This is a genomic window from Thauera sp. 28, from assembly GCF_000310145.2.
In the GTDB taxonomy this organism is placed as follows: Bacteria; Pseudomonadota; Gammaproteobacteria; order Burkholderiales; family Rhodocyclaceae; genus Thauera; species Thauera mechernichensis.
Genome location: NZ_AMXA01000020.1, coordinates 1 through 56,687 on the forward strand (window position 1 = coordinate 1; position 56,687 = coordinate 56,687).

A 56,687-nucleotide genomic window follows, 5' to 3' on the forward strand; every position below is an offset into this window, starting at 1 on the left:
TCAACCCCTCGCGGCTGGCGCCGCTCCTACGGGAAACCGTCACGCACGTCGCCCGCTGTAGGAGCGGCGCCAGCCGCGAGCTTTTCGGGGCTTGCGACACACCTCGCCGCCTTCAACCCCTCGCGGCTGGCGCCGCTCCTACAGGGGGGCGCGACACGCGCTGCGGTTTGCGGTTGGGGCGGGCGGGGCAAGAGCGCTTCAACCGGGCAGCTGCCCTCGAACGGCGCGCTTCTCTTCCCTGCGCACGAATGCCAGCTTGCTTTCGCGCGCGCGCAGCTGACCGCAACCGGCATCGACGTCCTGCCCGGCAGACTGGCGCAGCTTGGTGAGGATGCCGCGGCGGTGCAGGCTGCGTGCGATGGCGGCGGCACGCTCGGCATCCGGGCGGCGATAGGCGAGGCCGTCGACGGTGTTGAAGGGGATCATGTTCATCACCGCGTACTTGCCGGCAAGCAGGCGTGCGATGCCTTCGATCTCGTCCTCGCCGTCATTGACACCTTCGATCAGCGTCCATTGGTACTGGATGGGATAGCCGGTGGCGCGCGCCCAGGCTTCGCCGAGCTCGACCAGCTCGCCAGGGTCGATGCGCGGTGCGCGCGGCAGCAGCTGCGCGCGCAGCGCCGCCTTGGTGGTGTGCAGCGACAGCGCGAGTGCAGGCTTGACCTGCATCTGCGGCAAGCGCTCGAACACACGCATGTCGCCGACGGTCGACAGCACCAGGTTCTTGTGCGGGATGGCACCCTCGGTGCCGAGCAGTTCGATCGCCTCAGCCACCGCGTCCAGGTTGTGCGCCGGCTCACCCATGCCCATGAACACCACTTTGTGCACCCGGCGCTGGCGGCGCGCCAGTGCCACCTGGGCGACGATCTCGGCGCTGCCGAGCTGGCGCAGCAGGCCATCCTTGCCGGTCATGCAGAACACGCAGCCTACTGCGCAGCCGAGCTGGGTGGACACGCACAGGCCGTCGCGCGGCAGCAGCACGCTCTCCACCGTCTGGCCGTCGGCAAGTTCGACCAGCAGGCGGGTGCCGTCCTCACCGGGGTGCTCGGAGCGCACGCGGGCGAGCGCGAGCAGCTCCGCTTCGAGCGCGGGCAAGGCGGCCTGCAAGGCCTTGGGCAAGCGGTTCGAGTCGGTGTGCGGGCCGGCATCGAGCGCGCGCCCCTGCAGCCAGGCGCGCAGCAAGCGGCCTTCGTGACTGGGGCGGGCGCCGAGCGTACGCAGGCGCTGGCGGATGGCGTCGATGTTCATGGCGCGCGATGCTAGCACTGCAGCGGCGGCTCTGCCTGCACGCGGGCGGATTCGCGAGGCCAGTGCCCCGCACTCCGGCCGTATAATCAATGCCATTCGACACGAGGAATCATGCATGTCCGATCTGCGCTTCGAAGGCACCCGCGACTACGTCGCCACGCCCGACCTCATGCTCGCGGTCAACGCCGCCATCCGCCTGCAACGCCCGCTGCTGATCAAGGGCGAGCCCGGCACTGGCAAGACCATGCTTGCAGAACAGGTCGCCGATGCCCTTGGTCTGCCCTTGCTGCAGTGGCACATCAAGTCCACCACCAAGGCCCAGCAGGGCCTGTACGAATATGACGCGGTGTCGCGCCTGCGTGACTCTCAGCTCGGCGACGACCGCGTCCGCGACATCTCCAACTACATCGTCAAGGGTGTGCTGTGGCAGGCCTTCGAAGCCGAGCGCCCGACCGTGGTACTGATCGACGAGATCGACAAGGCCGACATCGAGTTCCCGAACGACCTGCTGCGCGAACTCGACCGCATGGAGTTCCATGTATACGAGACGCGCCAGACCATCCAGGCCCGCCACCGGCCGATCGTGTTGATCACCTCGAACAATGAGAAGGAACTGCCCGACGCCTTCCTGCGCCGCTGCTTCTTCCACTACATCCGCTTCCCCGATCGCGACACCATGCAGCGCATCGTCGATGTGCATTTCCCGGCGATCCGCAAGGAGCTGCTCACCGAGGCGCTCGAAGTCTTCTTCGGCCTGCGCGACGTCCCCGGGCTGAAGAAGAAGCCCTCCACGTCCGAACTGATCGACTGGCTCAAGCTGCTGGTCGCCGAGGACATCCCGCCCGAGGCCCTGCGCAGCACGGACAACAAGACGGTCATCCCGCCCCTGCACGGCGCCCTGCTCAAGAACGAACAGGACATGCACCTGTTCGAGCGCCTGGTATTCATGGCACGCCACAATCGCTGAGCGAACCCACCATGTTCAAGGCACTGCTCGCCTGGCTGTTCGGCCGCGGCAAACCGTCGGCGGCCCCGCTACGCACGGCGACGGACGGGTTCGACAAGCTCAACCGCGACGCCCCGCTGCGCGCGACAACCCCCGACCTGAGCGCCGACGGCATCGTCACCTTCCTGTGCCGCGAAGCCGTCCTCGGGCGCAACCAGCGCATCGCCGGCTACCAGTTCATGCTGCAGGAGGGCACGCGGGCGCGCATCCGCCACAGCAACCGGCGGGTGCACCACGTCTATGCCGAAGTGCTGGTGCGCAACCTGATCAACGCCGATATCGGTGAACTCCTCGGGCACCGCATCGCCTTCATCGACGTACCGGACTCCTTCCTCACCGCCCCCTGCCTCGCGCACCTGCCAGCGGCGAACGTGGTCCTCATTCCCACCGCGCTGCCCGACGCAGGCGCGCCGGATTTCGACAGCCTGCGGCGCACGGTCGAGGACCTGCGCAAACGCGGCTTCAGGCTTGGCCTGCACGACCCCAACGTCGTCACCGAATTCAACGGCCTGCTGCCCTGGGCCGACTTCATCATCGCCCATGCGCAGGGCCTGGATGCCCGCCGTGGCCTGCAGCTGAGCAACATCGCCCTCGAGGTTGCGCCCAACGCGCGCCTGCTGGTGCGCGAACTGCCCTCGATCGAGGAGTTCCGGTTCAGTTTCAAGCTCGGCGCGAGCCTGTTCCAGGGCCCCTTCATCACCCGCCGCGAGGACTGGACCGAGCGCGAACTCGGCCCCAGCACACTGCGCATCGGCACCCTGATCGCCCGCCTGCGCGCCGACGCCGATACCCACGAGCTGGCCGAGCTGCTCAAGCAGGACGCTGCCCTGTCGCTGCGCCTGCTGCGCTACATCAACTCGGCTGCCAATGCGCTGCCGCAAAGCGTGTCCTCGATCGAGAACGCGCTCGCGCTGCTCGGCCGCGAAAAGCTCTACCGCTGGCTGATCCTGCTCGTCTGCAGCACGGCAACCGAAAGCGAGCGCGGCGGCGCGGCGCTGGAGACGGCGCTCGTCCGCGGCCGCATGATGGAACTGCTCGCCGCCGCGCACCCGAGCGCCGAGCGTGACGCCCTGTTCCTCGTCGGCCTGCTGTCGCTCATCGACGTGATCCTGCAGGTTCCGCTCGACAAGGCGCTGGCGCCGCTGGCCCTCAGCGCCGACATCGATGCTGCCGTCCGCGGCAAGGGGGGCCCTCTCCACGACCTGCTCCAGCTCGCCATTGCCTGCGAGCGAACCCAGGGCGACGGCCTGGCCGAAGCCGCCGAGCGCTGCGGCATCTCGCCCGAGCAGGCCACGGAGTGCCACATGCAGGCCCTGTCCTGGGCGATGCAGATACAGGACTGAGGTCCACGCCCGCGGAGCTGCCGATGCTGATCGATTTTTTCCTGCACCTGAAGGCACGCAAGCTGCCGGTGTCGACGCGCGAGTTCCTGACCGTGCTCGAGGGGATGAAGGCGCACGTGTGCGGCCCCTCCATCGACGACTTCTACCACTTTGCACGCACCTGCCTGGTGAAGGACGAAGCGCTCTACGACCGCTTCGACCAAGCCTTTGGCGAGTACTTCAAGGGGGTCACCGAGCTCCCCGGCCTCGAGGCGGACCTGCCCGAGGAGTGGCTGCGGGCAATGGCACGCAAGCACCTCAGCCCCGAGGAGCGCGCACAGCTGGAAAAGCTCGGCTGGGACAAGCTGATGGACGAGTTCCGCAAGCGCCTGCAGGAGCAAAAAGGACGCCACCAGGGCGGCAACAAATGGATCGGCACCGGCGGCAGTTCGCCCTTCGGCAACAACGGCACCCACCCGGAAGGCATCCGCGTCGGAGGCGAATCGGCGGGCAACCGCACGGCGGTCAAGGTGTGGGACAAGCGCGAGTTCCGCAACCTGGACGACTCGGTGGAACTGGGCACCCGCAACATCAAGGTTGCCCTGCGCCGGCTGCGCCGCTTCGCCCGCCAGGGCGCGTCCGAGGAGCTCGACCTCGACGGCACGATCGCCGCCACCGCACGCAACGCCGGCTGGCTGGACCTGATGATGCGGCCAGAGCGCCACAACGCGGTCAAGGTGCTGCTCTTCCTCGACGTTGGCGGCTCGATGGACGACCACGTCAAGATCTGCGAGGAGCTGTTCTCGGCCTGCCGGCTCGAGTTCAAGCACCTCGAGTACTTCTACTTCCACAACTGCGTCTACGAGGGTGTCTGGCGCGACAACCGCCGCCGGCACGCCGAGCGCACACCGCTACTCGACGTCATCCACAAGTACGGGCCGGACTACAAGCTCATCTTCGTCGGTGATGCCACCATGAGCCCCTACGAGATCCTGCATCCGCATGGCTCGGTCGAGCACATGAACGCCGAGCCGGGCGCCACCTGGCTGCGGCGGCTGCTCGACGCCTACCCGGCAGCGGCCTGGCTCAACCCGGAACCGGAACGCCTGTGGCCCTACCGCAAGTCGATCGAGCTGATCCACCAGATCGTCGGCGGACGCATGTACCCGATGACGCTCGATGGCCTGGCGCGCGCCACGCAGGGGCTGTCAAGAAAGCACTAGGCGCATCCGGATGCGGTGCCCTGGCACGCCACAATGCCGGGCGCACACAAAAAAAGAGCGGCCGGTCGGCCGCTCAAGCTGCTGTCCGCACAAGTGCAAGAAACACTGTGTGTAAGACACGGTCGGGACGTTCCGACCGTGCCAGGCGGAACATCGCTCATTCGGTGAAGGGCAAGGGCTGCATGCCAAAGCCTTCGTCAAGATTCTTGATCTGGCGCAGCAGCTTGTCGAGCTCGCTTTGAAGGCTCTCCAGGCCCGCCTCATCCATCAGCCGCAAGGCCTCGGGCAAAACCCCGCGCGCCGGAGATGGCGCCCGCGCCAGCAGTGCCTGGCCCTCTTCGGTAAGGTAGAGACGGACGACGCGCTGGTCGACAGTGGTGCGCTCCTTGCGAAGCAAGCCCGCAGTCTCGAGCCGATCGACCATGTTGGACGTGGTCGATTGATGCAGCGCCATGCGGTTGGCGAGTTCGCCCACCCGCAGGCCAGCTGACTCCTTGAGTTCCTGCAGAGCCCATAGCTGCGCCCCTGTCACTCCGCTCTGGCGCTCGATCCACTGGGAGTGGCGCTGCGCCGTGCGGATCAGGATCCTGAAACGCTGCAGCACCGAAAGCGGGGTCACCGGCGCGGCCGGCTTGCTTGCTCTTGCTTGGTTTTCCACTGTCTGAATCTCGCTCGGACTATATTTGCTCAAAGCTTCATTGTCAAAAAAACATCATTGCCTGCCACGGCGTCTATGGTAACGGTATCGTTCACCTTTCGCATGTGCAGCATGCACGCAACGAGCCCGGTTCAGTCGTCAGCGCCCCTCCGGAACGGCGCCATGCTGTACCGCAACAGAGCCCTCATGAGCCCCGACCCGAAACTCGATACGCCGACCCGAACTCGCTGGAGCCTGAGCCGGCTGTTACGCGGCGGTCGCCGCTACGCCCTGCCCTGGCTCTCGCTGCGCCGCTGGCGTGTCCGCTTGCTGCTGGTTGGCGCCGCCTTGTTCGCGGGGCTGCTCGCAATCGCCTTCGCGATCGGTGCCGAGCTTGCCATCGAGGCCCACGCCGGCGTGATGCGCGAGCGCCCCTGGCTGAGCCTGATCGTCGCGCCAGCAGGCTTTGCTGCGCTCGCCTGGGTATCACGGCGTTTCTTTCCCGGGACGGAAGGCAGCGGCATCCCACAGGCCATCGCCGCCTCCCTCTCCGACGACGGGCGGGTACGCAAGCAGCTGCTGTCGCTGCGCATCGCGATCGCAAAGGTATTCCTGACGCTGGGCGGCCTGCTGTCGGGCGCTTCGATCGGACGCGAAGGCCCCTCGATCCAGATCGGTGCCTCGATCATGCACATGCTGGCGAGCCGAAAGCGGCACCGGCGCATCGCGTCGAGCCGCGACCTCATCGTCGCCGGCAGCGGCGCAGGCGTGGCCGCGGCCTTCAACACCCCGCTCGGCGGCATCATGTTCGCAATCGAGGAGATGTGCCGCTACCGTGCCTTCCGCGCCAACAGCACCACGCTCACCGCGGTCATCTTCGCCGGTCTGATGTCACTGGCCGTGCTTGGCAACTACACCTACTTCGGCCGCACCCTGGCCACGATCGGCTGGCCCGACGGCATCTGGCCGGTGCTGCTGTGCGGCGTGGTCGGCGGCCTGCTCGGCGGCGGCTTCTCACGCGTGCTGATCGCCTCGGCGCGCGGCCTGCCCGGGCGAGTGGGCGTCATCGCGCAGACGCAGCCGGTGCGCTTTGCCGCGTTCTGCGGCCTGCTCACCGGCCTGATCGGCGTCGCCAGCGGCGGCCTGACCTACGGCACGGGCTATGCCGAATCCAAGGCTGCGCTCGAAGGCAGCGCCGCGCTGCCGATGGCCTTCATGCTGATGAAGATGGCGGTGATCTGGCTGGCTTTCGTGTCGCGCATCCCGGGCGGCGTGTTCGCACCCGCGCTCGCCGTGGGCGCCGGACTGGGATCGGACATCGCCATGCTGCTGCCCGGCGAACCCGACCCGGCCATCCTGGTCCTGGGCATGGTGGCCTTTCTTGCTGCCATGACACAGACGCCGATCACCTCCTTCGTGATCGTCATGGAGATGACGGCCAACCACCAGATGCTGCTGCCGCTGATGGCGACGGCGGTGGTGGCGCATGGCGTATCGCGCTCGGTCGCCCCGGTCCCGCTCTACCATGCACTCGCCTACCCCTGGCTGCGGCGGGCGGAAGGACGGGTCCAGCCCCCCGTACCAGATACCGCCGCGCCCTCGACAGCCGAATCCACAGCGGCCCCGGCTACGCAGGAGGCGCCCACCTCTCCCCTGGGCGTGGGCAATGCCGAGACTGCGGGCAACATGCAGGACATGCCCTCGACCGCCAGGAACAAGGAGGGGGCGCCCTGACGGACACCCCCTCCCGTGAAGCCGGCGGCCTGACCCGCAGCGCCGGTATGGGCCCGCTTTAGCTGCCGCTCATCGCCATCATCAGCTGGTTGATGCGCTTGACGAAGGTCGCCGGGTCGTCGAGCGTGCCGCCCTCGGCCAGCAGGGCCTGGTCGAACAGCACCGCTGCCCAGTCGTCGAAGTGCTTGTCCTCGTACTTCAGGCGCAGCACCGCCGGATGGCTCGGGTTGATCTCGAGGATGGGCTTGGAGACCGGCGCGTTCTGGCCCGCGGCCTTGAGGATGCGGGCGAGGTTCATGCCCAGATCGTGCTCGTCGGCCACCAGGCAGGCGGGCGAATCGGTCAGGCGCAGGGTCACCTTCACGTCCTTCACGCGCTCGCCCAGGCTCGCCTTCATCTTGTCGAGCAGTTCCTTGTACTCGTCAGCGGCCTTCTCGGCTTCCTTCTTCTCGGCCTCGTCCTCCAGTGCGCCCAGGTCCAGGCCGCCCTTGGCGACGGAGACCAGCGGCTTGCCGTCGAACTCGGTGAGGTTGCCGGTCACCCACTCATCGACACGGTCCGACAGCAGCAGCACCTCGATGCCCTTCTTGCGGAAGACCTCGAGATGCGGGCTGTTCTTCGCGGCATTGAAGGTCTCGGCGGTGACGAAGTAGATCTTGTCCTGGCCTTCCTTCATGCGGCCGATGTAGTCGGCCAGCGAGACGACCTCGTCCGCCGTGTCGAGCTGGGTCGAGGCGAAGCGCAGCAGGCCGGCGATCTTCTCCTTGTTGGCGAAGTCCTCACCCACGCCTTCCTTCAGCACCTTGCCGAAGGCCTTCCAGAAGTCGGCGTACTTCTCCTTGTCGGCAGCCTCCTCGCTGTTGGCCAGACCTTCCAGCATCGACAGCACCTTCTTCGTGCAGCCCGAGCGGATGGTGTCGATGTCCTTCGACTCCTGCAGGATCTCGCGCGACACGTTGAGCGGCAGGTCGGCCGAATCGACCACGCCGCGCACGAAGCGCAGGTAGGTCGGCATCAGCTTCTCGGCGTCGTCCATGATGAAGACGCGCTTCACGTACAGCTTGATGCCGTGCTTGGCGTTGCGGTCCCACAGGTCGAAGGGCGCGTTCTTCGGGATGTAGAGCAGGTTGGTGTATTCATGGCGGCCCTCGACACGCGAGTGGGTCCACGCCAGCGGCTCGTCGAAGTCGTGCGCAACGTGCTTGTAGAAGGCCTTGTACTCGTCATCCGTGATGTCGCTCTTGGCCCGGGCCCACAGGGCGTTGGCCTGGTTGACGGTCTCGTCCTCGTCCGTGAGCACCTGCTTCTTCTGCTCGTCGTTCCACTCCTCCTTCTTCATCACGATCGGCTGCACGATGTGATCGGAGTACTTGCGGACCAGGCTCTTGAGCTTCCACGACGACAGCAGGTCTTCCTGGCCTTCGCGCAGATGCAGGGTGATCTCGGTGCCGCGGCCGGCCTTGTCGACCTGCGCCACGGTGTAGGCGCCAGCTTCATCGCCGGCCATCGAGCATTCCCACCTCACACCCTCGCCGGCAGCCAGGCCGGCGCGACGGGTGAGCACGGTGACGCGATCGGCGACGAGGAAGGCGGAGTAGAAGCCGACGCCGAACTGGCCAATGAGGTTGGCGTCCTTCTTCTGGTCGCCGGTGAGCTGGCCGAAGAACTCGCGCGTACCGGACTTGGCGATGGTGCCCAGGTGGGCAATGGCTTCGTCGCGGCTCATGCCGATGCCGTTGTCGGCGATGGTGATGGTCCTGGCCTCGGCATCGAAGCCGATGCGGATCTTCAGCTCGGCGTCGTTTTCGTACAGGCTGCCGTTGTCGAGGGCTTCGAAACGCAGCTTGTCGCAGGCATCGGATGCGTTCGAGACCAGCTCACGCAGGAAGATCTCGCGATTGGAATACAGCGAGTGGATCATCAGGTGAAGCAACTGCTTCACCTCGGCCTGGAAGTTCAGGGTCTGGGACGACGCGTTGTTCGGGTTCTGTACTTCGGACATGTGACTGCGGCTCCGTCTGTTTGATCAGGACGGAGCCGCAGATGGGGGCGGTGCTCCCACTTTCAAGGGCCTGCCCGCGCATGCGGGGCGGGCGCTCAGCAGCGGAAGCGGCCGACGAGCTGGTTGAGGTCGCCTGCCAGTTGCTCCATGCGCTCCGCCAGCTGAGCCATCGAGGCCATCTCGGCCGTGGTGTCCTGCGCCATCGAGGTGATCCGCTCGACCTGCTGGGCGATCTCGGTTGCTGCGGCGCGCTGCTCGCGGGTGGCGAAAGCCACACCGCGGATCTTCTCCAGCGCCTCGCCGGCGCCGGACCTGATCTGATGCAGGGACTCGGACGTCTCATCGACGAGCACCACGCCGCCCTCGACCTGTGCCGTCACCTCGGCCATGGCATCGACCGTGCCCTTGGTCTCGGTCTGGATGCCCTCGATGACCTGCTCGATCTGGACCGTCGCCGCGGCGGTGCGCTCAGCCAGGCCGCGCACCTCGTCGGCAACGACCGCAAAGCCGCGCCCCTGCTCGCCGGCCCTGGCGGCCTCGATCGCCGCGTTGAGGGCCAGGAGGTTGGTCTGCCCGGCGATCTCCTTGATCACGTTGGCGATCGATCCCACTTCGTCCGCACGCAGGACCAGGTTCTGCAGCTTGCCTGCAGCCGCCCCGACCTTGGCAGCGATCGAGTTCATCTCCGTGACCACACGCTCGGCCCGCGCCGCGCCCTCATGGGCCAGCTCGGACGTCGCCGCCGAGTTCTCCTCGGCATGGCGGGCGCCATCCGAGATGTGCTCCACGCTCACCGTCATCTCCTCGACCGCGGCTGCGATGGCAGCGGTCGAGTCGGTCTGCACGGCCGACGCCTTGGACACCACCCGCGCGACCTCAGAGATGTCCCGCACGGTATCGGTCAGCCGCCCCGAACCCTGGCCGATTTCGCCCACCATGGCGCGCAACTGGCCAAGCATGGTCGACAGCGTACCAAGCAGGCTGTCTGCGCCCGCGCGATTGGCGACCCTGACATCGAGCTGACCCGCAGCGGCCTGGCGCATGACCTCGTTGGCATAGGCCGGCTCGCCGCCGAGCGCACGGACCACGCCCCTCACCACCCACCACGAGATCAGGCCGAGGACGACGAGCACCGCCAGCACGAAGATACCGAAGCCGGTCGCCGCGCCACGCATGGCGGTATCGATATCATCGACATACACGCCCGTACCGACGATCCAGTCCCACTCCGCGAACATCTTGACGTAGGACAGCTTGGGCTGGGGCGTCTCCGACCCCGGGCGCGGCCACAGGTAATCCACGAAACCGGCGCCATCGGCACGCGCCACGCGCACGAACTCGCGGAACAGGTACTTGCCCTGCGGATCACGATTCGGAGACAGGTCCACCCCCTCGAGATCGGGGCGGATCGGGTGCATCAGCATCACCGGACCGCTGTCATTGACCCAGAAGTACTCGTTGCCTTGATAGCGCAGGCCGCGCAACGCCGCCTTGGCGGCCTCCTGCGCATTGGCCCGGCTCATTGCGCCGCTGCGCTCCAGGGCGTGGAAATGCGCAATCAGACCGTGGGCGACCTCGACCTGGCTCCTGACGTTGCGCTCATAGCCTTCGGTCATGTGGCGGTGCGCATCACGCAATGCCACTGCAGTGAGCAATGCCAGGCCAGCCATCGCCACCACGACCAGCAGCGAGACACGCTGCACGACGGTCAATGATCCAAGGCGCATATCCCTTCCCTCCCTCTCTATGATTTCTTCGGTCTGTCAGCCCCCCTGCACGGCCAGCGGCTGCAACCTGTGCGTTTGCTATCGGCCAAATACACCTCCGACTTTAGCTGCATCGCGCCCACACCACCGCAGATACTCCAATGAAATACAAAGAGATAACGTTGACTTGCCTCAAACGTAGACCACGCCGACGATCTCCAGCTCACGCAGCCCGGCCGGGCTCTGGAAGCGCACCACGTCGCCGACCCGCGACTTCAGCACGGCACGTGCAAGCGGCGATATCCAGCTGATCCGGCCCTGGGTCGCATCAGCCTCATCCACTCCCACGATCTGCAGGGTCTGCTCCTCGCCGGTGTCCAGGTCGCAGAAACTCACCGTAGCGCCAAAGAACACCTGCTCCAGCTCGCGCTGGCGCTCGGGGTCCACCACCTCGGCGTTCTCGATGCGCTTGATCAGGAAACGGATGCGCCGGTCGATCTCGCGCAGCCGCTTCTTGCCGTAGATGTAGTCTCCGTTCTCCGAACGGTCGCCATTGCCTGCCGCCCACGCCACCGTCTCGACGAGCTTCGGACGCTCGAAGCGCACGAGCTGGTCGAGCTCCGCACGCAAGGCGTCGTAACCACGCCGGGTCATGTAGTTCTTGCTGCCGGCCGGCAGACGCAGGCCCGGCGCCAGATCCTCGTCGCCATCGCCGTCGCCGTCACTTTCCTTCACAAAGGCCTTGTTCATCCTCAAGCGGTCCGCAAAAAGTGCCGATGTTACGGACTGGTCCAGATTTGCGCCAAGCCGGACGGCAGGCCCATTTCGTGCTTTGCCTGGCCCGAGTGCTTACAAACGAGCGCGGCGCGGATGCTCGGACAACAACGAACCCGAATGAACGGAGGTCGAGGAGATCATGGGACTGTTCTTGCGCAAACAAGCCGCCAATGCGGCAGGGGTGGTGACCTTGCAGGCATCCTCGGCGACGCTGGGGGCAGCGCTTGACGCCTTGCGCATCAAGCCCACATTCGTGGTCGCTTTCGTGTCGCCGCACGTCGACATCGACCGCAGCGCGGCCGAGGTGCGCAGGCGCTTTCCCGATGCGGCGCTGGCCATGTGCACGACCGCAGGCGAGCTCTGCTCCGAACAGGGCCAGCTCTACTGCACGACCGGCGGAAGCTGGGATCGCATCGTCCTCCAGTGCTTCGACGCCTCACTGGTGGCCCGCGCCGAAGTGGTGGCGATCCCCCTAGGCAGCGAGGACTTGCGCCGCGGCTCGGTTGCCGTGCCGATGAAGGAGCGCGTGGCGCGACTGGCAAGGAGCATCGAGAACGCCGGCATCGCCCTCGACATCGATCACCGCGACACCTTCGCCTACGTGCTGTTCGACGGCCTGTCGGCATCCGAGTCGTTCTTCATGGAGGCCCTGTACGAGAGCGGCCGCTTCCCCTGTCTGTTCGTGGGCGGCTCCGCCGGCGGCACGCTCGACTTCAAGGTGTCCTGGCTGCACGACGGCAAGCGGCGCCTGGACAACCACGCCCTCGTCACTTTCGTCAGAACGGCGCCGGGCGTGCGTTTCGGCGTGTTCAAGAGCCAGAACTTCGAACCCACGGATGTCGTGTTCAACGTCTTGTCCGCCTCGCTGGAGCAACGCTACGTCAGCCAGGTGTTCGACCAGCAGGGCCGCATCGGCACCCTGGTCGACGCCTTGTGCGACCGACTCAAATGCGATCGCAGCTCGCTAGAGGCCAAGCTGGCCGAGTACTCCTTCGCCATTCGCGTCGGCAAGGAAATCTACGTGCGCTCAATCGCACGCATGGACCTGGATAGCGGGCGCGTGCACTTCTACTGCGACGTCGCCCCGGGCGAGGAGCTGGTCATGGTCCGCCGCACCGGGCTGGCCGAACGCACACGGCAGGACTTCCAGCGCTTCCTGGAAGGCAAGCCGGGACTGCCGGTGGCCGGCATCCTCAACGACTGCATCCTGCGCAGGCTCTACAACGAGCGCGAGCTCGGCGACATGGGCAAGGTCATGGAGGGCGTGCCACTCGCCGGCTTCTCCACCTTTGGCGAAATTCTGGGCTTGAATCTGAACCAGACCCTGACTGCCATCTTCTTCTTCCGCGTGCGCACCGGAGAAGGCTTCCGCGACGGCTTCGTGGACCAGTTCGTGGCCCACTACGGCGAGTTCAAGGCCTTTTTCCTGCGCCGCCAGGTCGCCAAGCTCGCGGGCCTGTCGCGTGTCGTGGTTCAGCAGATCGAGAGTTTCGAGGCCCAGCACTTCGACAGCTCGCTCGACGCCAGCGGGCTGGATGAATCGATGGCGAGGGTGTTCACCGGACTCAACGATCTTGGGCGGGTGCTCCGGGAGGCGAACACGCTGCGCGAGCACACTGCGCGGGAACTGGATGGTTGTGCCGGCGACCTTTACGGGTCGATGGATGCGCTGTCCGCACACATCGTCGAGCAGGACGAGGTCGTCCATCGCGCCGGCAGTACGGTCGTCGAACTTGCCGCGCGTGCGGGCGAGGTCGCCGCCAGCGCGCGCGGCCTGGCCGAAGCCAGTGCCCGCATCAAGAGCGTTGCAGGCGTGATCCAGCAGATCTCCGACCAGACCAACCTGCTCGCGCTCAACGCCGCGATCGAGGCGGCACGGGCCGGAGAACAGGGGCGCGGGTTCGCCGTGGTCGCAGACGAGGTGCGCAAGCTCGCGGAGAAATCGCGTACCAGTGCGACCGAGATCGGTGGCGACATTTCCCGGCTCGCGGATGCAATCAGCAATGTGGCGCGCGAGATCGAAGGCCAATCGTCCGGCGTGGCCGACCTCACCAAGCTGCTCGAGAGCATCGAGCAGTCGAGCCGCCGCACCGCGGACACGGCGGTGCACACCAAGGCGGTGGCCGATAGCCTGAGGGCGCTCACCAAGGGCAGCGCCTAAGACAGCCCCCCGCAAATTGGGGAGCAGCATTCATGAGCAGCGCGCATCGTTTCGGAACACGCGTGGAGCAGGAGCACTTGGCACAGGCCACTGCGTGAAACAGTTGCACCGCGGCATCGTACAGGGCCGGCGGGCGCCCGAAGCGCTCGCCGGCCCTCAGCTGCAGGGGTTTCAGCGCGCCCGGCATTTTTCATAACGCATATATCTGCACAACAATGGCATGATTGTTGCCTGAGCGCTCTCCAGCGCACGTGGCGCAGCCGTCACGGCGGCGCACTTGATCACTCGATCCGATGGCTGGAGACCCGCCGACAATGAATAACGAGCGACACCTGTGGCAAACACTGCTGGATGTCGAGGCGCCGTGGACGGTTACCGACTGCAAGGAGAATGGTGGCCGTCGCCACGACATCTGGATCGGACTGGAAACCCCTCGCCCCTGGTTGGGCATCATACGCGCGCGGCCTGTGCCGGGTACGCGGACACTGTCCTGGCGGCACGCCAACTTCGGCGCCTGGCAGATCCATATCCACGTCCAGGCGCCAGGCACGGCCGACCTGTCGCGCCAACCGTGGGCCGGCGAACCAGACCTGCCATTCACGCGCGCGCTCAACGAGCGGATCTTCACCTTTCTGCGCGAGGGATGCAGCCTGCAGAGCATCTGCACCCTGCTCGACCTGCCGATCACCGAACTCTGGCGATTGCGCTATGCGATGGACAGCGGCCGCTGGGGCTTCGACCGCTCCCCGGCCAAGTGTATCGCAGCGCACGGCAGCGAAACTGACGCAGGCGCGGCGGCGGACCCGGACGTGCCCGACGTGGCGGACCCAGTGTGGGTCGCGCTGCTGGAAGGCGGACGACAACTCGACATCCGCGTCCTCGGCCTGAAGCTGCTGCTGACACGGCTGCGCGCGCAGTTCGAGATGATCTCCGACGTCGAGGTGCGCACGCTCAAGTTGCAGGAACTGCACCGGTACTTCCTCAAGAACAAGCGCCTGCTCGCGCATGAACTCAGCCAGATCAGGAGCGAATGACGTGGCTGGGACTCCTCTTGAGCAAAGCGCCTCCGCACACGGTTCGTTACTCGGCCTTGTCGAGGCAGCACGGCGCATCGAACGTGGCGCCTTCCTGACCATTGCCGGCGACGAGGACTTGCTGCGCCAGCTGCCGCGCGGCAACTGGATCGGCGGCACGATTCCGTACTTCATGGCGCAGGACGGCGGCGAGATGAGCCGCAATCGCGTATTCGTGAGCGAGATCGCACACGTCTCGCCAGTACCGCGGATCCGCTTCCATGACGTGACCTCGCTCGACCGGATATGTGTGGAAGCCCCGGACAACGGCTACTCCATACTGATCATTCCGGCGTTCTCTGCGGTGCACTCGCATTACGCGCGCAACGCGCCGGGGTTCGACGACATGTTCGTAAAACCCCTCGTCGGCTGGGTATCGGGCTGCCACCTCGACGATATCGAACGCGCCACCCCCATGGTGATCAACGGGCAAACGGGAGAGTTCGACTCCGAGCGCGCGGTGGTGATGCATGTCACTCTCCCGGACGACTGCTACGCCCGGGTGGAGATCATCAATCTGTTGGCGCAAGGCCGGGGCGACGACATCCGCTTTCCGGAAACGGGCTTCTCGGCACGCGAATGCCTCGTCAATGGCGCTCCGTCGCTCCTTGCGGACTACCTCGAAGCACATGGCGGCGATCTGCGCCTGCCCTTGGTCGCCGACTATTGCGGGGCGATGGTCAACGTGTCCTTCAAAAGCATCGATGCCAGCACCAGGCGCGTCGATTTCTACGCCCCCGTATTCAAGGACACCACCTATCGCCTGGCCCGCCGGCTGCCGCCGACGCACTCGAGCGCAGAGGGCGGACACGCGGCGTTCTCGTGCAACTGCATTCTCAACTACGTCCATGACGGCCTGGAGGGGCGCCGAACAGGCGCCTTCACCGGACCGATGACCTTCGGCGAGATCGCCTATCTGCTGCTCAACCAGACCTTGGTCTACCTCGTGATCGATCGCATGTGACCAAAGGCTCGCTGAAGCTCGCCCCCCGCCGCCTCGGTCGTGGCGGAGCGAGCCGTAGCATTTCGCAATAAACTGCTAAAGTCTCCAGGCTTATAGCCGATACCGGCGTTGAGTACATCAACGGTGCCTGGGGACAGCCATGCTCGACAACCTGAAGTTCAGAACCAAGATCATCCTGCTGATCGCCGCCACCTTCCTGGGCCTGGCTACCGTCATGGTCCTGGATGCGATCCAGCTCAAGGCCGAGCTCACCGAAACACGCAAGCTCCAGGTCCGCTCCATCGTCGAGAGCGCCGTGCAGGTCTCGGCTGCCTTTCACGCCCGCAGTGGCGAGCTGGGCACTCCGGAAGCCCAGTCGAGGGCCATCCAGGCCATTCAGGCAATGCGCTACGGCGGCGACGACGGCAAGACCGAATACCTCTACATCTACGACCTGTCGGCGACGACGGTGATGCACCCCTTCCGCCCGGAGTGGAAGGGGCGCGATGTGAGCAACGAGGTCCGTGACGGCAAGGGGCGTTACACGATCAAGGACGTGGTCGGCACAGCCAGCCGCAACGGCTCCGGCTACGTCGATACCGCCTTCCCCCGTCCGGGCAGCACCGACCCGGTCGACAAGCTGCAGTACGTCGCCACCTTCGCGCCCTGGGGCTGGGTCATCGGTACCGGGGTGTACATGGATGACGTCGAGACCCAGTTCTGGAACAGCGTGCTGGTCGATATGCTTGTCAGCCTGGTGATCATGCTGGTCGTGGTGGCGCTCGGTGTTCAGATCGGCCGCTCGGTGCTGCGCCAGATCGGCGGCGAGCCGACCGAAGCAATGCGCCTGATGGACCTCGCCGCCTCGGGAGACCTCACCGTTGCCATTCCCAACGCGCAACGCGGAAGTCTGCTCTCCGAGCTGTCGCGCATGCTGAGCGCGATTCGCCAGATGGTGGGCGAGATCTCGGCAAAGTCCGGCGTCGTGCGGCACACCGCCGAGAACATCTCGACCTCGTCGGGCCAGGTCGCCCAAGCCTCGCTCCGCCAGTCCGACTCCACGGCAGCCATGGCTGCCGCGATCGAGGAACTGACCGTCTCCATCAACCACATCTCCGACCTTGCCCGCGACACTGAGCAGTACTCCTCTTCGGCAGCGCAGCTGGCCCAGGGCGGCGAGGCGCAGGTTGCCGAGGCGGCGCGCGAGATGACCGTGATCTCCGAACAGACCTCCGCCGCTGCGGGAATGATCCGCTCGCTCGAGACGCGTGCCAACGAGATCTCCAAGATCACCGAGGTAATCAAGGAAATCGCAGCACAGACCAACCTGCTTGCCCTCAACGCTGCCATCGAGGCCGCTCGCGCAGGCGAGCAAGGCCGCGGCTTCGCGGTGGTCGCGGACGAAGTCCGCAAGCTTGCCGAACGGACCTCGTCCGCGACCGAAGAGATCAGTGCGATGACGGGCGCCATCCAGAGCGACACGGGCAGCGCAGTCGAATCCATGGACAAGGCACTGCCCCAGGTCGAGCGCGGCGTGGAGCTTGCCCGCGAGGCCGAACAGTCGCTGCGCAAGATCCGCGAAGGCGCGCACACGACGCTCGACCGCATCCGCGAGGTGGCGCTTGCCACCCGGGAACAAAGCGCCGCCAGCACGGCCATCGCGCAGCAGGTCGAGAGCATTGCCCAGATGGTGGAAGAAACCAGCGCATCCACCGAACAGACCGCCTCATCGGCAACGTCCCTGGACACCATCGCCAGAGAACTCGGAGAGCTGGTGTCACGCTTCCGTCACTGAGCGGACGGTTGAGGCGCCGTCAGCGGCGCCCACCCTCCTGCGCTTCATTGCGCATTGTCAGGCCCGCCTGCCCCGCATACCATTGGCAAACAATGGCGGGGCAGACGTGCGCTTGAGCGCATGCAGATCCAGATCGGGGGAGCGTATTCATGACGGACGAGCAATTCGACGAGGTCACCAGCCTGCGCGGGCGCCTCGAGGAGCTGCGCAGCGAGCATCGGGACCTGGACGATGCGATCACGCGCCTTGCGCAGCAGCCCTCGGAAGACGAGCTGATGCTGCGCCGGCTCAAGAAACGCAAACTCGCGCTCAAGGATCGCATCACCGCCATCGAGCACATGCTGGACCCTGACGAATACGCCTGACGCATCGGGCCTTGCACGTCGAGCCGCAGCCCGGCTACCTTCCGCACCCCCTTCCGCACCCCACTCACCGTGCATCAAGCCCTGCCGCACAAGCTGCCGGGCGCATTGATGCAAGCTGCAAGTCACCAGAGACATCCATGCCTACGATTCCTCTCCGCGGCCATATGGCCGCCTATGACGATTTTGGCCCGACGACGGCCCACCCCCTGCTCCTTGTCCACGGTGCCGGACACGACCGCGGCATCTGGCAAGCTGTTGCCGAAGGCCTGGCTCAAGCCGGCAGGCGCACGATCGCCGTCGATCTTCCTGGACATGGCAGTTCAAGCGGCGACGCGTGTCTCGGCATCGATGCCATGGCGGACTGGGTGCTCGCATTCGCGGACGCCGCTGGCCTGGGTCGCTTCGACCTCGGCGGTCACAGCATGGGCTCGCTGGTCGCACTCGCCGCAGCGGACTCGGCCCCTACACGGGTGGGCCGCCTGGTGTTGATCGGCAGCCTGGCGCCCATGCCGGTCGCCCCCTTCGTGCTCGATGCCGCGCGTAACGACCCTCAACAGGCGCACGCCCTGATCAACAAATTCTCCTTCGCTCCGGCGGAGTTGATCGGCGAAGCCCGTCGACAGGCGCTGGAGGAAGCCAATACCGCGCGCATGCAACGCAACGGCGCAGCAGTACTGGCCTCCGATCTGGCGGCCTGCGACGCCTGGCAGGACGGCCTGGCCGCCGCCGCCAGACGCCGCGGCCCAAGCCTGTTGCTGTGCGGCGAGGTCGACCGCATGACCCCGCTCAAGGCCGTGACCCCGCTCGCCGACGCCCTCCAGGCAGAGGGCAATGCGCGCCTGGTCGTGCTTGCAGCCTGCGGCCACGGCATGCTCGACGAGAACCCCGCTGCCGTGGTTCAGGCCCTGCTCGAAGACTGAGCCTCGAAGGTGAGCACCACCGGCTGGTGGTCCGACGCCGCCGTGTCCGCCATGACCTCCAGCTCGCGCACACGGGCCGCAAGGTCGGTGGTGACGAAGAAGTAGTCGCAGCAATAGGCGCGATCAGGCCACTCGGCGCCATGCAGGCCGACTGTGGGCGCATGAGGCTGCGCGCCATGAACGAGCTGCCACGCGTCTACCCAGTGCGCACGCGCATCGCCCCAGGGTGCCGCCGGTAGCGGCTGCAGCATGGCAAGATGCTCGGCCGAACCGGGCTCGCAGTTGAAATCCCCGCACAACACGGCCGCTGCCGGGCGCTGCGGCGCGGCAAACGACGGATTCGCCTCCTTGAGTGCGGGCGGGCGCGCGGCCAGATCGGCTGCCTCGGCCTGCAGACCGCGCAGCGCCTCGACCTGGGCGCGACGCTGGACCGCCGAGTAGTACTCCAGGTGCGTGGTCATCACCCGCAGCGCGCCCCACGGCGCCTGCACCACGGCCTCCACGCACACACGCTGCATCGCCGGGTACGCCGGGTCCGCGGGCGAAGGCAGCAGGTGCCTGAACACCTGTCCGACAGGCAGGCGCGACAGCAGCAGGTTGCCGAAGCGGGCACGCCCGCCCTCGCCGTCCGGCAGATCGACGGCCGCCGCATAGACAGCCTCATACCCCGCAAAGGCCGCGCCCAGCGCAGCGGCTTCATCCTCCCGCGCCCCGCCTGCCAGCCCGGGGAAATTGCACGCAACCTCCTGCAGGCAAATGACGTCGAAGTCTCCTGCCGCCCGGATCGCCGCCGCGCTGCGGGCGAGGTCCACCCGCCCATCGGCCCCACGCCCCCACTGGATGTTCCAACTCAGCAGCTTCATGCCCTGCTCCTCCCCTCATCCGAGATCCATGCGCCAGCGGGCTTGACGCCTCTGCCGCAAACAGCGATTTTGCACCCATGTCCAGGCCTCTTTATGTTTCTCGCCTCTGCGCCGCCCTGGGGTGCATGCTGCTTGCTCTCCTGCCCCTGGCACCCGCCTGTGCAGCCCAGCCCCTGCGCATTGGCGTGCTCGCCTTCCTCGGCTCGGAAGCCGCAGTCGAAGAATGGTCACCCGTCCTACGCCGGCTGCAGGCCAGCCTGCCTGGACACACCCCCGCACTCGTCCATCTCGACCATGATGGCTTGCGCCTTGCTGCGAGCCAAGGCGAACTCGACTTCATCATCACCAACCCGGGACACTACGTCGAGCTCGAAGCTGAACTCGGCGCCAGTCGAATCCTCACGCTCGACGCCGGCGGGGGACGATCACCCGAGCGTGCATTGGGCTCTGCGGTGATCGTACCGGCAGACAGCCCGCTTCATAGCCTCGCCGAGTTGCGGGGCAAGCGCCTGGCCATCGTCGGCCGTGAAGGCTTCGGCGGCTTCCAGATGTTGTGGGGAGAGCTCGACGCACTCGGCCTGTCGCCCGAGCGGCATCTCGCCGCCCTGCATGAAGTCGGCTTCCCGATGAGCGGCGTAGTCGCAGCGCTTGACGCCGGCTTGGCCGATGCGGGCGTGCTGCGCAGCTGCCTGCTCGAGAACCGGGCGGACTGGCAGGAGCGTTTTCGCGTACTGTCGCCGCGCAACGAGCCTGGCTTCGCCTGCGCCAGCTCCACCCCGCTCTACCCCGACTGGCCACTCGCCGCCCTGCGCCACACGTCCCCAGAGCTTTCACGTATGGTCGCGATCGCGCTGCTCGGCATGCGTACCGAGCGTGACGGCCTGGCATGGGCGGTACCGGCGGACTACCAGGCGGTCCACGAGTTGTTCCGGCGCCTCGAGATCGGTCCCTACGCTTACCTGCGTGCCCCCACGCTGATGGCGCTGGCCGAACGCTACTGGCCATGGGTAGCAGGCTTTGCGTTGCTGCTCCTGGGCTGGATCATCTATACCGTCCGTGTCGAACACTTGGTGCAGCGCCGCACCGCCGAACTACGCCATGCTCTCGCCGAGCGGGAGGCTTTGACGCAACACATGCATGCCGCACAGGAGCAGGCGGAGCACCTTTCGCGCCTGTCGGTACTGGGCGAGTTGTCGGGCACCCTCGCCCACGAACTCAACCAGCCGCTGGCCGCCATCGCAAACTACGCCAACAGCCTGGTGCGCCGAGCCGACAACCAGCGCCTGACAGAAGCTGCAGTGCGCGAGGCAGGTGGCGAGATTGCCGGCCAGGCCGAACGCGCCGCGGGCATCCTGGGCCAAATCCGCGTCTTCGCACGCAAGCGTGCCGCGAGCCGCGAACGCCAGCCCGTACGCGACGTCGTCGATGAGACTGTCGCCCTCTTTCGCGGCATGCTGGCGCACGCACCCGAGGTTCGGATCGCCGACGAGCTACCGGCCGATGCATGCACCGAGTTCGACCGCCTGCAGATCCAGCAAGTGATACTCAACCTGCTCAAGAATGCCTGGGACGCCAGCCACGGGCTGCCCGTCGCACGCCAGCGCATCCTGCTGACGCTCGACACCGACGCCGACAGCCTGCACATCCGCGTACGCGACTACGGCGTCGGAATCGACGCAGCCACGCGTAACCGGCTCTTCGAGGCCTTCTTTACCACCAAGGCCGACGGCATGGGACTCGGCCTGTCGATCTGCCGCGGCATCGCCGAAGCCCACGGCGGTCGGCTGAGCGCGGATATTCCGGACGACGGACCGGGCGCCATCTTCGTGCTCACCCTGCCGCAAGCCAAGCGGTACATTCAATCCACAGCGAAACCCACCGACGCATGAGCCCGAACGAAGAACCTCTGATCCACGTCATCGACGACGACGCCGCCTTTCGACGCTCGACCGTCTTCCTGCTCGAATCGATGGGCTGGCAGGTCGCTGCCCACGCTTCTGCCGAGGATTTCCTCTCCGCCGTAGCCGTCCCCACCCAGGCGGCCTGCCTGGTGCTCGACATCCGCATGCCCATGATGAGCGGACTGGAGCTGCAGCAGGTGCTGCACCAGCGCGGCTTCGAGGCACCGATCGTATTCATCACCGGACATGGTGACGTGGAGTTGGCGGTCCAAGCGATGAAGCACGGCGCCTGCGATTTTCTCAAAAAGCCGTTCAAGGACCAGGCCCTGATCGATGCTGTCGGCCGTGCGGTGAAGCTCGGCTGTGAGGCTCGCGCCCGCAGCGCGCGCTGCGAGGAGGCCAGGCTGATTCTAGAGCGCCTGTCGCCACGCGAGCGCGAGGTCGCCCGCCTGGTGGCCCTGGGGCTACCCAACAAGCTGGTCGGGCGAGAGCTCGACATCAGCGAGAAGACGGTGCATGTACACCGCCACCATGTCATGGAAAAGACCGGAGTCGGCAGCGCCGCCGAGCTCGCGCGCCTGATGCTGCGCGCGGACCCCGCCGGCCTGGACTGAGACGCGACCGCCCAATCACACCTCTGCCGGCGCGCCTGCGTTTGCATCGATCCCATGGCACGGCGGCAGCCGCGAATCGAACCGGTCGAGTCGCGGACTTCTGGCCTCACACCCGCTCAAGCCGGGCCGGAATACCCTGGCGCACCGAGGTGCCCGACACCGCATCCACCCAGATGCCCTTGCCACCACGCGTCGGGTCGGACAGGCCGAGGTCATTGAGGTTGATGCCCGCCCGCAGGTCGGGGCGGTCCGGCTGCACCCGGTCGCCGATCCGATGCGCCCGTGCGCCCAGTTCGAGGTGGCCGTAACCGTGCTCGATCGCCATCACCCCGGGCACCACACCCTCATGCACGATCACCGTGCATGCCGCCGCGCCGCCCGGGGTGCGAATGCGCGCGGCGTCGCCGGTCTTCAGGCCCTGCTTTTCGGCATCGACCGGATGCACGACCACCGGATTGTCCGGGTGCAGGCCGGTGATGCGGGTAGCGATGCTGTACGAGTTCTGTAGCGCCGACTTGTAGCTGATGATCTGCAGCGGCCAGTCCGCCTCGGTGTGCACCTCGCGCATCGGCGTGCCGTCATAGAAGGCCGGCGGCGTCCATTGCGCGCAGCCGAGGAAGCGCGCGCCGGAGAGCGTGTTGCGCGCGCTGCCGATCATCTCGTTCCACAGCCACAGCGGCTTCGTGAAGCGGTTGGCCTGCCACTCGGGCTGCTCCGCGTCCTGCGCCTCGGTGGCCGGCTGGTAGCGCCCGCCACGGGTGAACAGGAAGGCTACCTTGCGCCACTCCTCAGGCTTGAGCACGCCCTCCAGCTGCGGGCGCAGGCGATCGACACCGGAGAGCTGCAGATCCTCGTCGGTGGCGTCGGCCACCGGCGCCTTGCCAGCGAAAGCGATGTTGGCGCCGCCGCGCAGGTACCAGTCCTCGGGCGTCTCAAGCGGATGGCGCTTGCCGTCCATGTCGGCGATCGCCTCGCCGCCAAAGCCGGGCAGCTTCATCGCCTTTGCGAGCGCGATGTAGAAGGTCTCCATGCCGATCGGCGTACCGTCGGGGGTCTTGTCCGCCTTGGGTTCGACCACCGGCCAGCGCGCGGTCGTGGCCTTGGTGGGCACGCCATTCCAGGGCGCGGCCCAGCCCCAACTCTCGTACATGATCGAGTCGGGCACGATGTAGTCGGCAAAGGCGTTGCTCTCGTTGATCAGCGGGTCGACCGAGATGATCAGCGGCAGCTTCTTCGGGTCGGCGAGGTCGCGCTCGATCAGCGGGCGCACGCCGGTGATGCCGTACAGCGGGTTGCAGCTCCACAGCACCAAAGCCTTGAGGCTATAGGGATAGCCGCGCAGTGCACCGGTGAACCATTCTGTGCCCAAGCCCGGCGCGTTGGGGAACCAGGCGTCGCTAGCCGGATAGGGCTTGCCCTCGGCCTGGCGGCGCTTGAACTCGGTCGAGCGCTCGTAGGCCACGTTGCGCCCAAGCGGGGTGCCGGACGGCTTCAGCTCGCCCGGGAAGGTCTCGAGATCGTAGCGTGGGCCGGCACCATTGTCCTTGAAGCCGCCGCCGTTCATCACGAAGCCGCCCTTGCAGTTCAGGTTGCCGATCAGCGCGTTCAACGTGACCACGGCGTAGGCGTTGTAGAAGCCGTTGCCGGCCATCATGCCGCCGTGGGCAATCGCGCTCGCCTTGCGGCCGTGACGGGTGAACTCGTCAGCCAGGCCGACGATCACGTCCTCCGGGATGCCGCAGACGGCCGAGTATTCGGCGATCGACAGCGCACGCGCCGATTCGCGCAGCAGCTCGAAGGGCGTCTTCACCGTCACCGGCTTGCCGCCGAGCTCGATCACCCGCGTGGCCTCCAGCACCGCCGCCACGGTCGCGGTTTCGGCCGCAACCAGCTCGCCGCCGGCGGTGGCGATGACGTAGGGGTCGGCGTCCTTGTATTTCTCCTCCGCCGCGACTTCCATGCCGATGTCGGAGCCGCGCAGGAAGCGGCCCTGGCGCGGGTGGCCGTCCTCGGCGATCACCAGCCAGCCGGCGTTGGTAAAGGACGGCTCGCCCGCGGCCTGAGCGGCCTTGAGGTTGGGCCAGCCAAGGTAGGCGGTGTTCACGCGCTCGTTGTCGAACATCCAGCGCATCATGCCCATCACCAGCGCACCGTCGGTGCCCGGACGGATCGGCACCCAGCGCCCGTGCTCGGCGGCGGCAAGGTTGTGCGAGTTGTTCAGCACAGGGTCGACCACCACGTAATCCAGCCGGCCTTCGGCACGTCCCTTGGCGAGCATGCCGCCGGTGCGCTTGAAGGGGTTGCCGGCGTTGCCCGGCGCGGTGCCGATGAAGAGCACGAATTCGGCATTGGCCAGGTCGGGCTTGGCGTGCGGCATGCGCTTGACGTCGCCGAACAACGCACCCGAGCCGGAGCGGTAGGCGCCGCCGCAGTAGGAGCCGTGGCCGACGTGGTTGAGCGTGCCGTAGGCCTGGTTCCAGAAGCGGCGGCTGAAGTTCTCGCGGCCGTCATTGACGCTGGTCAGCACCGCGACCTGATTCACCCGCTTGCCCAACTCGGGGGCCTCGGCATCGATCGGCTTTTCCAGGTCGCGCAGTGCGGCCAGGCCATCGACATGGCCCTCGCCGAACAGGTCGCCGCCTTCCACCACTTCCTTCACCAGTTGCTCGAAGGAGATCGGCTGCCATTGACCGGAGTTGCGCGCACCGACGCGCTTCAGCGGGGTGAGCACGCGGAAAGGCGAGTTCATCTGGTCCATCGCCGCGTTGCCGCGGCCGCAGGCGGTCGAGCGCCCGGCCAGGCCCTTGTCCTGGAAGCGCGACATGGCGACCAGGCTCTCCTTGACCGACGCCTTCATCGGCAGGTGAGGCTCGGTCGACAGCGGGCTGTAGGGGTTGCCGACCACGCGGATGACCTGGCCGCTGGCCTTGTCGATGCGCACGCGCACGCCGCACTGGGTGGTGCAGCCCAGGCAGGCCGTGTAGCTGACCTGCTGGTTGGGGTTGGGGGTGAATTCGCCGCTCACCGGATCGACGGTGAATTCCGGTTCGGCCGAGCGGCCGTGGATGTGCCGGCCTTCGGCGATCTTCTTCTCTTCGGGGCCGGTGAAGTTGGCCACCATGCGGCCCAGAGTCTGCGAGAAGCCGGCAACGAAGGCGGCGAGGCCACCGGCGGCGATGATTTCACGACGTTCGATTTTCATGATGTATCTCCTTGGTCGCCCGCGCTCAGGCGGCAGCCTTGTCGGTGTCGCCGGCCGCGAGGCGGTCGAGCGGCAGCAAGGTGGTGATGAGGACGAAGAGGAAGACCCACAGCCCGGCGGTGCCGACGATGCCCATCAGGCCCTCGGGGCCGAGCGGTAGCGAATAGGTGTAGTAGCCGGCGCCGGTCTTGGGCACCTCCTGGCCACCGATGAAGATGGACCAGCGCATCATCCACGCCGAGTGCAGCGCCAGCAGGCCGATCAGCAGGCCGGACCCGGGCCACTTCCACGCCAGCAACAGGGTGAGCACGGTGGCCGTCACCGCCCAGGCCGCCGAGAACTGCCAGTTGGCCGAGGGACCGACTTCGGCGAGGGCCTGGGCATGGACCGGCGACACGCCGGAGAGCCCGAGCGCCAGCCACAATGCTCCCACCGCCAGGGCCACCACCTGGGTCGCGGCCAGCACCCCGGCCATGCGGCGATTGGCAGCCTGGTCACGCACGCTGAAGCGGTTGAACAGCAGTGCCAGGCCGACCGCGCCAGCGAAGGCGGTGACGAAGAACTGCAGTGGCAGCAGCGGCGTGTTCCACAGCGGACGAGCCTGCACGACCGCAACCTCGGCGCCGGTGTAAAGCGCCACCAGCGCGGCGCCGACGAAGGCGAGCAGCGCCGCCGCCTTGAGCGCGCCACGGCTGTCGTGGCCGCCGTAGGCGAGTACGTTGGCCAAGCCGGAGAGCTTGCCACCGCTTTGCGCATGGCGCGCCAGATCGGGGCGGAAGGCCAGCCAAGCGTAGGTGAGCAGCCCGCCCAGATACACCGGGATGAAGAAGGCGCCCCACGACATCCACGACGTCGGCGTGAAATAAGCATAGAAATGCCAGAAGCGGCCGGGCTGGTGCAGGTCCGCCAGCAGCGCCACCGGTGCGGCCAGGCCGCACACCAGTGCGCCGAGCAGGGCCAGACGCGAGATACCAGCCCAGCCCGGGCGGCGGAAGACGACGCCCGGCAGCGACAGCAGATACGCGCCGTAGGACAGGCCGATGAGGAAAAAGTACTGCACCGCCCACGGCAGCCACGCAACTTCGCGCGCAACGTTGATGGTTTCGACAATGTTCGGGTTCATGTTGGATCTCCTCGCGTGCGGTTCAGGCGTGCGGCAGACTGCGGGGCTTCCACAGCGTGCCCTGGCCCTCGACCTTGCCTGTGAAGCGCTCGTCGAGGCCGATGTAGAACACCCGCGGCGCCGTATCGAGCTCGGGCTTGAGCACCTTGAGCTGCGGCTGCGTCTCCTTCAGGCGGCGGGCGAGTTCGCCCTCAGGGTCGCTGATGTCACCGAAGATGCGCGCGCCGCCGACGCAGGTCTCGACACAGGCGGGCAACAGGCCGGCATCCACGCGGTGGGCGCAGAAGGTGCATTTGTCGGCCTTGCCGGTGTCGTGGTTGATGAAGCGCGCGTCGTAGGGGCATGCCTGCACGCAGTAGGCGCAGCCCACGCAGCGGTCGCCGTCGACGGCGACGATGCCGTCCTCGCGCTTGTAGGTGGCGCTCACCGGGCATACCGGGATGCAGGGCGGGTTGTCGCAGTGGTTGCACAATCGCGGCAGCACGTAGGTGCCGGCGGGCTGGGCGCTGTCGGTGAGCTTGACGCTGTAGGTCGACACCACGGTGCGGAAGCTGCCCTCGGGCACCGCGTTCTCCTGGATGCAGGACACCGTACAGGCCTGGCAGCCGATGCACTTGCGGACGTCGATCAGCATCGCCCACTGGTGCTTGGCTGTGCTGGCGATCGCTGGGGTGGGCACCGCTACCGCCGCAGCAGTCACTACCGGCACGCCGCGCAGGAAGTTGCGGCGTGAAGCCGAGGCTGGCGCTGCGCATGGCGGGGTTTCCAAAGCCTCTTTCATTTCAGTACTCCACGGGCCGTTGACGTGGATGACACTTTAGGCTTCCGATACCCATACAAAAATTGGGGAAATAAGGCAGGACGCTAGATGGTTCTACCTATTGCGTTCCGCTGCCCCCACGGCGATCAGGGACAGGCGCTGCACGCTATATGCGTCAATTCATCAGCCGCCTGCCCTGCTCTTGTGAGCGGCCTCGAAAAAATCCTCAAGGCAACCATGACCCCGTCGATACTCCTTTTTTCGTATGGGTCTCCTCATGGGCTCATGCACCAGTTGCGGCAGACGGCCGAGGGTTGCCAGCGCGGGAATGACCTCCGTCGCCTCGTACGACTGCCCTGGCCGGCGTCCTCGGGCATAATCGGACCCGCCTCCAGGGAGGAAAGCTCCGATTGCCGAGACGTACGCCGACGCGCACCGACGGGCACGGACACCACGCGACCATGTGCAGCGCAAGCGCCCGGCGCCGCCGATGCTGCCACTGCCGTAAAGGACTGAGCCATGCACTCCGCACAGGAACTCGTCAGCCAGGTCGAGGCGCTGACCGCCCTGCCCGACGTCTACGAACGCGTTCGCCAGCAACTCGACTCGCCCGCCGGCTCGATCGGCGAGGTGGCACGACTGGTGGCGGCCGATCCCGCGCTCACGGCACGCCTGCTACGGCTGGTCAACAGTGCCATGTACGGCTACCGCGGACGTATTGCCGACGTCGATCGCGCCGTCCAGCTGCTTGGCCTGCAGCAGGTACATGACCTCGTGCTGGCGATGTCCCTGCATGCAATCTTTGCAGGCGTGCGCCCTGCCCGCCTCGACATGCGCCGTTTCTGGCGCGACAGCATGCTCAACGGGCTGGCGGCACGGGCGGCCGCCCGCCGCCGCGGCCTGCCCGGCAGCGAACGTCTGTTCGTGATCGGACTACTGGCCGACATCGGCCACCTGGTGATGTACCAGACGGTTCCCGAACTCGCCGCAACCGCACGCGAATCCGCCGAGCGCGACGGAAAGGCCCTGGACGTGAGCGAGCGCGAAGTCGTCGGCTGCGACTTCAGCGAGATCGGGGCTGCGCTGGCCGACCTGTGGCAGCTGCCGCCAAGCTTTGCGGGGGCCATCGGTACCCAGCTCTGCCCCCGCTTGGGTGGCGAGTACGGCAATGAAGCGGCCCTCCTCAGCCTGGCCCGCTGCGTGGTCGAGGCCGAACGCCGCAATCAGTCGAGCGCGGATGCGGCGGCGAGCCTCGAGGCGGACATCTGGCCACTGCTCGAGCTCGAGCCAGAGCAACTCGCCGACATTCGCGAGGAAGCCGAACTGCACCTGGCGGCCTATGTGAACCTGTTCTTCTCCTCTGCACACTAGCTGGCGCACGGCAGCCGAAAACCCGCGTAAACACTGGCTTTCCTGCCCAAAAAAGAGAACACAGAGCTACTACATGTAGTGCATTCGTAAAATTTGAAACACAAACTAAAAATATAAATACATGTTTTAAAAGGATTTTATTTTTTTGCGAAATCCCGCTTTCCGCGCTATTCTTCAGTCCGTTCCAAGACCCACCACGGATGAAGAAAAAAGCCATGAGCGAGACCACCAGCGCGTCCACGAGTGCACACAACCAAGGCACCATCAAACCCTCTGCCGCCAACCTGCCGATGCAGGAGATCTCCGGCGAGGTTCTGGTCGAAAAGTACGCCAAGGGTGACGAGCAGACCGTTGCCGAGGTGCGCCGCCGGGTTGCCCGTGCGCTTGCCGCGATCGAGTCCGAAGACAAGCGCGCCCACTGGGAAGCGAAGTTCCTCGAAGCGCAGGAGAAAGGTTTCGTTCCCGCTGGCCGCATCAACAGCGCCGCAGGCACCACGCTGGCCGCCACGCTGATCAACTGCTTCGTGCAGCCGGTCGGCGACTCGGTCACTGAGGCCGTCGATGGCCGCCCCGGCATCTACACCGCGCTGGCCCAGGCCGCCGAGACCATGCGTCGCGGTGGCGGTGTCGGCTACGACTTCTCGTCGATTCGCCCCAAGGGCGCGCTGGTGAAGGGCACGGCATCGAACGCCTCCGGCCCGGTGTCCTACATGCGCGTGTTCGACCGCTCTTGCGAAACCGTCGAATCCGCCGGTGCACGCCGCGGCGCGCAAATGGGCGTGCTGCGCTGCGATCATCCGGACATCGAGGAGTTCATCCACGCCAAGGACCACGGCGACCTCACCAATTTCAACATCTCGGTCGGCGTCACCGACCCCTTCATGCAGGCCGTCGAGGCCAACGGCGATGTCGAGCTGGTGCACAAGGCCGAGCCCACCGATGAGTTGAAGGAAGCCGGCGCCTACCAGCGCGACGACGGCCTGTGGGTGTACCGCAAGGTGCGTGCACGCGACCTGTGGGACCAGGTCATGCGCTCGACCTACGATCACGCCGAGCCGGGCATCCTGTTCCTCGACCGCATGAACCAGGACAACAACCTGTACTACTGCGAGACCATCGAGGCCACCAACCCCTGCGCCGAACAGCCGCTGCCGCCCTATGGCTGCTGCTGCCTGGGCTCGATCAACCTGACGCCCTTCGTCAAGAACCCGTTCAGCGACAAGGCCGAGTTCGACTATGCAGGGTTCGGCAAGGTGGTCGACGTCTCCATCCGCATGCTCGACAACGTGCTCGAAGCCACCCACTGGCCGCTCGAACAACAGCATGCCGAGGCGCAGTCCAAGCGCCGCGTGGGCCTGGGCTTCACCGGCCTGGGTGACGCGCTGATCATGCTCGGCAAGCGCTACGACACGCCCGAAGCACGCGAGGAAGCGCGCAAGATCTCCGAGTTCATGCGCAACCGCGCCTATCTGGCCTCGTCCGACCTGGCCAAGGAACGCGGCGCCTTCCCGCTCTTCAACGCCGACCTGTACCTGTCTGGCGGCAACTTCGCCTCGCGCCTGCCGGCCGAGGTCAAGGACAAGATTCGCAAGAACGGCATCCGCAACTCGCACCTGCTGTCGATCGCGCCGACCGGCACCATCAGCCTGGCCTTCGCCGACAACGCCTCGAACGGCATCGAGCCGCCCTTCTCCTACACCTACACCCGCCGCAAGCGCATGGCCGACGGCACCTTCAAGGAGTATGCGGTCGAGGACTACGCGTGGCGCCTGTACCGCCACCTCGGCGGCAACGTCGACAAGCTGCCGGAATCCTTCGTCACTGCGCTGGAGATCTCCGCGCAGGCACACAAGGACATGGTCGCCGCCGTCGCCCCCTATGTCGACACGTCCATCTCCAAGACGGTGAACGTGCCCGAGGACTACCCCTACGCCGAGTTCGAAGACCTCTACCTCACCGCGTGGAAGGCGGGCCTCAAGGGGCTGGCCACCTACCGTCCCAACAACGTGCTGGGTTCGGTGCTGTCGGTGACCCCGACCGCCGAGCAGAAGCAGCCGCACGACGTCGAGATTGCCGACGCCAACAAGCGCCTGTCGATCAAGAACCTGCCCGCACCGGTGCTGTCCAGCCTGCGCTGGCCGGGCCGTCCGGATCTGCCCGACGGCAACCTGGCGTGGACCTACATGCTCAACACCCCGAGCGGCGGCTTCGCGCTCTTCGTCGGCCAGGTCGGCAACAACGGCGGCAGCTTCCCGTTCGAAGTGTGGGTAAACGGTGCCGACCAGCCGCGCGGCCTGGGTGCGGTGGCCAAGACGCTGTCGATGGACATGCGCGCCAACGACCGCGGCTGGCTCAAGCTCAAGCTCGACACCCTGGCACGCACCGTCGGCGAGCGCTCGTTCGAGATGCCCTTCCCGCCGCACGGCGAGAAGAAGCTGGTGCCCGGCGTTGTTTCGGCCTTTGCCCAGGCGGTGAACTACCGCTGCGAGAAGCTCGGCGTCTTTGACAAGGAAGACGACAGCAACTCGGTGCTCGACACCCTGTTCAGCCTCGAAGAGCCCAAGACCGGCACCGACGGCACGCTGTCGTGGACGGTGGACATCTACAACCCGGCCACCGGTGAAGACTTCGTGCTCGGCCTGAAGGAGATCACCCTGCCGGACGGCGTCACCCGCCCGTATTCGGTGTGGCTGTCGGGCAACTATCCGCGCGCGCTGGACGGTCTGACACGCATCCTGTCGCTCGACATGCGCGTCATGGACCCGGCCTGGATCGGCATGAAGCTGCGCAAGCTGCTCGACTATCCCGAGCCGCTGGGCGACTTCATGGCCTTCGTGCCGGGCACCCGCCGCCAGCAGAACTGGCCCAGCACGGTCGCCTACCTGGCCCAGCTCATCATCCACCGCTACGCCATGCTCGGCGTGCTCGACGAGAAGGGCTACCCGACGCGCGAGATGGGCATCCTCGAGTCGCCGCGCGACGACAACGAGCCCAAGCTGATGCAGGGCGCGCTGTGCAACGAGTGCGGCAACCATACCGTCATCCGCAAGGACGGCTGCGACTTCTGCACCGCCTGCGGCGCGGTTGGAACCTGCGGCTGAGCCCAACGCGGGAGCTCGCTGAGGTCAGGTCGCATCTCATATAATGCGTTCTGCCCATAACTACACGAAGCGCCCCAGGCCAGTTGCTGGCCGGGGCGCATGCGCTCCTGCACCATGCCAACCTGTCCCCGCTGCGACGGCACGGACTGTCGCGAATCTCCCTGGCGCTCCGAAGACGAGCGCCGGGAACACAAGGGTGAAACGCCCTACCGCTGCATGTCCTGCGTGCATCGCTTCTTCGGGCCAGGCCGCAGGAACCTTCTGCAACACAACCCCCTGATCGCCGCCATCGGTGGCAGCACGCTGCTGGTGGTCATTGCGGTGGTGCTGATCATGTGGGCCTGGAAATCCTGAGCGGAGTCGCGCAATGAGCAGCACACCCCTCACGATCACCTGCCCGAAGTGCGGCTCGACCGACTGTCGCGAGTCGCGCTGGCGCTCGCACCAGGAAAAGGTAGACAACCCGGGCCAGCATCCATACCGCTGCCTGAATTGCGCCAACCGCTTCGTCGGCCGGCACTCCGGCAGTATTGCCGGACGGCGCAGCTTCCTGCTGCTCGCGGGCCTGGCTGGACTTGCGGTCGTTGCGCTGGTCGCGGGCGTGGTCGTGGTCCTGCTCGAGGGGCGCAAATCCGTGCCGGAGGCGCCGTCCGCAGGGACGCCCGTCGGCGCTGCGGCAAGCACGCACATCGAGGCCGCTGCACGCGGCGATACAGAGGCTCAGTTCCGCGCCGGACGCGCGGCGCTGCTCGACACTGCGCGTGGCAAGGAGGCAACGCTGGAAGCCCTGGGCTGGCTCAAGCGCGCCTCTGAGGGCGGGCACACGGGCGCGATGATCCTGCTTGGCAAGCTCTACCGCAACGGTGTGGGCATCACCCAGAACTACGACCTCGCAGCACGCTGGATTGCGGCCGCTGCCGAGGCGGGCGACCCCGAGGGCATGGTCGAACTGGGGCGCCTGCACCGCGCCGGGATCGGGGTGCCGCAGGACGCGGTACAAGCGTATGTGTGGTTCAACCGCGCCGCCGCCGCACTCAACATGAATGGCGTTCAGGAGCGCGACAGCATCGCCATAAAGCTCAGCCCGGACGAGCTCAAGCGCGCCCAGACCCTGTCGCTCGAACACGACACCCATGTCACCCCAAGTGCAGAACGCAACGCGGATGACAAGGCGACGCCGGACTGAAGGCAGTCGCGTGCGCCCGCGGCGCAAGGCCTCAGCCCATCACTGTGGCTCGCCGATGGTACCGGCGAATACCCAGCCCTGCTCCACCACATAGTTGAAGACGAAACCGGTCGGTACGTCGACGAACAGGCTGACGCTTTCACCGGCCTGCGCCGGTGCGAGGGCGGCCTCGGCGCGTTGACCGGCAAAACGCCAGCCTTCGTCGGCCAGGTACTCGTAGCGTCCGCCGGTCTGCTGGTCGAGCATCACGGCCAGCGGTGCAGTGGCCGCCCGGTCGAGCTTGACACGGACGGCCGCTGCCGACTCACCAGCCAGCGCAGCGGGCGCAGAAACGGCAATGACGAGCGCAGCCAGCGAGGCGACGCCCGGAAAACGACGGACATGCATGGGGGTATTCCTTGAAAAAACGGGATCAGGTCGCGCCATCGGCAAACGACAGCAATATGCTGCAGCGCAACATCACAACCCGGATGGTAGCAGAAACAAGGTATTCCTCAAGCCGAAAACGCACACCCCTTCCAGGCGCTGCCCGCGTGACACAAGCCGCGACGCCGTCGTGACCTGGCGACGACTTGCCTACGCGGCTACTGGACGCGTATCGTCGCGACGTTGCGCCGTCCAGACGCGCGCGGGATGACTCACCGAGCCCAGTGAACACCATGACCCACCCCCCTGCCAGCATCGCTGGCGCGGCCAGCAACCCGCGGCTGAAGCTGAGCGGGATCAGCAAGATCTATCCGACTGTCGTCGCCAACGACCGCGTCGACCTCAGCGTCCGACCCGGCGAAATCCGGGCCATCCTGGGCGAAAATGGCGCCGGCAAGTCCACGCTGATGAAGATGATCTACGGCGTCACACGCCCCAGCGCCGGCCAGATCTTCTGGGAGGGGCAGGACGTCCAGGTCACCAGCCCGGCGCATGCGCGCAGCCTGGGCATCGGCATGGTGTTCCAGCATTTCTCGCTGTTCGAAACACTGACCGTGGTGGAGAACGTTGCCCTCGCCCTGCCCGGCGCCCAGGCTCTGGACGAGTTGGCCGAACGCATCACCGAGGTGTCGACGCGTTATGGCCTGCCGGTCGATCCGCGCCGCCACATCCACGCACTCTCGGTAGGCGAGCGCCAGCGCGTGGAGATCATCCGCTGCCTGCTGCAGGACCCGCGCCTGCTGATCATGGACGAGCCCACCTCGGTACTAACGCCGCAGGCGGTGCGCAAGCTGTTCGAGACCCTGCGCCAGCTGTCGGACGAAGGCTGCTCCATCCTCTATATCAGCCACAAGCTCGACGAGATTCGCGAGCTCTGCCACACGGCCACAGTCCTGCGCGCCGGCAAGGTCACCGGCGAATGCGAACCCGCCCGGGAAACCCCTCAGTCCATGGCACGCCTGATGATTGGCAAGGAGCTGCCGCATTGCGAGCATTCGCAGGCCGCCGCCAGCGGCGAAGTGCGCTTGCGCCTGGCAGGTCTGTCGCACGCTGCCGACGACCCTTTCGGCGTCGACCTGAAGGACATCCACCTCGAGGTACATGCTGGCGAGATCGTCGGCATTGCCGGCGTGTCGGGCAACGGCCAGCAGGAGTTGCTGCGCGCAATCTCGGGTGAGGAGCCGCTGGCCGAACGCTTCCCGGTGCAGATCTGCAATGTCGAGGCAGGCCGCCTCAAGCCTGGCCAGCGCCGCAAGCTCGGCCTGTGCTTCGTTCCGGAAGAGCGCTTGGGGCGCGGCGCCGTACCCGGCATGGCACTGGCCGACAACGCCCTGCTCACAGCCTCGCACACACAGGGCCTGGTGCGCGGCGGTCTTGTAGACGCGGGCCGTGCGCGCGCCTTCGCCGAGCGCTGCATCGAGGCGTTCAAGGTCAAGTGCGGCGGCGCTGGCGCACCCGCAAAGTCGCTGTCGGGCGGCAACCTGCAGAAGTTCATCGTCGGCCGCGAGATCCTGCAAGCACCCAGGCTGCTGGTGTGCGCACAGCCGACGTGGGGCGTCGATGTGGGCGCCGCAGCGCTGATCCGCCAGGCCCTGATCGACCTGCGCGACCGCGGCTGTGCCGTGTTGGTGATCTCGGAAGAACTCGACGAGCTGTTCGAGATCTGCGACCGCATCACCGTCATCGCCAAGGGCCGGCTGTCTCCCGCCCGCCCCACTGCGCAGACGACGGTCGAGGACATCGGCGTGTGGATGAGCGGCCTGTGGCCAGGGGCCGAGACCGACGAACCACTTGCTGCGCCAACGCCTGCGGAGTCACTGCATGCTTGAACTCGAAGCCCGTGCCGAACCCTCGCGGCTGATGCCCTGGCTGTCGCCGCTGCTCGCGGTGGCACTCACCCTGGTCGGCGGCATGCTGCTCTTCCTTGCGCTCGGCAAGGATCCGATCGAGGGCTTTCGCATCTTCTTCCTCAACCCGGTACGCGACCTCTACGCCGTCTCCGAGCTGCTGCTCAAGGCGACGCCGCTGATGTTGTGCGCAATCGGCCTGGCAATAGGCTTCCGCGCCAATGTGTGGAACATCGGCGCCGAAGGCCAGTTCATGCTCGGGGCAGTGGCGGCAACCGGCGTGGCTCTGTACTTCGACGGCAGCCAGAGCAGCCTGCTGCTGCCGGCAATGGTGGCCGCGGGGGCGCTCGGTGGCGCGCTGTGGGCGAGCATCCCGGCCTTCCTACGCACGCACTTCAATGCCAACGAGATCCTGGTGTCGCTGATGCTGGTGTACGTGGCGCAACTGTTCGTGTCCTGGCTGGTGTTCGGGCCATGGCGGGATCCGGACGGCTTCAACTTTCCGCAGACCAAGATGTTCGACGACGCCGCCACCATGCCGATGCTGCTCGAGGGCACGCGGCTGCACATGGGCTTCGCAATCGCGATCGGCCTGCTGGTCGCCGGCCATGTGTTCATGAACCACAGCTTCACGGGCTTTCGCATGCGGGTGGCAGGCGAAGCCGCGGCAGCGGCGCGTTATGCGGGTTTTTCGGCTTCGCGCATGATCTGGGCCGGCCTGCTCGCGGGCGGTGCAGCAGCAGGCATCGCAGGCATGGGCGAGGTCGCAGGGCCGATGGGCCAGCTCACCGACAAGGTCGGCAGCGGCTACGGCTTCGCAGCCATCATCGTTGCCTTCGTCGGGCGACTGAACGCCTTCGGCATCCTGCTCGCCAGTCTGCTGATGGCGCTGCTCTATATCGGCGGCGAGCAGGCGCAGCAGTATCTCAACCTGCCGAGTTCGATCTCGATGGTATTCCAGGGCATGTTGCTGTTCTTCCTGCTCGGCTCCGACGTTTTCATCAACTACCGCCTGCGGCTGCGCCGCCGCGCCGCCTGAAGCGGGAACGCCCATGGACGCCAACCTGTTCACCTCGATGCTGTTCGCCACCGTGGTGGCCGGCACACCGCTCATCATCGTTGCCCTGGGACTACTGGTAAGCGAGAGGGCCGGTGTGCTCAACCTCGGCGCCGAAGGCATGATGGCCATGGGCGCAGTGACTGCCTTCGCCATCACCCATCACAGCGGCAGCCCCTGGCTGGGCGTGCTGGCCGGCATGAGCGCCGGCATGGCGATGGCGCTGCTGTTCGGCGTGCTTACACTCACCCTGATGGCCAACCAGGTCGCCTCGGGGCTGGCGCTGGCGATCTTCGGCGTCGGCCTGGCCGCATTCGTGGGCAAACCGTATGAGGCCGTAGCGCTGCAGGCAGTGCCGCCGATCCGCATCCCGTTCATCGCCGACATCCCGCTCATCGGCGAGGCGCTCTACAACCAGCAGTTGCTGGTGTACTTTTCCTGGGCGCTGTTCTGGGGCCTGCTGTGGTTCCTTTACCGCAGCCGTGCAGGCCTGGTGCTGCGCGCGGTAGGCGAATCGCCCGCCTCGGCGCATGCCATCGGCTACCCGGTGATCCGCATCCGCTATCTGGCAGTCCTGTTCGGCGGCGCCATGGCGGGCATCGGCGGCGCCTTCCTGTCGGTGTTCTACACGCCGATGTGGGCAGAAGGCATGGTCGCCGGCCGCGGCTGGATCGCGCTCGCGCTGGTGGTGTTCGCTACCTGGCGGCCATTGCGGGTGATGATCGGCGCCTACCTGTTCGGCGGCGTGATGATCACCCAACTCTTCATCCAGGGCTCCGGGCTGCAGATCGACTTCCCATCGCAGTTCCTGTCATCGCTGCCCTACTGGGCAACGATCGTGGTCCTGGTGGTGATCTCGCGCAACGTGAACACGATCCGGCTGAACTCGCCGCTCTCGCTCGGAAAGCCCTATCGGCCTGATGCCTGACGGGCACGCTGGACCTAGCACTTCGCGCTCGGTCGCTCGGCGATGCGGTCGCGCCATGCCTGAAGGTTGTCCAACCCCTCGGTCCCCGGCCTGAACTTCATCAGGCCGCGGGCGAACTCGATCGCGCAGAAGGCAGTGATGTCGGCAATGGTGAAGCGCTCGCCGGCGACGAAGGCGCGCGTCGCGAGTTCCTCATCCAGCCAGCGTGCCACCTCGCGCACCTTCTCGCCTTGCGAACGGCCGAACTCAGGGAACTGCGGCTGCTCCAGAGGAGCCAGGCCGGGATGGGTATGGCGGATGCAGTTGGCGATGCCACCGAACAGGTAGAACTCCATGCGCCGGTCCGCCATTTCGATGAAGGCGCGCTCCTCGAAGCTTGCCCCCATCAGGTTGGGCTCGGGATACAAGCCCTCGAGATAGGAACAGATGGCGCGCGTCTCTCCGAGCATGCGACCGTCGTCGAGTTCGAGCACCGGCACCTTGGCCAGCGGGCTCTTGGCACGAAAGTCCGAACTGCGATGCTCGTTCTTGCCGATCTCGACGACCACCTCTTCGATACCCCTGATGCCCTTCTCGGCAATGAACATCTGGACCCGGCGCGGATTGGGTGCGCGCGGCGAAATGTAGAGCTTCATGTGTTGTCCTCGGGGCGCAAGGCAGCGCCCGCTTCAACGGACGCCCGGCCCAGTGCTCGATGGTAGCGCGTGCATGTTGCTTATGCAGCTATAAGCCGGGACGTATAAGTGCTATCAGAGGCCGCCAGTTTCCGAATCGGGGTCCGCTCCTAAACTGCGGGTACTGCACGACTGGAAGCAACACGCCTGCGAGCAGGCCGACAACGACAAACCAGGCCACAGCGCCAGAGACACGGAGACACCACAATGAGCGGGACGACCCCAGCCTACCCCGACCCGGCCAACCCGCCGCGCCCGGCCGTCGACGAGCACTCACCCGACTACATGCCGCCGCTGTCGCGCGCGATTCCGCTCGGCATCCAGCACATCATGGCGATGTTCGTCGGCAACATCACCCCCCCGATCATCATCGCCGGCGTGATCGGCGCGACCATGGACGAGCGCATCTTCCTGATCCAGGTGGCCCTTTTCGTCGCCGGCATCTGCACCCTGATCCAGTCGATCGGCATCGGCCCCATCGGCGCCCGCCTGCCCATCGTGCAGGGCACGAGCTTCGGTTTCCTGCCCGTGGCACTGCCATTGGCGAAGGCCTTCGGGCTGCCCGCGGTACTCGGCGCATCGCTGGTTGCCGGCCTGCTGCAGGTGTTCCTGGGTGCCTTCCTGGGCCGCGTTCGCCACCTGTTCTCGCCGGTAGTGACCGGTATCGTCGTGCTGCTGATCGGGCTCATCCTGATGCCGGTCGGGCTGCGCTACGCCGCTGGCGGCGTAGGTGCACCAGACTTTGCCGCGCCGCATCACCTGCTGCTGGCGCTGTTCGTGCTGATCGTGACCATCGGCTGCCACCAGTTCGGCCGCGGCTTCATCAAGCTCGCCTCGGTGCTGGTCGGTCTCGTCAGCGGCTACATCGTCGCGATCGTGCTGGGCTGGGTGGACTTCTCAAGGGTCGAGACAGCCGCCTGGTTCGCCGTGCCGCAGCCGATGGTGTTCGGCATGGAGTTCTCGCCCACCGCGATCCTGGGCATGTGCATCATCATGTTCGTGGTCGGCCTGGAGACGATCGGCAACATCTCGGCGATCACGGTCAGCGGCGCCAAGCGTGCCGCCACCAACAAGGAGCTCTCGGGCGGCGTCATGGGCGATGGCGTGGCCACCGCCTTTGCCTCGGTCTTCAACACCCTGCCCAACACCGCCTATGCGCAGAACGTCGGCCTGGTCGCACTGACCGGCGTGGTCAGCCGCCACGTGGTCACCATCGGCGGCATCGTGCTGATCGTGCTCGGCCTTTTCCCCAAGCTGTCGGCGGTGGCCTCGGCAATGCCCCCGGCCGTGCTCGGCGGCGCCGCCATCGTGATGTTCGGCATGATCGCCTCGGCGGGCGTCAAGATCCTCGCCGAGAACGAGCTCGATCAGCGCTCGATGCTGATCCTGGCCGTTTCGCTGAGCCTGGGCGTGGGCCTGCCGCTGGTGCCCGAGATCAGCACCGCCGTACCCGAGCAGGTCGCCCTGCTGCTGAAGTCCGGCCTCATCCCGGCTGCGCTCGCTGCCCTCGTCCTCGATGCCGTGCTGCCCAAGCCGCGCCATTGAGAAACCGCCACGCCAGCCCACGAGATTCCACGGAGACATCCATGTCCTACGAGATCAGATCCATCCTCTACGCCTCCGACCTGACCCCGCGCTCACCTGCCGTGTTCCGTCATGCCGTAGGCCTCGCGCTCAGATTCGGCGCCAAGCTGCACGCCGTCACCGTGACCACGCCGACCACCTCCCTGCCCTTCACCGAGTTCATCAAGAAGGAAACGCTGGACGAGATCAAGGTCGCCGGCCGCAACCAGGCTGAATCCCTGCTGCAGCAGCGCATCGACATCTTCGCCGAGGCTCACCCCGACATGGACGTGAAGTCGGTGCTCACCAGCGTGCGCGCACTGGAGGGCGAACCCGCCCGCCAGATCCTCGACATGGCCAAGCACACCCTGGCCGACATGATCGTGATGGGTTCGCGCGGTCATAGCGCGATCGGCGAACTGCTGATCGGCTCGGTGGCACACAAGGTGACCATGAAGGCCGACGTACCGGTGGTACTGGTGCCGATCGACCGCTGAGCGACTGTTCGTCCGCAAGGAAAGGCCTCGGGGCGCCCTGCGCCGCCGAGGCCTTGTTTGCATCACTCCGGCGGCAGGACCGCGCCCTTGCGCTCCACGATCAGGCCATAGGCCTGCGGTTCGCGGTGGCGGGCAAAGTTGAAGGTGGTGCTCTTGTACGACTGCGTCAGATCGAGGTCGCAGCGCGCCACCGCCAGTTCGTCGCCCAAGGTCGAGCACGCACCGACGATCTCGCCCGAGGGCGCGACGATGATCGAGTTGCCGATCTGCATCACGCCCTCCTCGTTACCCGCCTTGCCCACACCTACCACCCAGCTGCCGTTCTGGTAGGCGCCGGACTGCATCACCAGCTGGTTGTGGAAGTGCGACAGGTTGTCGTGCTCGGGCGCGGGCGGATTGTGCACCGGGGTGTTGTAACCGATCAGCACCATCTCCACCCCCTGCAGCCCCATCACGCGGTAGGTCTCCGGCCAGCGGCGGTCGTTGCAGATCGCCATGCCGATGATGCCGCCGAAGGCGCGGAACACCGGAAAGCCGAGGTTACCGGTCTCGAAATAGCGCTTCTCCAGATGCTGGAACTGGCGCCAGGGCTCGTGCTCGGCATGGCCCGGAAGATGGATCTTGCGGTACTTGCCAACGATCGCGCCGGTCTTGTCGACCAGGATCGAGGTGTTGAAGTGGCGCGTGCGCCCCTCCTCCTCGGCCAGCTCCGCATAGCCGAGGTAAAAGCCGATGCCCAGCTCGCGCGCCGCCTCGAACAGCGGTCGGGTCTCCGGCCCGGGCATCTCCCGTTCGAAGAACTGGTCGATCTCGGCCTGGTCCTCGAAGTACCAGCGCGGAAAGAAGGTGGTGAGCGCGAGCTCGGGAAACACCACCAGATCGCAGCCATGCTGGCTCGCCTGGGTAAGCAACGCAATCAGGCGGCTCACGACCTGGCTGCGGGTGTCGTTGCGGGCGATGGGGCCGAGCTGGGCGGCGCCGACGGTGACGATACGGGACATGGATTCAGGCTCCCTCGTTGGCAAGTTGGAGCAGGGTCGCAAACAGCACGCGCAAGCCGGCGACGAGGTCTGCGGGCTGGGTGTGTTCGGCCGGGTTGTGGCTGATGCCGCCGACGCTGGGGACGAAGATCATGGCGGTCGGGCAGATGCGCGCCAGCATCTGAGCATCATGCCCGGCGCCCGAGGTCATGCGGCGGTGGGTGTAACCGAGCGCCTCGGCGTGGGCGACGATGCGGGCCGCGATGCCGGGGTCGAAACGTACCGGCTCGAAGCGCGCCAGGCGCTGCGTGCTGATGCTCACCCCCTCGGTCGCCGCCAGCTCGTCGAGAAAGGCCGCCAGGCGGGTCTCGGCCCGCTGCAGCAGCGCCTCGTCGGTGTTGCGCAGATCGACGGTGAGCGACGCACGCGCGGCGATGACGTTGATCAGGTTGGGGGTCAGATCCACCTTGCCCACGGTACCGACCTGGTCGCCGCCCATCTCGCGCGTGAGCGCGCGCACGAAGTGCGCTACCGCGGCCGCGGCGTAGCCCGCATCGTGACGCATTCGCATCGGCGTGGTGCCGGCATGGTTGGACTGGCCGACGATGTCGACCTGCTGCCAGGAGATGCCCTGCAGGTTCTCCACGGCGCCGATGGTGATCCCCTCGAGATCGAGCACCGGCCCCTGCTCGACGTGCAGTTCGACGAAGGCGGCAGGACGGATGCCACCCAGCGGTGCCGAACCGGCGTAGTCGATGCGGGCCAGCTCCTCGCCCAGCACGGCGCCGTCGATCGCGCGCGTGGCAAGCGCCTCGTCCAGCGCCAGCCCGCCCGCGTAGACCAGCGAGCCGAGCATGTCGGGTGCAAAGCGCGCGCCCTCCTCGTTGGTGAAGAAAGCCACCACCAGCGGCCGCTCGGTGCTGACACCGGCGTCATTGAGCGCAGCGACGACCTCGAGCCCGGCGAGCACCCCGTAGTTGCCGTCATAGGCGCCGCCGGTACGCACGGTGTCGATGTGCGAGCCGGTCATCACCGGCGCCAGATCGGCCCGACGCCCGGGGCGCAGGCCGAAGACGTTGCCAATGGGGTCGATCGACACCTGCAGGCCGAGCTCGCGCATCCAGCCGACGACGAGATCGCGGCCGCGGCGGTCGTCGTCGGTGAGCGCCAGCCGGCAGCACGCACCGGATCCGGTGCGGCCAATGTCGGCCAGCGCCGCCAGGCGCGCGAGCAGGCGCGCGCCATCGGGCTCGACGCCCGGGGCCTGGGAGACTGTCGTCATGCCAGCACCTCCTCGGCCGACCTGCCCACCACCTCCCGGTAGATCACCGGGTCGGTGTCGCCCTCGCTGCCGATCAGCAGCACACGCGCATTCGCATCCAGGCCAAGCGCCTGCCTCACGGCGGGCTCACCCGCAGCCGCCAGCAGCAGGCCCAGCCCGGTGCCGCCGGTCTCGCCGGACACGATCGCCGCATCACCATCCTGCGGCAAAGCGAACACCCGCATCGCCTCAAGCGCGAAGCGGTCGCCCACGGTGGCGTAATGGTTCGCGCCGCCGCTGAGGATCTCCCAGGCCACCGGCGACACCTCGCCGCAGGCCAGTCCGGCCATCACGGTGTCGAGATCGCCGTGCACCGCCACCGGCCGGCCCGCCTGGCCACTCTGGAAGAAGCAATCGGCCTGCTCGGGCTCTGCGATGATGAACACCGGCCGCCGCTCACCCCAGGCCAGCCAGAAGGCCGCGCAAACCGAAGCCGCAAGCGCGCCGACACCGGCCTGCACGATGACGTGCGTGGGCAGCTCATCGCCGAGCTGGCGCACCATCTCGCGCGCCATCACGCCGTAGCCGTGCATGACGTCGATCGGGATGTCGCGGTAACCCTCGTAGGTGGTGTCCGAGACCACCGTCCAGCCGTTGCGCTCGGCCTCGGCCGCGGCGTGGCGGACGGAGTCGTCGTAGTTGCCGGGCACGCGGATCACCTCGGCGCCGTAGTGCGCGATCGCCGCACGCCGGCCCTCGCTGACCGTGGCGTGGATGTAGATCACACAGCGGCAACCGAAGAGCTGCGCCCCCCAGGCCACGGAGCGGCCGTGATTGCCGTCGGTGGCGCAGGTAACGGTGAGCGCGCTGACGATGTCGCGATACTGTCCGGCGAGGATCTCCGCCGGTGTTGCCTGGTGACCGCCATGGGCCGCGGCGATCGCCTTCTGGATGAGGCGAAACACCGCATAGGCGCCGCCCAGCGCCTTGAAGCTCTTGAGCCCAAAGCGGCTGCTCTCGTCCTTGTACCAGAGCGCACCAAGGCCAAGGCGCGACGCCAGCGCCGGCAGCGTATGCAGGGGCGTCGGGGCGTAGCCCGGCCATTGCGAGATCTCGCGCTCGGCGGCGTCGAAGCCCTCGCAACTGAGGATCGCCGCGCGCGCCTCGCCATAGGGGGTGGTCGCGGAAACCGCGAGTGGATTGGGATAGCTTGCGATGCCCTCGGCACGCAGGATCTGTGTCATTGCCGTTCGTCCTCCGGCTGCACGCCGCGGGCGGGCGTGCAGCCGCATGGTTATTGTGGTGAAGCCTTACTTGACCTGCTCGATGTTGGCGAGCATGGCGTCGAGCATGTCGATGCCCTCGGCGCCCAGCTGCTGCTCGATCACTGCCCGCACGGCGGGCTGCGCGACGGCGGCGAACTTCTGCAGCTCGGCCTCGGGAATGGCGTTGACCTGCATGCGCTGGCCGAGCTTGGGCAGGCCCTTGTCGGCCGAGGCCTCGATGATGCGCGAAATGCCGCGCCCGGCGTCCACCGCCACCGCCGCAGCCGAATCCACGACTGCACGCTCTTCCGCCGTCAAGCCGTCGTAGAACGCCTGATTCATCGTCCACACGTAGGGCGTGATGACATGGTTGGTGATCGACAGGAACTTCTGCACCTCGTCGAACTTGGCAAAGGCGATGATCGGGACCGGGTTCATCTGGCCGTCGGCGACGCCGGTCTGCAGGGCGGTGTACACCTCGGCCCAGGGCAGCGGCGTGGGCTGGCCGCCGAGCGACTTCACCGTGGCCTCATGGGTCGGCAGCGTCATCGTGCGGATACGCAGGCCGCCAAGGTCGGCCGCAGTCTGGATCGGGCGCTTGGAGTTGCTGATGGCGAAGAAACCGCCCGAGTCGAGCAGACCGAGCACCTTGAGCCCGGTCTTGGCCGACAGGTCGGCGGCAAACTTCTGACCGAAGGGGCTGCCGAGGTCCATCACCTTGTGCACCACGCCGATGTTCGGGAAAGCGAACGGCATGTCGAACACGCCGACCATCTTGTAGTGGGCGGAGATGCCGCCCGCAGACGAGATGACCGATTGCACCAGGCCATCGCGCACCTGCTGGATCACCTCGTCGTCCTTGCCGAGCTGGCCGTTGGGGAAGAGCTGCACCTTGACGCTGCCATTGGTGCCGGTCTCGACCAGACTCTTGAACACCGCTGCCATCGCACCGGAATGGCTGTCGAAGGGGCTGTCGGGGTTGAGGTGGGCCAGGCGGATGGTCTTCTGCGCGAACGCGGGCGACGCGAGCATGGCGGTTGCCGCAAGGGCAGTGACGGCAAGTTTCTTCAGCGAGATCATCATGCTTACTCCAGGGCTAGGGTGAAGGGGTACGGCAGGGGATTCAACGAAGGGGATGAAACAACGGCAAACCTGCGCCTCAACTCGCGGTCAGGCCAAGCAGCCGAGGCACGGCCAGCGTCAGGCTCGGCCAGTACGCCACCGCGAACAGCACCGCGATCTCGGCGAGCAGGAAAGGCCACAGCGAGTGCGCGATGCGTTCGATCTTCTCGCCGGTGACCGAGGCCAGCACGAACAGGCAGGCGCCCACCGGTGGCGTCATCAGCGAGATGTTGAGCGCGAGCACGATCATGATTCCGGCGTGGATCGGGTCCATGCCGATGGTCACCGTCAGCGGCGCCAGCACCGGTGCGAGGATGATGAGCAGCGCGTTGATGTCCATGAACATGCCGATCAGCAGCAGCAACGCCAGGATCAGCGCGATGATCACGGCCGGCTCGGACGACACCGCCAGGAAGGCGGCCGCGATCGCCTGCGGGATCTGGTTGAAGGTCATCCACCAGCCGACAATCGAAGCCGAGGCGATGATCAGGAACACCACCCCGGTGATGCGCGCGGTGCGCACCAGCATGTCGACCAGATCGCCCCAGCCCACCTTGCGATACACGAACACCCCCATCACCAGGGCGTAGAAGACCGCGATCGAGGCCGCCTCGGTCGGCGTGGTGATGCCGCCAAGGATGGCGCCGAGGATCATCACCGGCATCAGCAGCGCGGCAAAGCCGTCCTTGAAGGCGACGAGGATGCGGCGCAGGCTGGGCCGGTGCTCGCTCTTGGGCAGGTTGAGCCGGCGCCCGAGCGCAGCAATCACCGCCATGCAAACCAGGCAGATCAGCAGCCCGGGCAGGATGCCGGCGGCGAACAGGCCGGCCACCGACACCCCCATCAGCGAACCATAGATCACCATCAGGTTCGACGGCGGGATGGTCGGCCCGATGATCGAGCCCGCCGCGGTGACCGCACAGGCGAAGGGCCGGGTGTAGCCCTTCTTGACCATGGCCGGCACAAGGGTGTTGCCGAAGGCCGCGGCGTCGGCCGTCGCCGCGCCCGACAGGCCGGCGAACATCACCGAGGCGACCATGTTGGAATGTGCCATGCCGCCGCGCAGGTAGCCCACCAGTGCATCGGCCAGGCCGATCAGGCGATCGGTGATACCCGAACGGTTCATGATCTCGCCAGCGAGGATGAAGAAGGGCATGGCGAGGAAAGTGAACAAGTCCAGGCCGGCGAAGAAGCGGTCCGGCGCCATGGTGAGGAAGCGACCACTGGAGTCGATGCTCCACATGCCGACCATGCCAGTGATGCCGAGCACGTAGCCGACGGGCATGCCAAGCACCATCAGCACGACGAAGGTAAGGGCGACCGTGATCATGGGCACACCACCACGTTCGGCGAGCGCGCCAGGCGCAACTGGTCGCGCACGGCCACGAGCGTGAGCTGCACCACCGCCAGCGCAGCCGCGACCGGCACCGCCGCAAAAGGCAGGGCCTTGGACATGCCGTAGATCATCGTCGTCACGCGCTCACCACGCTCGACCATCCCGATCCCGTAGAACACGAGCATCGAAAAGAAGGCGATGCCAAGCAGGTCGACCACCGCCAGCAGCCCCCGGCGCAGCCAGGACGGGAGGTAGGCGAACAACATCTGCACGCCGATGTGCTCACGCCGTGAGATACCCGCCGACACGGCGAGCAGCGCAACCCAGATCATCAGGTAGCGCGCCGCCTCCTCCATGAAGGTGATCGGCAGCGGCCACACGTAGCGCACCAGCACGCCGAGCCAGACGTCGAGCACGAGCACGATCAGCAGCGCCACGCAGATCAGGTCGACGGCGCGCGCCAGCCTGCGGCTCATGCCGTCAAGCGCGCGCGCCACGCCCTCGTATTCACCAGGGTCATGCATGCAGAGTCTCCTTCACACCGGTCAGCGGCCGGCGTCCGCACTCGCGGGCGCCATCCCGTTCTACCCGCTGCCCGCTCCCGCAAGTGGTGCGTGGAAGGGCCGCTTTTTCTGTTGTATGCACCATACTGGATCACCTGTTTCAGAAAAACAATCAGTAAAACGTTTTTTTCAGCTATGGTTCGCTTCAACGCAAACAACGTGCCAACACACTCGGAAGAGCGTCCGATGAGCGCTGCATCAACGCCAGGAAAGAGCGGCAAACGCCAGAACGTGGGGCCAAGCTCGCTGGAACGCCGCATCCGCGGCAGCTACGAGGGCCTGCCCAACAGCGAACGCCTGGTGGCCGATCTGCTGCTGGACTTTCCATCTCATCTCGCCACCCACTCCGCCACCGAACTGGCGCGCCTGTCGGGCGCGTCCAAGGCGGCGGTGACAAGACTGGTCCAGCGCCTCGGCTATCAGAGCTTCGCCCAGGCGCGCGCCGACGCGCGCAATGCGCAGCAATGGGGCTCACCGATCTACGTCAGCGCCACAGATGCGCCACAAGGGACGCATTCGGCCATAGAGGCGCATGTGGCGGCTGACCTGGAGGTGCTGCGCAAGACCCTCGACGGGCTGGCACAGACGCGGCTCGACGAGCTCGTCACCGCCTTGCACGATGCGCGCAGGGTGCTGGTGATCGGGCACCGCAACAGTGCGCTGCTCGCCACCTATGCACGCGGCCAGCTCGGCCTGCTGCGAGCGGGCGTGGAGTTGGCGCCGATGCATGGAGAGACCCTCGCCGAAGGCCTGTTCGGCCTCGGCCCGCAGGATGTGCTGCTGGCGGTGGGCTTTCGGCGCCGGGTGCCGGCCTTTCTGTCGGCGCTGGAGGTGGCGCGCAACAACGGCGTGCGGATTGCAGTGATCACCGATCCGAGCGGCGCGGCCATGGCGCGCAATGTCGACTGGGTCATCCCCTGTCACTGCCGCGGCGCGTCGATGTTCGACAGCTACGTCGCGGCGGTGAGCCTCATTAACTTCCTCGCCAGCCAGCTCGCGCTACAACTGGGCGCGCAAGGCCGGGCGCGCCTGCGCGGTATCGAGCAACTGCACGAGGAACTCGGCGATCTCGTTTGAGATCGCCGGCGTACGCGCCCTCGCGAGCGCTAGGCCGATGCGCTCACGATACGCCGCCCGCAGTCGCTGAGCAGCCGACGCAGCCAGCGATGCCCCGGGGACTGATGATTGCGCTCGTGCCAGAGCTGATAGAAGCGCATCGGCGGAAAAGCGATCGGTGAGGGCACGATCGCCAGCGGCAGCAGGTTGGCATAGAACTGGGCGAAGTGACGGGTGGTGGTAAATACCAGGTCGGTGCCCTGCAGCAGGTAGGGGGCCGCGGTGAAGGACTGGACGACGACGCGTTCCTCGCGGTGGATGCGCATCGACGCCAGCACGCTGTCGATCACCCCGCGCTGGCTGATCGAATAGGGCATCGGCACCACATGCACCGCGCGCGCATAGTCTTCCGCGCTCATGCCCTTGCGCGCAAACGGGTGTGAGGCCGCCACCAGGCAGACGATCTCGTCTTCGAGCAGCATCGACAGGTGCATGCGATGCGGTGGCTCGGGCCAGTTGCCGATCACGACGTCTAGGTCGCCCTCTGCAAGTGAGCGCTCGAAGTCGAAGTTCGGCCCGAGCGAGTGCAGCGTCAGGCGCGCCTGCGGCGCCTCGCTGCGGAAACGCTCGGCGACTCCGGCGATGAACACCGGCGCCAGGTAATCGGGCGAGCCGATACGGAACTCATGACGCGTGCTGTCGGGCTCGAAGGCCTCTGGCCCATCGACCATGCGGTCGATCTCGGCGAGCGCCCCCTTGGCATGCGACACCAGCGCGAGCGCGCGCTCGGTGGGCACCATGCCGCCTTTCTCGCGCACCAGCAGCGGATCGCCAAGGATGTCGCGCAAGCGCTTGAGCGCAGCACTGATCGCGGGTTGCGACTGATTGAGCTTGAGCGCCGTACGTGACACGCTGCGCTCGCCGATGAGCAGCACGAATACGCGCAGCAGGTAGGTATCGAGCGGGTCATCGCTACGCCTTAGGGTCATGCTCGTCTCCTCGTCCACGGTGATGGGAGCCCGGCCTGGGGTCGCCGAGTCAGATATGCGCCAGCATATATCACTTATAAACATATATGCGATTACTTAATACACCCTGGGCTTAAACTGCAACTCAGATCAAGGGCCTGAGCACGGGCCCGCCCCACACCAGACAGCATGCAGGAGACAACACCATGGGACGCCTGACCACCCACGTTCTGGACACCGCCAAGGGCAAGCCGGGCAGCGGCATTGCGGTGATCGTCTACAGGCTCGATGGCGGGCGCCGCGAAGTCGCGCGCACCGTCACCAACCACGACGGCCGCTGTGACCAGCCCCTGCTCGAAGGCGCCGCGCTCGAGGCCGGCAAGTACGAAATCATCTTTGCCGCCGGCGACTACTTCCGCGCCCAGGGGCTGGACCTGCCCGAGCCACTGTTCGTGGACGAAGTTGCGCTGCGCTTCGGCATTGCCAACACCGAGCAGCACTACCACGTACCCCTGCTGGTCTCGCCGTGGAGCTACTCCACTTACCGCGGCAGCTGAGCCTCGCGCTTCCCCCACTGACACAGAGACAAGAACATGGAAGCCTACCTGCTCGACTGGGCCAACCTGCTGGTCCGCTGGGTGCACCTGATCGCAGGCATTGCCTGGATCGGCGCCTCCTTCTACTTCGTCATGCTGGACAACTCGCTGAAGCCCCCGAAAAAACCCGAAGACGCGCAGCGCGGCGTGTTCGGCGAGTTGTGGGCCGTGCATGGTGGCGGGTTCTACCACAGCCAGAAGTACCTCACCGGCCCCAAGGGCGAACCACTTACCCAGGACCTGCACTGGTCCAAATGGGAGGCCTACAGCACCTGGCTGTCAGGCATGGGCATGATGGCGCTGATCTACTGGATCGGTGCCTCCAGCTACCTGATCGACAACAGCGTCATGGCGCTATCGCCCACCGCGGCAATCGCCATCTCGATCGCCTTCCTGGTTGCCGGGTGGGTCTTCTACGACCTGCTGTGCCGCAACATGATCGGCAAGGACGGCGTGCTCGCAGCCATCGTGTTCGTTTTCGTGATGGTGGCCAACTATGCGCTGCATCAGGTGTTCTCGGCCCGCGGCGCCTACATCCACGTCGGCGCCATGCTCGGCACGATGATGGCGGCCAACGTGTTCTTCCACATCATTCCCGGCCAGAAGAAGATGGTCGAGCAGATCCGCCGCGGCGAAGAGGTCGACACCGTGCCCGGCATCGTCGGCAAGCAGCGCTCGGTGCACAACACCTACTTCACCCTGCCGGTGCTGTTCATCATGATCAGCAACCACTACCCGATGACCTATGCGCATGCCAACGGCTGGCTCGTGCTCGGCGTGCTGATGATGGCCGGCGTGCTGATCCGCCAGTTCTTCGTGCTGCGCCATCGCGGCCAGGTCAAGTGGTGGCTGCCGGCCGCCGGCAGCGCGCTGATCCTGCTGTTGATCGTGCTGATGGCTCCCAAGCCGGTCGACGCCAGCGGCGAGCAGGTGTCCTTTGCCACCGTCAAGCAGATCATGGACCAGCGCTGCGTGAGTTGCCACGCCGCCTCGCCCACCTTCGAGGGCTTCGCCCAACCCCCCAAGGGCGTGATGCTGGAGAGCGCGGAGCAGATCGCCCAGCACGCGGTCATGAGCGCGCAGACGGTGGCCAGCGGCTACATGCCGCTCGGCAACCTCACCGGCATCACCGATGAAGAACGCCAGGCCATCGCCATCTGGTTCGCCCAGGGCGCGAGGACGCAGGACTGAGCGCGCCGCCGAGAACGCATCGCAAGAGACCCACGCCATGAACGCTACGCCCAACACCCTCACCCTACAGGCGCTTTCCGCCCTGTCCCAGCCTGACTTCGTCAGCCACCTGGACGGCATCTTCGAGCACTCGCCCTGGATCGCCGAGCGCGCCTGGGCCCAACGCCCGTTCGACAGTATCGACGGCCTGCACGCCGCCATGCTCGCGGTGCTCGATACCGCCAGCACGGCCGAGCAACTCGCCCTCATCTGCGCGCACCCTGAGCTTGCCGGCAAGGAAGCGGAGGAAGGCACGCTCACCACCGCCTCCACCGGCGAGCAGCGCGGCGCCGGGCTGGACCAGTGCAGCAAGGACGAGTTGCAGCGCCTGCGCAGCCTCAACAAGGCCTACCGCGAGCGCTTTGGTTTCCCCTTCGTCGTCGCCGTGAAGGGGCTCAGCCGCCACCAGATCATGGATGGCGTCGAGGCCCGCCTGAGCAACGATCGCGACACCGAATTCGCCCGCTGCCTGCAGGAGATCGGCAAGATCGCCCGCTTCCGCCTCGATGCCTTGTTCGCCTGACCCACCGGAGCCGAGCATGAAACCGAACACCCCGAGCACTCCGAACGCCCCCTACCCCCGCGACCTCGTCGGCTACGGCCGCAACCCGCCGCATGCCGACTGGCCGGGCCGCGCCCGCATCGCCGTACAGTTCGTGCTCAACTACGAGGAAGGCGGCGAGAACTGCGTGCTGCACGGTGACGCCGGCAGCGAGCAGTTCCTGTCCGAGCTGTTCAACGCCGCCAGCTACCCCGAGCGCCACCTGTCGATGGAGGGCATCTACGAGTACGGCTCGCGCGTGGGCGTGTGGCGCTTTTTGCGCGAGTTCGAGCGCCGCGGCCTGCCGATGACGATCTTCGGGGTGTCGATGGCGCTCGAGCGCCACCCCGAGCTCACCGCCGCGTTCAAGGAACTGGGCCACGAGATCGCCTGCCACGGCTGGCGCTGGATCCACTACCAGAACGTGCCCGAGGAGATCGAGCGCGAGCACATGCGGATCGGCATGGAGATCATCGAGCGCCTCACCGGCGAGCGCGCGCTGGGCTGGTACACCGGCCGCGACTCGGTGAACACCCGGCGCTTGGTGGCGGACCATGGCGGCTTCCTGTACGACTCGGACTACTACGGCGACGACCTGCCGTTCTGGACCGAGGTGCGCAAGACCAACGGCGACACCGTGCCGCACCTCGTTGTGCCCTACACCCTCGACACCAACGACATGCGCTTCGCGCTGCCGCAGGGCTTCTCGCACGGCGACGAGTTCTTCGAGTACCTGAAGGACGCCTTCGACGTGATGTATGCCGAGGGCGAGGAGCGCCCGGCGATGATGAGCATCGGCATGCACTGCCGCCTGCTCGGCCGCCCGGGCCGCTTCCGTGCGCTGCAGCGCTTCCTCGACCACATCGAGAAGCACGACCGCGTATGGGTGTGCCGCCGCGTCGACATCGCCCGCCACTGGATCGAGCGCCACCCCTACAACCCGAAATGATTTCAATGGGGTCAGACCCCATTGATCCAACGCATTGCTCCAACTCTGACAAGGAGAACACACATGGCCAGCCACACTCCCGGCGCCCCCGTCTTCGCCCCCCCTGCCGAGTTGCCCGACTGGGCGCTGCGCTCGGTCGACCTCGCCAACCCGCGCCTGGGCGCCAAGGCAATCGCCGCCTCCGACGACTTCTTCGCCGAGGTCGCACGCATGCTCAACCCCGAGCCCGCACAGTTCGTCCCCGGCAAGTTCGACACCAACGGCAAGTGGATGGATGGCTGGGAGTCGCGCCGCAAGCGCGTCGCCGGGCACGACTGGGCTCTCGTCAAACTCGGCGTCAAGGGCGTCATCCGCGGCTTCGACGTCGACACCTCTCACTTCACCGGCAACTACCCGCCCGCCGTCTCGATCGAGGCCTGCGTCTCCGACGCCGATGACGTGGCCGCGCTCCAGGCCGCGACCTGGACCGAGATCCTTCCGGCCACCCCGATGGGACCCAACAGCCATCACCTCCTCGAGTGCGCCAGCACCGCGGCCTGGTCCCACCTGCGCGTGAACATGTATCCGGACGGCGGCATCGCGCGCCTGCGCGTCTATGGCCGCCCGGTGGGCTCGCTCGCGGCCAAGGCCGCCGCGGGCGAACTCGTCGATCTGGTGGCGATGGAAAATGGCGGCCGCGCCGTGTCGTGGAACGACGCCAGCTTCGGCTCTTCGGCCGCCGCGCTGTTGCTGCCGGGCCGTGGCATGAACATGGGCGATGGCTGGGAGACCCGCCGCCGCCGCGAACCGGGCAACGACTGGTGCGTGCTCGAGCTCGGCGCCCCCGGCACGGTCGAGCGCATCGAGGTCGACACCGCCTTCTTCAAGGGCAACTACCCCGATCGCTGCTCGATCCAGGCCGCCTATGTCACTGGCGGCACCGACCGCTCGATCACCACCCAGTCGATGTTCTGGCACACCCTGCTGCCCGAGCAGAAACTGGAGATGGATGCGATCCACAGCTTCACCGAAGAAGTGGCCAAACTCGGGCCGATCACCCACGTGCGCTTGAACATCTTCCCCGACGGCGGCGTCTCGCGACTGCGCCTGTGGGGCAAGGTCGAGGCCAAATAAGAAGACCGGCGCTGCGCGGGCGCAGCCCTGCGCCCGGGCGCCCGACCGCCGTGTCGCCCCCTTCCTCACCCGAGAGCACACCATGACCGCGCACCCCGCCCTCCCCCTCGCCGTCGAGCCCCTCACCCACGAGGCCTTCGCACCCTTCGGCCAGCTCATCGAGGCCCGCGACGCCGCACCGCACTTCACCATCAACGCCGGCAACACCGAGCGCTACCACGACCTCGCTCGCATCGAGCCCGGGCCCGAGGGCCGCGTCATCGTCTCCATCTTCCGCGGACAGCCCCGCGCCCTGCCCTTCACCGTGAACATGATGGAGCGCCACCCGCTCGCCTCACAGGCCTTCATCCCCATGTCGGGCAAGCCCTATCTGGTCGTCGTCGCCCCCGCGGGCGCACCGCCCACCGCACAAGACCTGACAGTCTTCCTCGCCCGCGGCGACCAGGGCGTCAACTACGCCCCCGGCGTCTGGCACCACCCCCTGCTCGCACTCGACGAAATCTGCGACTTCATCGTCATCGACCGCAGCGGGCCAGGGCACAACTGCGACGAGATCCAGCTCGAGACCCCGGGCGCCATCCTCGCGCTGCCAGACCGAACCTCGTCGACGAGGACTCAGCGGCCGAGCGCGTAGAACTCCGCGTTGGGCCGCATGCTCGTCACGTTGGCAAGACGGTTGGACATGCCGAAGAAGGCCGCGATGCCGGCGATATCCCAGATGTCCTCCTCGGTGAAGCCGTGCGCCTGCAGCAGTTCGAAATCGGCCTCGCCCACCAGATGCGAGGTCTGCGAGACCTTCATGGCGAAATCGAGCATCGCCTTCTGGCGAGCGCTCAGATCGGCCTTGCGGTAGTTGACTGCAACCTGGTCGGCGATGAGCGGGTTCTTGGCGCGGATGCGCAGGATCGCGCCGTGGGCGATCACGCAGTACTGGCACTGGTTCGCATTGCTGGTCGCCACCACGATCATCTCGCGCTCGGCCTTGCTCAGGTTGCCCGGCTTCTCCATCAGCGCGTCGTGGTAGGCGAAGAAGGCACGGAACTCGTCGGGCCGTTGGGCGAGCGTAAGGAACACGTTGGGGATGAAACCGGACTTCTCCTGAACGGCCTCGATGCGCGCGCGGATGTCTTCGGGCATGTCCTTCAGTTCGGGGACAGGGAAACGGCTCACTGCGGATTGCTGTGCCTGGGTCATGCTTTCTTCTCCTTGGAATGATGAAACGGTTGATCCTGACGGGACGGCTCTAGCGATTGACGTCCACGACGATGCGGCCGCGGACCTCGCCCCTGAGCAAGCTGTCGGCGAGCGGGATGGCCTCGGCCAGTCCGACCTCGCGGCTGATCTGCCCGAGCTTGGCCAGATCCAGATCGCTTGCCAGGCGTTGCCAGGCCAGCAGCCGGTCCGCACGCGGGCACATCACGCTGTCGACGCCGGCCAGGGTGACGCCGCGCAGAATGAAGGGCGCGACCGTCGCCGGAAGGTCCATGCCCGCCGCCAGCCCGCAGGCAGCGACCACGCCACGGTACTTGGTGGTGGCGCAGACGTTGGCCAGCACATGGCTGCCGACCACATCGACAGCGCCGGCCCAGCGCTCCTTGCCCAGCGGCTTGCCAGGCGACGAGAACAGCGCACGGTCGACCACCTCCGCCGCCCCGAGCGCCTTGAGGTAGTCGGCATCCTGCGTGCGGCCGGTCGCCGCCACCACCGTGTAGCCGAGCTTGGCGAGCACCGCGATGGCGACGCTGCCGACACCGCCGGCAGCGCCGGTGACCAGAATCTCGCCGTCCCCGGGCTGGACCCCGTGGCGTTCGAGCGCCAGCACGCACAGCATGGCGGTATAGCCCGCGGTACCGATCGCCATCGCCTGTTGCGGCGTGAAGGCCGCGGGCAGCGGCACCAGCCAGTCGCCATTCAGACGCGCCTTCTGCGCCAGGCCGCCCCAGTGCACCTCGCCCACACCCCAGCCGTTGAGCACCACTGCGTCCCCGGCTTTGTATTCCGGATGGGTGCTGTCCTCGACCACCCCGACCAGATCGATGCCCGGGACCATCGGAAACGTGCGCACCACCGGCCCCTTGCCGGTAATCGCCAGCCCGTCCTTGTAGTTGAGCGTCGAGTGGCTGACGCGCACGGTCACGTTGCCCTCGGGCAACTGCGCTTCGTCAAGCGTCTTGACGCTCGCGCGGTAACCCGCATCGTCCTTCTCGATCAGTACGCCCTTGAACATGTCATCCCCTCCAGATTTAGACCGAACGTCTATAAAAATACGAAAAAAATCAGCCCTTGGGCAGCCCGGCGAAGTAGAAATCGGCAAACAGCTCGAGCGGCCTCGCACTGCGCTCGAGCTTGGCACGCAGGACTGCGCCTTCCCAACCAATCCAGAACACTGCAGCGAGTCCCGCGCAGTCGGCCTGTGGTGCCAGCCACCCTGCCCGCTGTGCCTCGTTCAGGCAGGCCGCAAAACGGGCCTGCCAATCCTCGAAAGTATCCCTGAGCCGGACCCGAAAGCTCTCCGGCAATGCGCCCATCTCCTGCCCGAGGTTGCCGATCAGGCAACCTCGGCGGAATTCATGGCGTGCCATGCCCTCTGCCGCGTCGATGACGAAAGCGCGCAGGCGCGCCAGCGGCGGGCGTGCCGGATCGAGCAGATGGCGATCCAGCTTGCGGGCAAAGAACACGCCGTAGCGTCCGATCACCTCGAGGCCGTAGTCTTCCTTGCTGTCGAAGTAATGGTAGAAGGAGCCCTTGGGCACGCCTACGCGGCCAAGGATCTCCTCGATGCCGGTGGCCGAGAAGCCCTTCTCGGTAAACACCTCCAGGCCCGCACGCAGCAAAAGCTCGCGCGTCTCCATCAGGTCCGCGCGCTGTTTGGGCGGCCTGCCGCGCCGACGAGGAGTCTGCTGTTCCGGTACCATGGGCAGATATTAGACCGATCGTCTTTATAAATGCAAGGAAACTCCCGACGACACCCTCGGCACGCACCGCTGGCCCGCAACACACGAGCCCCAGGCACCGACCTCAACCAGGAGTTGCACCTGCGCCAGCCGCAGCGAAGCTACGAGGAATGATCCATGCCAAGGCGCTGCGGGCAACCCGCTGCTAGCATCGCCCCATGAGCCTCTACCAAGACTTTGCCGAGCGAACTGCAGCACTGATTGCTTCGGGCGTACTACGTCCCGGCGACAAGCTCCTCTCCGTGCGACAGGCCTGCAAGACCCATGGAGTCAGCCCGATCACGGTCACCCAGGCCTACCACCTGCTCGAAAGCCGGGGCCTGATCGAGGCACGACCAAAGTCGGGCTACTTCGTGCGCGCCCGGCTCGGCCGCAAGCTGCCAGAGCCCGAGATGACGCACCCTGTGGGCGGCTCCACGGCGCTCGAGGTCAGCGACTTCATCTTCCAGATCCTCGACAGCGTTCGCGATCCTGCGATCGTCCCATTGGGATCGAGCTTTCCGGACGCGCGGCTGTATCCGCTCGACAAGCTCGGGCGCTTCCTCGCCGCGGCCGCACGTCACCTGGACCCGCTGGCCACGGTGACCGACCTGCCTCCGGGCAATGAGGAGCTGCGCCGACAGCTCGCATTGCGTTACCTCGCGCATGGCGCCTCGGTGTCGCCACAGGAGATCGTCGTCACGTCAGGGGCGATGGAAGGGCTCAACCTCTGCCTGCAGGCCCTGACC

The 56,687-nt window shown here is 66.5% G+C and carries 50 protein-coding genes (1 of these 50 running past the window's edge); 29 read left to right on the forward strand and 21 right to left on the reverse strand.

Annotated features, from left to right (window positions below):
• Nucleotides 1–198: 198 nt before the first annotated feature.
• A complete protein-coding gene (locus tag C662_RS13545; protein ID WP_002930128.1) occupies nt 199–1,248 on the reverse strand; it encodes an RNA methyltransferase in 1,050 nt (349 codons plus the stop codon).
• Between the two features lie 115 nt (nt 1,249–1,363).
• Between C662_RS13545 and C662_RS13550 the strand changes: the two genes are divergently transcribed.
• From C662_RS13550 to C662_RS13560, 3 genes are read left to right on the forward strand one after another with little or no spacing between them, the layout of a single operon-like run.
• A complete protein-coding gene (locus C662_RS13550; RefSeq protein WP_002930131.1) occupies nt 1,364–2,215 on the forward strand; it encodes an AAA family ATPase in 852 nt (283 codons plus the stop codon).
• 11 nt (nt 2,216–2,226) lie between these two features.
• On the forward strand, nt 2,227–3,597 hold the full coding sequence (locus tag C662_RS13555; protein WP_002930132.1) for an EAL and HDOD domain-containing protein: 1,371 nt from the start codon (nt 2,227–2,229) through the stop codon (nt 3,595–3,597).
• A gap of 23 nt (nt 3,598–3,620) precedes the next feature.
• Entirely contained in the window at nt 3,621–4,799 is a 1,179-nt protein-coding gene (locus tag C662_RS13560; protein WP_002930136.1) for a vWA domain-containing protein, read from the forward strand.
• 157 nt (nt 4,800–4,956) lie between these two features.
• Here C662_RS13560 and C662_RS13565 read toward each other — a convergent pair whose 3' ends face one another.
• Complete coding sequence (locus tag C662_RS13565) at nt 4,957–5,418, reverse strand: MarR family winged helix-turn-helix transcriptional regulator (protein WP_002930139.1); 462 nt, start codon at nt 5,416–5,418, stop codon at nt 4,957–4,959.
• A 201-nt stretch (nt 5,419–5,619) separates the two neighbouring features.
• On the opposite strand from C662_RS13565, the gene C662_RS13570 reads away from it, so the two are divergent.
• Nucleotides 5,620–7,170, forward strand: coding sequence for a chloride channel protein (locus C662_RS13570; protein WP_002930141.1), 1,551 nt, complete (start codon nt 5,620–5,622; stop codon nt 7,168–7,170).
• Nucleotides 7,171–7,228: 58 nt separating this feature from the next.
• Here the strand turns inward: C662_RS13570 and htpG are convergent, their stop codons facing one another.
• From htpG to greB, 3 genes are all read right to left on the reverse strand, one after another.
• Complete coding sequence (gene htpG, locus C662_RS13575; RefSeq protein ID WP_002930143.1) at nt 7,229–9,172, reverse strand: molecular chaperone HtpG; 1,944 nt, start codon at nt 9,170–9,172, stop codon at nt 7,229–7,231.
• A 95-nt stretch (nt 9,173–9,267) separates the two neighbouring features.
• Nucleotides 9,268–10,899, reverse strand: coding sequence for a methyl-accepting chemotaxis protein (locus C662_RS13580; protein ID WP_002930145.1), 1,632 nt, complete (start codon nt 10,897–10,899; stop codon nt 9,268–9,270).
• A 171-nt stretch (nt 10,900–11,070) separates the two neighbouring features.
• Nucleotides 11,071–11,628, reverse strand: coding sequence for a transcription elongation factor GreB (gene greB, locus C662_RS13585; protein ID WP_002930147.1), 558 nt, complete (start codon nt 11,626–11,628; stop codon nt 11,071–11,073).
• A gap of 166 nt (nt 11,629–11,794) precedes the next feature.
• Between greB and C662_RS13590 the strand changes: the two genes are divergently transcribed.
• The 6 genes from C662_RS13590 (at nt 11,795) to C662_RS13615 (ending at nt 18,912) form a co-directional block, all read left to right on the forward strand.
• A complete protein-coding gene (locus tag C662_RS13590) occupies nt 11,795–13,816 on the forward strand; it encodes a methyl-accepting chemotaxis protein (RefSeq protein WP_002930148.1) in 2,022 nt (673 codons plus the stop codon).
• Nucleotides 13,817–14,130: 314 nt separating this feature from the next.
• Nucleotides 14,131–14,850 (forward strand): hypothetical protein, encoded by a 720-nt coding sequence (locus C662_RS13595; protein ID WP_002930150.1) that lies wholly within the window; start codon nt 14,131–14,133, stop codon nt 14,848–14,850.
• Between the two features lies 1 nt (nt 14,851).
• Nucleotides 14,852–15,853: a DUF6976 family protein gene (locus tag C662_RS13600; RefSeq protein WP_002930153.1), complete on the forward strand. Its 1,002-nt coding sequence runs from the start codon at nt 14,852–14,854 to the stop codon at nt 15,851–15,853.
• 139 nt (nt 15,854–15,992) lie between these two features.
• Nucleotides 15,993–17,627 (forward strand): methyl-accepting chemotaxis protein, encoded by a 1,635-nt coding sequence (locus C662_RS13605; protein WP_002930155.1) that lies wholly within the window; start codon nt 15,993–15,995, stop codon nt 17,625–17,627.
• 149 nt (nt 17,628–17,776) lie between these two features.
• Nucleotides 17,777–17,992: a YdcH family protein gene (locus tag C662_RS13610; protein ID WP_002930158.1), complete on the forward strand. Its 216-nt coding sequence runs from the start codon at nt 17,777–17,779 to the stop codon at nt 17,990–17,992.
• Between the two features lie 137 nt (nt 17,993–18,129).
• On the forward strand, nt 18,130–18,912 hold the full coding sequence (locus C662_RS13615; RefSeq protein WP_232433275.1) for an alpha/beta fold hydrolase: 783 nt from the start codon (nt 18,130–18,132) through the stop codon (nt 18,910–18,912).
• Here the strand turns inward: C662_RS13615 and C662_RS13620 are convergent.
• Nucleotides 18,891–19,775: an endonuclease/exonuclease/phosphatase family protein gene (locus tag C662_RS13620; protein ID WP_002930162.1), complete on the reverse strand. Its 885-nt coding sequence runs from the start codon at nt 19,773–19,775 to the stop codon at nt 18,891–18,893. The two genes, C662_RS13615 and C662_RS13620, sit on opposite strands and share 22 nt — an antisense overlap.
• A gap of 125 nt (nt 19,776–19,900) precedes the next feature.
• Between C662_RS13620 and C662_RS13625 the strand changes: the two genes are divergently transcribed.
• The gene (locus C662_RS13625) at nt 19,901–21,664 is read left to right on the forward strand and encodes a sensor histidine kinase (RefSeq protein ID WP_002930163.1); all 1,764 of its coding nucleotides are present in this window, start codon (nt 19,901–19,903) and stop codon (nt 21,662–21,664) included.
• The gene (locus C662_RS13630; protein WP_002930165.1) at nt 21,661–22,290 is read left to right on the forward strand and encodes a response regulator transcription factor; all 630 of its coding nucleotides are present in this window, start codon (nt 21,661–21,663) and stop codon (nt 22,288–22,290) included. The genes C662_RS13625 and C662_RS13630 overlap by 4 nt, the downstream gene beginning before the upstream one ends.
• Nucleotides 22,291–22,396: 106 nt before the next feature.
• Here the strand turns inward: C662_RS13630 and C662_RS13635 are convergent, their stop codons facing one another.
• Genes C662_RS13635 through dsrO form a run of 3 tightly spaced genes read right to left on the reverse strand, consistent with a single transcriptional unit; the run spans nt 22,397 to nt 27,396 of the window.
• A complete protein-coding gene (locus tag C662_RS13635; protein WP_002930167.1) occupies nt 22,397–25,492 on the reverse strand; it encodes a molybdopterin dinucleotide binding domain-containing protein in 3,096 nt (1,031 codons plus the stop codon).
• A gap of 25 nt (nt 25,493–25,517) precedes the next feature.
• Complete coding sequence (gene nrfD / locus C662_RS13640; RefSeq protein ID WP_002930168.1) at nt 25,518–26,615, reverse strand: NrfD/PsrC family molybdoenzyme membrane anchor subunit; 1,098 nt, start codon at nt 26,613–26,615, stop codon at nt 25,518–25,520.
• 22 nt (nt 26,616–26,637) lie between these two features.
• Nucleotides 26,638–27,396, reverse strand: coding sequence for a sulfate reduction electron transfer complex DsrMKJOP subunit DsrO (dsrO, locus tag C662_RS13645; RefSeq protein WP_002930169.1), 759 nt, complete (start codon nt 27,394–27,396; stop codon nt 26,638–26,640).
• A 498-nt stretch (nt 27,397–27,894) separates the two neighbouring features.
• On the opposite strand from dsrO, the gene C662_RS13650 reads away from it, so the two are divergent.
• The 4 genes from C662_RS13650 to C662_RS13665 all read left to right on the forward strand — a co-directional run bounded on the left by C662_RS13650 (nt 27,895) and on the right by C662_RS13665 (nt 33,033).
• On the forward strand, nt 27,895–28,746 hold the full coding sequence (locus C662_RS13650; RefSeq protein WP_002930170.1) for an HDOD domain-containing protein: 852 nt from the start codon (nt 27,895–27,897) through the stop codon (nt 28,744–28,746).
• 215 nt (nt 28,747–28,961) lie between these two features.
• Complete coding sequence (locus C662_RS13655; protein WP_002930173.1) at nt 28,962–31,847, forward strand: adenosylcobalamin-dependent ribonucleoside-diphosphate reductase; 2,886 nt, start codon at nt 28,962–28,964, stop codon at nt 31,845–31,847.
• Between the two features lie 114 nt (nt 31,848–31,961).
• Complete coding sequence (locus tag C662_RS13660; protein ID WP_232431641.1) at nt 31,962–32,201, forward strand: hypothetical protein; 240 nt, start codon at nt 31,962–31,964, stop codon at nt 32,199–32,201.
• Between the two features lie 13 nt (nt 32,202–32,214).
• Entirely contained in the window at nt 32,215–33,033 is an 819-nt protein-coding gene (locus C662_RS13665; RefSeq protein WP_002930179.1) for an SEL1-like repeat protein, read from the forward strand.
• Between the two features lie 39 nt (nt 33,034–33,072).
• On the opposite strand, the gene C662_RS13670 is transcribed toward C662_RS13665, so the two are convergent.
• Nucleotides 33,073–33,420, reverse strand: a complete 348-nt coding sequence (locus C662_RS13670; protein WP_002930182.1) for a hypothetical protein — start codon at nt 33,418–33,420, stop codon at nt 33,073–33,075.
• 272 nt (nt 33,421–33,692) lie between these two features.
• Here C662_RS13670 and C662_RS13675 point away from each other — a divergent pair, with 272 nt between their 5' ends.
• From C662_RS13675 to C662_RS13685, 3 genes are read left to right on the forward strand one after another with little or no spacing between them, the layout of a single operon-like run.
• Complete coding sequence (locus C662_RS13675; protein WP_198291817.1) at nt 33,693–35,288, forward strand: ABC transporter ATP-binding protein; 1,596 nt, start codon at nt 33,693–33,695, stop codon at nt 35,286–35,288.
• Nucleotides 35,281–36,345 carry an ABC transporter permease gene (locus tag C662_RS13680; protein WP_002930187.1) on the forward strand — a complete coding sequence of 355 codons (1,065 nt, stop codon included), beginning with the start codon at nt 35,281–35,283 and terminating at the stop codon, nt 36,343–36,345. Before C662_RS13675 ends, C662_RS13680 begins: the two co-directional genes overlap by 8 nt.
• A gap of 13 nt (nt 36,346–36,358) precedes the next feature.
• On the forward strand, nt 36,359–37,291 hold the full coding sequence (locus C662_RS13685) for an ABC transporter permease (protein ID WP_002930189.1): 933 nt from the start codon (nt 36,359–36,361) through the stop codon (nt 37,289–37,291).
• A gap of 14 nt (nt 37,292–37,305) precedes the next feature.
• Here the strand turns inward: C662_RS13685 and C662_RS13690 are convergent, their stop codons facing one another.
• The gene (locus C662_RS13690; RefSeq protein WP_002930195.1) at nt 37,306–37,926 is read right to left on the reverse strand and encodes a glutathione S-transferase family protein; all 621 of its coding nucleotides are present in this window, start codon (nt 37,924–37,926) and stop codon (nt 37,306–37,308) included.
• Between the two features lie 246 nt (nt 37,927–38,172).
• Here C662_RS13690 and C662_RS13695 point away from each other — a divergent pair, with 246 nt between their 5' ends.
• Both C662_RS13695 and C662_RS13700 read left to right on the forward strand, forming a co-directional pair.
• Nucleotides 38,173–39,510: a uracil-xanthine permease family protein gene (locus C662_RS13695; protein WP_002930198.1), complete on the forward strand. Its 1,338-nt coding sequence runs from the start codon at nt 38,173–38,175 to the stop codon at nt 39,508–39,510.
• A gap of 41 nt (nt 39,511–39,551) precedes the next feature.
• Nucleotides 39,552–40,025 carry a universal stress protein gene (locus C662_RS13700; protein ID WP_002930200.1) on the forward strand — a complete coding sequence of 158 codons (474 nt, stop codon included), beginning with the start codon at nt 39,552–39,554 and terminating at the stop codon, nt 40,023–40,025.
• A gap of 62 nt (nt 40,026–40,087) precedes the next feature.
• Here C662_RS13700 and C662_RS13705 read toward each other — a convergent pair whose 3' ends face one another.
• From C662_RS13705 to C662_RS13730, 6 genes are all read right to left on the reverse strand, one after another.
• Entirely contained in the window at nt 40,088–41,026 is a 939-nt protein-coding gene (locus C662_RS13705) for an N-carbamoyl-D-amino-acid hydrolase (protein ID WP_002930203.1), read from the reverse strand.
• Between the two features lie 4 nt (nt 41,027–41,030).
• Nucleotides 41,031–42,287 (reverse strand): Zn-dependent hydrolase, encoded by a 1,257-nt coding sequence (locus tag C662_RS13710; protein ID WP_002930207.1) that lies wholly within the window; start codon nt 42,285–42,287, stop codon nt 41,031–41,033.
• The gene (locus C662_RS13715) at nt 42,284–43,510 is read right to left on the reverse strand and encodes a diaminopropionate ammonia-lyase (RefSeq protein ID WP_002930209.1); all 1,227 of its coding nucleotides are present in this window, start codon (nt 43,508–43,510) and stop codon (nt 42,284–42,286) included. Before C662_RS13715 ends, C662_RS13710 begins: the two co-directional genes overlap by 4 nt.
• A gap of 66 nt (nt 43,511–43,576) precedes the next feature.
• Nucleotides 43,577–44,614 (reverse strand): TRAP transporter substrate-binding protein, encoded by a 1,038-nt coding sequence (locus C662_RS13720; RefSeq protein WP_037984659.1) that lies wholly within the window; start codon nt 44,612–44,614, stop codon nt 43,577–43,579.
• 76 nt (nt 44,615–44,690) lie between these two features.
• Entirely contained in the window at nt 44,691–45,983 is a 1,293-nt protein-coding gene (locus tag C662_RS13725; protein WP_002930213.1) for a TRAP transporter large permease, read from the reverse strand.
• Entirely contained in the window at nt 45,980–46,513 is a 534-nt protein-coding gene (locus tag C662_RS13730) for a TRAP transporter small permease (RefSeq protein WP_002930215.1), read from the reverse strand. The genes C662_RS13725 and C662_RS13730 overlap by 4 nt, the downstream gene beginning before the upstream one ends.
• A 225-nt stretch (nt 46,514–46,738) precedes the next feature.
• On the opposite strand from C662_RS13730, the gene C662_RS13735 reads away from it, so the two are divergent.
• Nucleotides 46,739–47,629, forward strand: a complete 891-nt coding sequence (locus C662_RS13735; protein WP_198291905.1) for a MurR/RpiR family transcriptional regulator — start codon at nt 46,739–46,741, stop codon at nt 47,627–47,629.
• A gap of 29 nt (nt 47,630–47,658) precedes the next feature.
• Here the strand turns inward: C662_RS13735 and C662_RS13740 are convergent, their stop codons facing one another.
• Complete coding sequence (locus tag C662_RS13740; RefSeq protein ID WP_002930219.1) at nt 47,659–48,597, reverse strand: LysR family transcriptional regulator; 939 nt, start codon at nt 48,595–48,597, stop codon at nt 47,659–47,661.
• A 185-nt stretch (nt 48,598–48,782) separates the two neighbouring features.
• On the opposite strand from C662_RS13740, the gene uraH reads away from it, so the two are divergent.
• The 6 genes from uraH to C662_RS13770 all read left to right on the forward strand — a co-directional run bounded on the left by uraH (nt 48,783) and on the right by C662_RS13770 (nt 53,639).
• A complete protein-coding gene (gene uraH, locus C662_RS13745; RefSeq protein ID WP_002930226.1) occupies nt 48,783–49,133 on the forward strand; it encodes a hydroxyisourate hydrolase in 351 nt (116 codons plus the stop codon).
• A gap of 36 nt (nt 49,134–49,169) precedes the next feature.
• Nucleotides 49,170–50,363: a urate hydroxylase PuuD gene (locus C662_RS13750; protein ID WP_002930228.1), complete on the forward strand. Its 1,194-nt coding sequence runs from the start codon at nt 49,170–49,172 to the stop codon at nt 50,361–50,363.
• Nucleotides 50,364–50,400: 37 nt separating this feature from the next.
• Entirely contained in the window at nt 50,401–50,925 is a 525-nt protein-coding gene (gene uraD / locus C662_RS13755; protein ID WP_002930235.1) for a 2-oxo-4-hydroxy-4-carboxy-5-ureidoimidazoline decarboxylase, read from the forward strand.
• A 16-nt stretch (nt 50,926–50,941) separates the two neighbouring features.
• The gene (gene puuE / locus C662_RS13760; protein ID WP_002930237.1) at nt 50,942–51,892 is read left to right on the forward strand and encodes an allantoinase PuuE; all 951 of its coding nucleotides are present in this window, start codon (nt 50,942–50,944) and stop codon (nt 51,890–51,892) included.
• A gap of 63 nt (nt 51,893–51,955) precedes the next feature.
• A complete protein-coding gene (gene alc, locus C662_RS13765) occupies nt 51,956–53,005 on the forward strand; it encodes an allantoicase (RefSeq protein WP_002930239.1) in 1,050 nt (349 codons plus the stop codon).
• Nucleotides 53,006–53,087: 82 nt separating this feature from the next.
• Nucleotides 53,088–53,639, forward strand: a complete 552-nt coding sequence (locus C662_RS13770; protein ID WP_002930241.1) for an ureidoglycolate lyase — start codon at nt 53,088–53,090, stop codon at nt 53,637–53,639.
• On the opposite strand, the gene C662_RS13775 is transcribed toward C662_RS13770, so the two are convergent.
• From C662_RS13775 to acuR, 3 genes are read right to left on the reverse strand one after another with little or no spacing between them, the layout of a single operon-like run.
• A complete protein-coding gene (locus C662_RS13775) occupies nt 53,621–54,199 on the reverse strand; it encodes a peroxidase-related enzyme (RefSeq protein WP_002930242.1) in 579 nt (192 codons plus the stop codon). The two genes, C662_RS13770 and C662_RS13775, sit on opposite strands and share 19 nt — an antisense overlap.
• Nucleotides 54,200–54,248: 49 nt before the next feature.
• Entirely contained in the window at nt 54,249–55,232 is a 984-nt protein-coding gene (acuI, locus tag C662_RS13780) for an acrylyl-CoA reductase (NADPH) (protein WP_002930244.1), read from the reverse strand.
• 49 nt (nt 55,233–55,281) lie between these two features.
• Nucleotides 55,282–55,920: an acrylate utilization transcriptional regulator AcuR gene (gene acuR, locus C662_RS13785; protein WP_443080861.1), complete on the reverse strand. Its 639-nt coding sequence runs from the start codon at nt 55,918–55,920 to the stop codon at nt 55,282–55,284.
• A 197-nt stretch (nt 55,921–56,117) separates the two neighbouring features.
• Between acuR and C662_RS13790 the strand changes: the two genes are divergently transcribed.
• A protein-coding gene (locus C662_RS13790) for an aminotransferase-like domain-containing protein (RefSeq protein ID WP_002930248.1) crosses the window boundary here: on the forward strand, nt 56,118–56,687 show its 5' portion. Its footprint extends 843 nt past the window's final position; only the first 570 of its 1,413 coding nucleotides appear in the window; the start codon lies at nt 56,118–56,120; the stop codon falls past the right edge of the window.

What these genes read in the sequence shown, in the direction of transcription:
- C662_RS13545 (WP_002930128.1), bottom strand. Translation starts at nt 1,248, where the DNA reads ATGAACATCGACGCCATCCGCCAGCGCCTGCGTACGCTCGGCGCCCGC.
- C662_RS13550 (WP_002930131.1), top strand. Translation starts at nt 1,364, where the DNA reads ATGTCCGATCTGCGCTTCGAAGGCACCCGCGACTACGTCGCCACGCCC.
- C662_RS13555 (WP_002930132.1), top strand. Translation starts at nt 2,227, where the DNA reads ATGTTCAAGGCACTGCTCGCCTGGCTGTTCGGCCGCGGCAAACCGTCG.
- C662_RS13560 (WP_002930136.1), top strand. Translation starts at nt 3,621, where the DNA reads ATGCTGATCGATTTTTTCCTGCACCTGAAGGCACGCAAGCTGCCGGTG.
- C662_RS13570 (WP_002930141.1), top strand. Translation starts at nt 5,620, where the DNA reads ATGCTGTACCGCAACAGAGCCCTCATGAGCCCCGACCCGAAACTCGAT.
- htpG (WP_002930143.1), bottom strand. Translation starts at nt 9,172, where the DNA reads ATGTCCGAAGTACAGAACCCGAACAACGCGTCGTCCCAGACCCTGAAC.
- C662_RS13580 (WP_002930145.1), bottom strand. Translation starts at nt 10,899, where the DNA reads ATGCGCCTTGGATCATTGACCGTCGTGCAGCGTGTCTCGCTGCTGGTC.
- greB (WP_002930147.1), bottom strand. Translation starts at nt 11,628, where the DNA reads ATGAACAAGGCCTTTGTGAAGGAAAGTGACGGCGACGGCGATGGCGAC.
- C662_RS13590 (WP_002930148.1), top strand. Translation starts at nt 11,795, where the DNA reads ATGGGACTGTTCTTGCGCAAACAAGCCGCCAATGCGGCAGGGGTGGTG.
- C662_RS13595 (WP_002930150.1), top strand. Translation starts at nt 14,131, where the DNA reads ATGAATAACGAGCGACACCTGTGGCAAACACTGCTGGATGTCGAGGCG.
- C662_RS13605 (WP_002930155.1), top strand. Translation starts at nt 15,993, where the DNA reads ATGCTCGACAACCTGAAGTTCAGAACCAAGATCATCCTGCTGATCGCC.
- C662_RS13610 (WP_002930158.1), top strand. Translation starts at nt 17,777, where the DNA reads ATGACGGACGAGCAATTCGACGAGGTCACCAGCCTGCGCGGGCGCCTC.
- C662_RS13615 (WP_232433275.1), top strand. Translation starts at nt 18,130, where the DNA reads ATGCCTACGATTCCTCTCCGCGGCCATATGGCCGCCTATGACGATTTT.
- C662_RS13620 (WP_002930162.1), bottom strand. Translation starts at nt 19,775, where the DNA reads ATGAAGCTGCTGAGTTGGAACATCCAGTGGGGGCGTGGGGCCGATGGG.
- C662_RS13625 (WP_002930163.1), top strand. Translation starts at nt 19,901, where the DNA reads ATGCTGCTTGCTCTCCTGCCCCTGGCACCCGCCTGTGCAGCCCAGCCC.
- C662_RS13630 (WP_002930165.1), top strand. Translation starts at nt 21,661, where the DNA reads ATGAGCCCGAACGAAGAACCTCTGATCCACGTCATCGACGACGACGCC.
- C662_RS13635 (WP_002930167.1), bottom strand. Translation starts at nt 25,492, where the DNA reads ATGAAAATCGAACGTCGTGAAATCATCGCCGCCGGTGGCCTCGCCGCC.
- nrfD (WP_002930168.1), bottom strand. Translation starts at nt 26,615, where the DNA reads ATGAACCCGAACATTGTCGAAACCATCAACGTTGCGCGCGAAGTTGCG.
- dsrO (WP_002930169.1), bottom strand. Translation starts at nt 27,396, where the DNA reads ATGAAAGAGGCTTTGGAAACCCCGCCATGCGCAGCGCCAGCCTCGGCT.
- C662_RS13650 (WP_002930170.1), top strand. Translation starts at nt 27,895, where the DNA reads ATGCACTCCGCACAGGAACTCGTCAGCCAGGTCGAGGCGCTGACCGCC.
- C662_RS13655 (WP_002930173.1), top strand. Translation starts at nt 28,962, where the DNA reads ATGAGCGAGACCACCAGCGCGTCCACGAGTGCACACAACCAAGGCACC.
- C662_RS13660 (WP_232431641.1), top strand. Translation starts at nt 31,962, where the DNA reads ATGCCAACCTGTCCCCGCTGCGACGGCACGGACTGTCGCGAATCTCCC.
- C662_RS13665 (WP_002930179.1), top strand. Translation starts at nt 32,215, where the DNA reads ATGAGCAGCACACCCCTCACGATCACCTGCCCGAAGTGCGGCTCGACC.
- C662_RS13670 (WP_002930182.1), bottom strand. Translation starts at nt 33,420, where the DNA reads ATGCATGTCCGTCGTTTTCCGGGCGTCGCCTCGCTGGCTGCGCTCGTC.
- C662_RS13675 (WP_198291817.1), top strand. Translation starts at nt 33,693, where the DNA reads ATGACCCACCCCCCTGCCAGCATCGCTGGCGCGGCCAGCAACCCGCGG.
- C662_RS13680 (WP_002930187.1), top strand. Translation starts at nt 35,281, where the DNA reads ATGCTTGAACTCGAAGCCCGTGCCGAACCCTCGCGGCTGATGCCCTGG.
- C662_RS13685 (WP_002930189.1), top strand. Translation starts at nt 36,359, where the DNA reads ATGGACGCCAACCTGTTCACCTCGATGCTGTTCGCCACCGTGGTGGCC.
- C662_RS13690 (WP_002930195.1), bottom strand. Translation starts at nt 37,926, where the DNA reads ATGAAGCTCTACATTTCGCCGCGCGCACCCAATCCGCGCCGGGTCCAG.
- C662_RS13695 (WP_002930198.1), top strand. Translation starts at nt 38,173, where the DNA reads ATGAGCGGGACGACCCCAGCCTACCCCGACCCGGCCAACCCGCCGCGC.
- C662_RS13700 (WP_002930200.1), top strand. Translation starts at nt 39,552, where the DNA reads ATGTCCTACGAGATCAGATCCATCCTCTACGCCTCCGACCTGACCCCG.
- C662_RS13705 (WP_002930203.1), bottom strand. Translation starts at nt 41,026, where the DNA reads ATGTCCCGTATCGTCACCGTCGGCGCCGCCCAGCTCGGCCCCATCGCC.
- C662_RS13710 (WP_002930207.1), bottom strand. Translation starts at nt 42,287, where the DNA reads ATGACGACAGTCTCCCAGGCCCCGGGCGTCGAGCCCGATGGCGCGCGC.
- C662_RS13715 (WP_002930209.1), bottom strand. Translation starts at nt 43,510, where the DNA reads ATGACACAGATCCTGCGTGCCGAGGGCATCGCAAGCTATCCCAATCCA.
- C662_RS13720 (WP_037984659.1), bottom strand. Translation starts at nt 44,614, where the DNA reads ATGATGATCTCGCTGAAGAAACTTGCCGTCACTGCCCTTGCGGCAACC.
- C662_RS13725 (WP_002930213.1), bottom strand. Translation starts at nt 45,983, where the DNA reads ATGATCACGGTCGCCCTTACCTTCGTCGTGCTGATGGTGCTTGGCATG.
- C662_RS13730 (WP_002930215.1), bottom strand. Translation starts at nt 46,513, where the DNA reads ATGCATGACCCTGGTGAATACGAGGGCGTGGCGCGCGCGCTTGACGGC.
- C662_RS13735 (WP_198291905.1), top strand. Translation starts at nt 46,739, where the DNA reads ATGAGCGCTGCATCAACGCCAGGAAAGAGCGGCAAACGCCAGAACGTG.
- C662_RS13740 (WP_002930219.1), bottom strand. Translation starts at nt 48,597, where the DNA reads ATGACCCTAAGGCGTAGCGATGACCCGCTCGATACCTACCTGCTGCGC.
- uraH (WP_002930226.1), top strand. Translation starts at nt 48,783, where the DNA reads ATGGGACGCCTGACCACCCACGTTCTGGACACCGCCAAGGGCAAGCCG.
- C662_RS13750 (WP_002930228.1), top strand. Translation starts at nt 49,170, where the DNA reads ATGGAAGCCTACCTGCTCGACTGGGCCAACCTGCTGGTCCGCTGGGTG.
- uraD (WP_002930235.1), top strand. Translation starts at nt 50,401, where the DNA reads ATGAACGCTACGCCCAACACCCTCACCCTACAGGCGCTTTCCGCCCTG.
- puuE (WP_002930237.1), top strand. Translation starts at nt 50,942, where the DNA reads ATGAAACCGAACACCCCGAGCACTCCGAACGCCCCCTACCCCCGCGAC.
- alc (WP_002930239.1), top strand. Translation starts at nt 51,956, where the DNA reads ATGGCCAGCCACACTCCCGGCGCCCCCGTCTTCGCCCCCCCTGCCGAG.
- C662_RS13770 (WP_002930241.1), top strand. Translation starts at nt 53,088, where the DNA reads ATGACCGCGCACCCCGCCCTCCCCCTCGCCGTCGAGCCCCTCACCCAC.
- C662_RS13775 (WP_002930242.1), bottom strand. Translation starts at nt 54,199, where the DNA reads ATGACCCAGGCACAGCAATCCGCAGTGAGCCGTTTCCCTGTCCCCGAA.
- acuI (WP_002930244.1), bottom strand. Translation starts at nt 55,232, where the DNA reads ATGTTCAAGGGCGTACTGATCGAGAAGGACGATGCGGGTTACCGCGCG.
- acuR (WP_443080861.1), bottom strand. Translation starts at nt 55,920, where the DNA reads ATGGTACCGGAACAGCAGACTCCTCGTCGGCGCGGCAGGCCGCCCAAA.